The organism is Celeribacter sp., from assembly GCF_048270365.1.
Taxonomy (GTDB): Bacteria; Pseudomonadota; Alphaproteobacteria; order Rhodobacterales; family Rhodobacteraceae; genus Celeribacter.
This window is the reverse complement of record NZ_JBLWTA010000002.1, coordinates 325680-381558: the sequence shown is the minus strand read 5'-3', so window position 1 is coordinate 381558 and position 55879 is coordinate 325680. Positions and strand designations below refer to the sequence as shown.

The 55879-nt window shown below is 59.5% G+C and carries 57 protein-coding genes (2 of these 57 only partly in view); 35 read left to right on the top strand and 22 right to left on the bottom strand.

What is annotated here, in order from left to right:
- On the bottom strand, positions 1-1157 hold the 5' end (the start) of the coding sequence (locus ACN0X0_RS04550) for a DUF1989 domain-containing protein (protein ID WP_417278229.1). Its footprint begins 1213 nt before the window's first position; the window shows 1157 of its 2370 coding nt (coding positions 1-1157); the start codon lies at positions 1155-1157; its stop codon lies off the left edge, out of view.
- 104 nt (positions 1158-1261) lie between these two features.
- Positions 1262-2605 (bottom strand): NAD(P)-binding domain-containing protein, encoded by a 1344-nt coding sequence (locus ACN0X0_RS04545; protein WP_417278189.1) that lies wholly within the window; start codon positions 2603-2605, stop codon positions 1262-1264.
- A gap of 181 nt (positions 2606-2786) precedes the next feature.
- Here ACN0X0_RS04545 and ACN0X0_RS04540 point away from each other — a divergent pair, with 181 nt between their 5' ends.
- The 6 genes from ACN0X0_RS04540 to glnT all read left to right on the top strand — a co-directional run bounded on the left by ACN0X0_RS04540 (position 2787) and on the right by glnT (position 9299).
- Entirely contained in the window at positions 2787-4073 is a 1287-nt protein-coding gene (locus tag ACN0X0_RS04540) for an ABC transporter substrate-binding protein (protein ID WP_417278188.1), read from the top strand.
- Between the two features lie 51 nt (positions 4074-4124).
- Positions 4125-4766 (top strand): helix-turn-helix domain-containing protein, encoded by a 642-nt coding sequence (locus ACN0X0_RS04535; RefSeq protein WP_417262692.1) that lies wholly within the window; start codon positions 4125-4127, stop codon positions 4764-4766.
- Positions 4767-5003: 237 nt separating this feature from the next.
- Positions 5004-5894: a class II glutamine amidotransferase gene (locus ACN0X0_RS04530; RefSeq protein WP_417278187.1), complete on the top strand. Its 891-nt coding sequence runs from the start codon at positions 5004-5006 to the stop codon at positions 5892-5894.
- A 4-nt stretch (positions 5895-5898) separates the two neighbouring features.
- On the top strand, positions 5899-6585 hold the full coding sequence (locus ACN0X0_RS04525; RefSeq protein ID WP_417278186.1) for a protein GlxC: 687 nt from the start codon (positions 5899-5901) through the stop codon (positions 6583-6585).
- A gap of 10 nt (positions 6586-6595) precedes the next feature.
- A complete protein-coding gene (locus ACN0X0_RS04520) occupies positions 6596-7921 on the top strand; it encodes an FMN-binding glutamate synthase family protein (protein WP_417278185.1) in 1326 nt (441 codons plus the stop codon).
- A gap of 61 nt (positions 7922-7982) precedes the next feature.
- On the top strand, positions 7983-9299 hold the full coding sequence (gene glnT / locus ACN0X0_RS04515; protein WP_417278184.1) for a type III glutamate--ammonia ligase: 1317 nt from the start codon (positions 7983-7985) through the stop codon (positions 9297-9299).
- 59 nt (positions 9300-9358) lie between these two features.
- Here the strand turns inward: glnT and ACN0X0_RS04510 are convergent, their stop codons facing one another.
- The gene (locus tag ACN0X0_RS04510; RefSeq protein ID WP_417278183.1) at positions 9359-10306 is read right to left on the bottom strand and encodes a GlxA family transcriptional regulator; all 948 of its coding nucleotides are present in this window, start codon (positions 10304-10306) and stop codon (positions 9359-9361) included.
- Positions 10307-10425: 119 nt separating this feature from the next.
- On the opposite strand from ACN0X0_RS04510, the gene ACN0X0_RS04505 reads away from it, so the two are divergent.
- The 14 genes from ACN0X0_RS04505 to ACN0X0_RS04440 all read left to right on the top strand — a co-directional run bounded on the left by ACN0X0_RS04505 (position 10426) and on the right by ACN0X0_RS04440 (position 24677).
- Positions 10426-11676, top strand: a complete 1251-nt coding sequence (locus ACN0X0_RS04505) for a sarcosine oxidase subunit beta family protein (protein ID WP_321364609.1) — start codon at positions 10426-10428, stop codon at positions 11674-11676.
- A 12-nt stretch (positions 11677-11688) separates the two neighbouring features.
- Complete coding sequence (locus ACN0X0_RS04500; RefSeq protein WP_417278182.1) at positions 11689-11967, top strand: sarcosine oxidase subunit delta; 279 nt, start codon at positions 11689-11691, stop codon at positions 11965-11967.
- Positions 11964-14909 (top strand): sarcosine oxidase subunit alpha family protein, encoded by a 2946-nt coding sequence (locus tag ACN0X0_RS04495; protein ID WP_417278181.1) that lies wholly within the window; start codon positions 11964-11966, stop codon positions 14907-14909. Before ACN0X0_RS04500 ends, ACN0X0_RS04495 begins: the two co-directional genes overlap by 4 nt.
- Positions 14902-15471, top strand: a complete 570-nt coding sequence (locus ACN0X0_RS04490; protein WP_417278180.1) for a sarcosine oxidase subunit gamma — start codon at positions 14902-14904, stop codon at positions 15469-15471. The genes ACN0X0_RS04495 and ACN0X0_RS04490 overlap by 8 nt, the downstream gene beginning before the upstream one ends.
- A gap of 14 nt (positions 15472-15485) precedes the next feature.
- On the top strand, positions 15486-16403 hold the full coding sequence (gene folD, locus ACN0X0_RS04485) for a bifunctional methylenetetrahydrofolate dehydrogenase/methenyltetrahydrofolate cyclohydrolase FolD (protein WP_417278179.1): 918 nt from the start codon (positions 15486-15488) through the stop codon (positions 16401-16403).
- Positions 16404-16514: 111 nt separating this feature from the next.
- Positions 16515-17399, top strand: a complete 885-nt coding sequence (gene purU / locus ACN0X0_RS04480; RefSeq protein ID WP_417278178.1) for a formyltetrahydrofolate deformylase — start codon at positions 16515-16517, stop codon at positions 17397-17399.
- 325 nt (positions 17400-17724) lie between these two features.
- Positions 17725-18432 (top strand): FadR/GntR family transcriptional regulator, encoded by a 708-nt coding sequence (locus tag ACN0X0_RS04475; RefSeq protein WP_417278177.1) that lies wholly within the window; start codon positions 17725-17727, stop codon positions 18430-18432.
- 414 nt (positions 18433-18846) lie between these two features.
- Complete coding sequence (locus ACN0X0_RS04470; protein WP_417278176.1) at positions 18847-20226, top strand: ammonium transporter; 1380 nt, start codon at positions 18847-18849, stop codon at positions 20224-20226.
- A 27-nt stretch (positions 20227-20253) separates the two neighbouring features.
- The gene (locus ACN0X0_RS04465) at positions 20254-20430 is read left to right on the top strand and encodes a hypothetical protein (protein ID WP_417278175.1); all 177 of its coding nucleotides are present in this window, start codon (positions 20254-20256) and stop codon (positions 20428-20430) included.
- A 103-nt stretch (positions 20431-20533) separates the two neighbouring features.
- Entirely contained in the window at positions 20534-21667 is a 1134-nt protein-coding gene (locus ACN0X0_RS04460) for an aminomethyltransferase family protein (RefSeq protein WP_417278174.1), read from the top strand.
- 80 nt (positions 21668-21747) lie between these two features.
- Positions 21748-22341, top strand: coding sequence for a dimethylamine monooxygenase subunit DmmA family protein (locus tag ACN0X0_RS04455; RefSeq protein ID WP_417278173.1), 594 nt, complete (start codon positions 21748-21750; stop codon positions 22339-22341).
- Positions 22338-23285, top strand: coding sequence for a PDR/VanB family oxidoreductase (locus ACN0X0_RS04450; protein ID WP_417278172.1), 948 nt, complete (start codon positions 22338-22340; stop codon positions 23283-23285). The genes ACN0X0_RS04455 and ACN0X0_RS04450 overlap by 4 nt, the downstream gene beginning before the upstream one ends.
- 12 nt (positions 23286-23297) lie before the next feature.
- Entirely contained in the window at positions 23298-24341 is a 1044-nt protein-coding gene (locus tag ACN0X0_RS04445) for a heme-dependent oxidative N-demethylase family protein (protein ID WP_417278171.1), read from the top strand.
- A 21-nt stretch (positions 24342-24362) separates the two neighbouring features.
- Complete coding sequence (locus tag ACN0X0_RS04440; RefSeq protein ID WP_417262556.1) at positions 24363-24677, top strand: DMT family transporter; 315 nt, start codon at positions 24363-24365, stop codon at positions 24675-24677.
- On the opposite strand, the gene ACN0X0_RS04435 is transcribed toward ACN0X0_RS04440, so the two are convergent.
- From ACN0X0_RS04435 to truA, 4 genes are all read right to left on the bottom strand, one after another.
- Positions 24674-25327 (bottom strand): TetR/AcrR family transcriptional regulator, encoded by a 654-nt coding sequence (locus ACN0X0_RS04435; protein WP_417278170.1) that lies wholly within the window; start codon positions 25325-25327, stop codon positions 24674-24676. The two genes, ACN0X0_RS04440 and ACN0X0_RS04435, sit on opposite strands and share 4 nt — an antisense overlap.
- Before the next feature lie 121 nt (positions 25328-25448).
- Positions 25449-27197 (bottom strand): sugar phosphorylase, encoded by a 1749-nt coding sequence (locus ACN0X0_RS04430; protein WP_417278169.1) that lies wholly within the window; start codon positions 27195-27197, stop codon positions 25449-25451.
- Positions 27198-27376: 179 nt separating this feature from the next.
- Complete coding sequence (locus tag ACN0X0_RS04425; RefSeq protein WP_417262559.1) at positions 27377-27526, bottom strand: hypothetical protein; 150 nt, start codon at positions 27524-27526, stop codon at positions 27377-27379.
- A gap of 112 nt (positions 27527-27638) precedes the next feature.
- The gene (truA, locus tag ACN0X0_RS04420) at positions 27639-28409 is read right to left on the bottom strand and encodes a tRNA pseudouridine(38-40) synthase TruA (protein WP_417278168.1); all 771 of its coding nucleotides are present in this window, start codon (positions 28407-28409) and stop codon (positions 27639-27641) included.
- Positions 28410-28517: 108 nt separating this feature from the next.
- Between truA and ACN0X0_RS04415 the strand changes: the two genes are divergently transcribed.
- Both ACN0X0_RS04415 and ACN0X0_RS04410 read left to right on the top strand, forming a co-directional pair.
- Complete coding sequence (locus ACN0X0_RS04415) at positions 28518-29921, top strand: YcjX family protein (RefSeq protein WP_417278167.1); 1404 nt, start codon at positions 28518-28520, stop codon at positions 29919-29921.
- Positions 29918-30928: a YcjF family protein gene (locus ACN0X0_RS04410; RefSeq protein ID WP_417278166.1), complete on the top strand. Its 1011-nt coding sequence runs from the start codon at positions 29918-29920 to the stop codon at positions 30926-30928. Before ACN0X0_RS04415 ends, ACN0X0_RS04410 begins: the two co-directional genes overlap by 4 nt.
- Positions 30929-30933: 5 nt before the next feature.
- Here ACN0X0_RS04410 and ACN0X0_RS04405 read toward each other — a convergent pair whose 3' ends face one another.
- Positions 30934-31353: a group III truncated hemoglobin gene (locus ACN0X0_RS04405; RefSeq protein WP_417278165.1), complete on the bottom strand. Its 420-nt coding sequence runs from the start codon at positions 31351-31353 to the stop codon at positions 30934-30936.
- 292 nt (positions 31354-31645) lie between these two features.
- Here ACN0X0_RS04405 and ACN0X0_RS04400 point away from each other — a divergent pair, with 292 nt between their 5' ends.
- Together ACN0X0_RS04400 and ileS are read left to right on the top strand one after the other, a co-directional pair.
- On the top strand, positions 31646-31825 hold the full coding sequence (locus tag ACN0X0_RS04400; RefSeq protein ID WP_321364590.1) for a hypothetical protein: 180 nt from the start codon (positions 31646-31648) through the stop codon (positions 31823-31825).
- Between the two features lie 344 nt (positions 31826-32169).
- Positions 32170-35106 carry an isoleucine--tRNA ligase gene (ileS, locus tag ACN0X0_RS04395; RefSeq protein ID WP_417278164.1) on the top strand — a complete coding sequence of 979 codons (2937 nt, stop codon included), beginning with the start codon at positions 32170-32172 and terminating at the stop codon, positions 35104-35106.
- A gap of 55 nt (positions 35107-35161) precedes the next feature.
- Here ileS and ACN0X0_RS04390 read toward each other — a convergent pair whose 3' ends face one another.
- From ACN0X0_RS04390 to fsa, 6 genes are all read right to left on the bottom strand, one after another.
- On the bottom strand, positions 35162-35605 hold the full coding sequence (locus ACN0X0_RS04390; protein ID WP_417278163.1) for a hypothetical protein: 444 nt from the start codon (positions 35603-35605) through the stop codon (positions 35162-35164).
- A 155-nt stretch (positions 35606-35760) separates the two neighbouring features.
- On the bottom strand, positions 35761-35946 hold the full coding sequence (locus ACN0X0_RS04385) for a hypothetical protein (RefSeq protein ID WP_226548973.1): 186 nt from the start codon (positions 35944-35946) through the stop codon (positions 35761-35763).
- Between the two features lie 134 nt (positions 35947-36080).
- Positions 36081-37013: a tyrosine recombinase XerC gene (locus ACN0X0_RS04380; RefSeq protein WP_417278162.1), complete on the bottom strand. Its 933-nt coding sequence runs from the start codon at positions 37011-37013 to the stop codon at positions 36081-36083.
- On the bottom strand, positions 37010-37732 hold the full coding sequence (locus tag ACN0X0_RS04375; protein ID WP_417262567.1) for a DUF484 family protein: 723 nt from the start codon (positions 37730-37732) through the stop codon (positions 37010-37012). Before ACN0X0_RS04375 ends, ACN0X0_RS04380 begins: the two co-directional genes overlap by 4 nt.
- 73 nt (positions 37733-37805) lie before the next feature.
- Positions 37806-39599: a glycosyltransferase family 2 protein gene (locus ACN0X0_RS04370; protein ID WP_417278161.1), complete on the bottom strand. Its 1794-nt coding sequence runs from the start codon at positions 39597-39599 to the stop codon at positions 37806-37808.
- A 158-nt stretch (positions 39600-39757) separates the two neighbouring features.
- The gene (fsa, locus tag ACN0X0_RS04365; protein ID WP_226548981.1) at positions 39758-40411 is read right to left on the bottom strand and encodes a fructose-6-phosphate aldolase; all 654 of its coding nucleotides are present in this window, start codon (positions 40409-40411) and stop codon (positions 39758-39760) included.
- Positions 40412-40525: 114 nt separating this feature from the next.
- Here fsa and ACN0X0_RS04360 point away from each other — a divergent pair, with 114 nt between their 5' ends.
- Positions 40526-42721: a primosomal protein N' gene (locus ACN0X0_RS04360; RefSeq protein ID WP_417278160.1), complete on the top strand. Its 2196-nt coding sequence runs from the start codon at positions 40526-40528 to the stop codon at positions 42719-42721.
- Positions 42722-42793: 72 nt separating this feature from the next.
- Here ACN0X0_RS04360 and ACN0X0_RS04355 read toward each other — a convergent pair whose 3' ends face one another.
- The 4 genes from ACN0X0_RS04355 to ACN0X0_RS04340 all read right to left on the bottom strand — a co-directional run bounded on the left by ACN0X0_RS04355 (position 42794) and on the right by ACN0X0_RS04340 (position 45424).
- Positions 42794-43270, bottom strand: coding sequence for a GNAT family N-acetyltransferase (locus tag ACN0X0_RS04355; RefSeq protein WP_417278159.1), 477 nt, complete (start codon positions 43268-43270; stop codon positions 42794-42796).
- Complete coding sequence (locus ACN0X0_RS04350) at positions 43263-43631, bottom strand: hypothetical protein (protein WP_417278158.1); 369 nt, start codon at positions 43629-43631, stop codon at positions 43263-43265. Before ACN0X0_RS04350 ends, ACN0X0_RS04355 begins: the two co-directional genes overlap by 8 nt.
- Before the next feature lie 67 nt (positions 43632-43698).
- A complete protein-coding gene (locus tag ACN0X0_RS04345; protein WP_417278157.1) occupies positions 43699-44430 on the bottom strand; it encodes a hypothetical protein in 732 nt (243 codons plus the stop codon).
- Positions 44431-44503: 73 nt separating this feature from the next.
- Positions 44504-45424 (bottom strand): manganese-dependent inorganic pyrophosphatase, encoded by a 921-nt coding sequence (locus ACN0X0_RS04340; protein ID WP_417278156.1) that lies wholly within the window; start codon positions 45422-45424, stop codon positions 44504-44506.
- A 106-nt stretch (positions 45425-45530) separates the two neighbouring features.
- Between ACN0X0_RS04340 and ACN0X0_RS04335 the strand changes: the two genes are divergently transcribed.
- The 6 genes from ACN0X0_RS04335 to ACN0X0_RS04310 all read left to right on the top strand — a co-directional run bounded on the left by ACN0X0_RS04335 (position 45531) and on the right by ACN0X0_RS04310 (position 50716).
- A complete protein-coding gene (locus ACN0X0_RS04335; protein WP_417278155.1) occupies positions 45531-46190 on the top strand; it encodes a DUF2161 domain-containing phosphodiesterase in 660 nt (219 codons plus the stop codon).
- Positions 46178-47080, top strand: coding sequence for a hypothetical protein (locus tag ACN0X0_RS04330; protein ID WP_417278154.1), 903 nt, complete (start codon positions 46178-46180; stop codon positions 47078-47080). Before ACN0X0_RS04335 ends, ACN0X0_RS04330 begins: the two co-directional genes overlap by 13 nt.
- Positions 47081-47248: 168 nt before the next feature.
- Complete coding sequence (groES, locus tag ACN0X0_RS04325) at positions 47249-47536, top strand: co-chaperone GroES (RefSeq protein WP_417278153.1); 288 nt, start codon at positions 47249-47251, stop codon at positions 47534-47536.
- Positions 47537-47583: 47 nt separating this feature from the next.
- Complete coding sequence (gene groL / locus ACN0X0_RS04320; RefSeq protein ID WP_417262577.1) at positions 47584-49227, top strand: chaperonin GroEL; 1644 nt, start codon at positions 47584-47586, stop codon at positions 49225-49227.
- A gap of 238 nt (positions 49228-49465) precedes the next feature.
- The gene (locus tag ACN0X0_RS04315) at positions 49466-49978 is read left to right on the top strand and encodes a GNAT family N-acetyltransferase (RefSeq protein WP_417262578.1); all 513 of its coding nucleotides are present in this window, start codon (positions 49466-49468) and stop codon (positions 49976-49978) included.
- A 171-nt stretch (positions 49979-50149) separates the two neighbouring features.
- Positions 50150-50716 carry a GNAT family N-acetyltransferase gene (locus ACN0X0_RS04310; RefSeq protein WP_417278152.1) on the top strand — a complete coding sequence of 189 codons (567 nt, stop codon included), beginning with the start codon at positions 50150-50152 and terminating at the stop codon, positions 50714-50716.
- A 5-nt stretch (positions 50717-50721) separates the two neighbouring features.
- Here the strand turns inward: ACN0X0_RS04310 and ACN0X0_RS04305 are convergent, their stop codons facing one another.
- From ACN0X0_RS04305 to ACN0X0_RS04295, 3 genes are all read right to left on the bottom strand, one after another.
- Entirely contained in the window at positions 50722-51801 is a 1080-nt protein-coding gene (locus ACN0X0_RS04305; RefSeq protein ID WP_417278151.1) for a 5-(carboxyamino)imidazole ribonucleotide synthase, read from the bottom strand.
- A 4-nt stretch (positions 51802-51805) separates the two neighbouring features.
- Positions 51806-52291 carry a 5-(carboxyamino)imidazole ribonucleotide mutase gene (gene purE / locus ACN0X0_RS04300; protein WP_417278150.1) on the bottom strand — a complete coding sequence of 162 codons (486 nt, stop codon included), beginning with the start codon at positions 52289-52291 and terminating at the stop codon, positions 51806-51808.
- Between the two features lie 78 nt (positions 52292-52369).
- A complete protein-coding gene (locus tag ACN0X0_RS04295) occupies positions 52370-52588 on the bottom strand; it encodes a YdcH family protein (RefSeq protein ID WP_167599728.1) in 219 nt (72 codons plus the stop codon).
- Between the two features lie 240 nt (positions 52589-52828).
- Here ACN0X0_RS04295 and ACN0X0_RS04290 point away from each other — a divergent pair, with 240 nt between their 5' ends.
- The 4 genes from ACN0X0_RS04290 (at position 52829) to ACN0X0_RS04275 (ending at position 55255) form a co-directional block, all read left to right on the top strand.
- Positions 52829-53242, top strand: coding sequence for an Hsp20 family protein (locus tag ACN0X0_RS04290; RefSeq protein ID WP_417278149.1), 414 nt, complete (start codon positions 52829-52831; stop codon positions 53240-53242).
- A 3-nt stretch (positions 53243-53245) separates the two neighbouring features.
- The gene (locus ACN0X0_RS04285; protein ID WP_417262583.1) at positions 53246-53485 is read left to right on the top strand and encodes a DUF1150 family protein; all 240 of its coding nucleotides are present in this window, start codon (positions 53246-53248) and stop codon (positions 53483-53485) included.
- Positions 53486-53696: 211 nt separating this feature from the next.
- Entirely contained in the window at positions 53697-54569 is an 873-nt protein-coding gene (locus tag ACN0X0_RS04280) for a glycosyltransferase family 2 protein (protein WP_417278148.1), read from the top strand.
- Positions 54570-54745: 176 nt separating this feature from the next.
- On the top strand, positions 54746-55255 hold the full coding sequence (locus ACN0X0_RS04275) for a cytochrome b (RefSeq protein ID WP_417278147.1): 510 nt from the start codon (positions 54746-54748) through the stop codon (positions 55253-55255).
- An 82-nt stretch (positions 55256-55337) separates the two neighbouring features.
- Here ACN0X0_RS04275 and ACN0X0_RS04270 read toward each other — a convergent pair whose 3' ends face one another.
- Positions 55338-55879: the 3' portion of a bifunctional sulfate adenylyltransferase/adenylylsulfate kinase gene (locus tag ACN0X0_RS04270; protein ID WP_417278146.1), read on the bottom strand. Its footprint extends 1171 nt past the window's final position; 542 of the gene's 1713 nt are visible here — the last part of the coding sequence; the start codon falls outside the window, past its right edge; it ends in the stop codon at positions 55338-55340.

Here is a 55879-nt window from a genome sequence, read left to right as displayed (position 1 = left end):
GTGCGCACATAGATGTCGGTGAGGTGCCAGCCATTGGCGGCAGAGGTATCATCGGGGCAGGACGACGAGACGCAGACCAGATCGGTCAGCGCGCGCAACAACACGTAATCGCCGGGACGCGACCATGGCTCATCCGCCAGCATCACGCCATGTTCGTCGATTGCGGTGTTGAAAAAGAAATTCGCCGCCATCCAGCCGGGACGGGCGGGGATGCCATAAGGGTCGAGAACCGCGTTGAAATTGTCGGAACAGTTGGTGTGCCCCGGATAGCCGATGTCGTCGTAATATTTCGCATTACAGGCCAGACCAAAGGCGTCATGACGGCCGCAGGTGTCTTGGACGACTTCGACCAAAGGCGTCAGGTCATGGTCGAAGTACTTCGCATGCAGGCCGGGCATCGGGTAGGCGTGGCCTTGGATGGTACGGGTGGTTGTGACGTCGAGCGGGTGGAAAATGCCCTTGTCGACCTTGCGCGCGTCGAAACATTGAAAATCGGTGCATTGGCGACCATCGACATCCATGATCTGGATGAATTCACCCTTTTTCACCGTGTAGGCTTTGGCCGTGGCCGAGGCGATGCGGATGTCTTGCAACGTGTCTGCGAGCGGGTCGGGGAGGGCGAATGAGCCTTCATGTCGGGCTTCCGCGCGCGTGATTGTAACGTTGAGCGGCGTGGCGGTGTTTTGCGCCTCGAAATCGGGTTCCGGCGCGGGGGCGTTGATCAAGATCCAGCCTGAATTTTGCGCCGTAAAGCTCACGCCTTCGCCCGCCGGGCTTGTGGCAGAGAAAAGGCCGATGGATTTGGCGCCTGTCAGGTCGATCTGACGGTTCGCAAGGCCCAAACGCAGACGCGCCATGCCAGGCAGGGCGCTATTCACGGTGGCGCGTAGATCGTCGCCGGAGGCATCGGCGGACCAGCCGAGAACACCCGGATCGACACGCCCGTCCATGTGGGCCGCGAGCAACTCGCAACGTTGGCCGCCCTCGGTGTTGGTGACGGTGATCCGGTCACCGGGCTTTACCTCAAGCAAAGACGCCCCACCGCCTTGGACAGTGTGGCGTTCTTCGTTGGAGGCTAGCCGGTAGGCGCCTGCGCGACGCGGGTGAGAGGCCGTTGGCGGGCCGGATCGAAAAGGAAGGCCGGAAGGATCGAGGATCAACGGGATCTCCATCGGTATAAAAAAATCCGGGGGTGCATGATAGCGGTCCCCCGGATCAGGGGAGGAAAATACGCGCCCGGTCCCCCGGACGCGAAGACCGGTTAGTTCTGCAAGTAGGCTTCCATGCTGTCGTCCAGCGCGTCTTTCCAGGGCGTGTGGTGGACGGGCGCCAGAGTGCCGGTGATCACGGAGGTGTAGCAATTGTTACGGAAGGCCATGATGTCCTTCGCCTTGTGTTTCTTCCACTCCATAAAGGCCTCTGTCGCGCCATCGACGTTGAAGGACGGGTAGTCCGTGTCGGCGATGAGCTCCTTGATGTATTCCGCCTGATAGTTGATGGCGTATTTCACATCGTCGGAGGCGTCTTCGCGCTTCATACGTTCCACAACGTCGGCCTCGAGGACGGCTTTGTCAGTCGGAACCTCGATACGACCGAGGATGATGTCCCGCACATACCACGCCTGCGCGTCGAACATGTTGAAGGTGAACCACTGGTCCTGCATGCCGAGGTAGAAGAGCTTTGGATTGTGGGTGTAGACCACGCCTTTGTAGAGATCGGCGGTCGCCAGGCGGTTCTTGGTTTTGAGGCGCAAATCGTCGGGCAGGAAGGGGAAATAGTGTTTGTAGCCGGTGCACAGGATGATCGCGTCGACGTCCTTGGTGGTGCCATCGGCGAAATAGGCGGTCTTGCCCTCGACCTTTTCTAGCGCAGGTTTTTCTTCCCAATTGTCCGGCCAGTTAAAGCCCATCGGCGCGGAGCGGTAGCAGGTGGTCACCGAGTTTGCGCCGTATTTCCAGCACTGCGAGCCGATGTCTTCGGCGGAGTAGGAGGAGCCCATCAAAAGCACATCCTTGCCCTCGAATTCGCGCGCGTCGCGGAAGTCGTGGGCGTGGACGATGCGGCCGTTGAACTGATCGAAGCCCTCGTATTCCGGCACGTTCGGAGAGGAGAAGTGGCCGGAGGCGACGATGACATTGTCGAAACGCTCTTTGTAAACGCGGTCCTCGACCATGTCGTGCACGGTGACTTCGAAGTCGCCTTTATCAGCATCATATTCGACCCAGCGGATCACGGAAGAGAAGCGAATCCACTTGCGCACGTCGGCCTTGATCACGCGGCCTTCGATGTAGTCGAACAGCACGGCGCGCGGCGGGTAAGACGCGATTTGCTTGCCGAAATGTTCCTCGAAGGAATAGTCGGCAAATTCGAGACCCTCTTTCGGACCATTGGACCAGAGGTAGCGATACATCGAGCCGTGCACGGGTTCGCCATTCTCATCGACGCCGGTGCGCCACGTGTAGTTCCACAGCCCGCCCCAGTTCGATTGCTTCTCGAAACAGACGACGTCCGGGATCTCGGCACCCTTCTGGGCGGCGGATTGGAAAGCACGCAGTTGAGCGAGGCCGGAGGGGCCAGCACCGATGACGGCGACTCGTTTGGTCATATTGAAAACTCCCGTTGGTTGAGCGTGTGTTGGTATGGACCAATAATCAAGATTGGTTCTTTTGGATTGACTCCGGTTTGGTCCAAAAATTTTCTGCTGGTCAATGAATTTTCCTTAGAGGAATATATGAATCGGGAAATCTCTCGGTCTATTGACCTATTTTTGAGCGCGAGGTGAAAAAATGAGCAGCGCTTCGCTGGCGCAGAGACTGGCCGTCGCAGGCAGCATGCCGCGTCTGAGCGTGCAAGATCGCGCGCCCATTCGCATTGGCGCGTTGGTGCCGATGTCGGGCGCCGAAGAGTTCTGGGGCCGACCGGGCGTAGAGGGCTGTCAGCTTTGGGTCGATTGGATCAATGCGCATGGCGGTATGATGCTGGGCGGACGGCGGCACTTGGTCGAGCTGAGCGTTTATGACAGCGGTGACGGGCCAGAGGCGACGCTTGAGGCCGCGCGCCAGATGGTCGAGACCCAGCGCGTGCGACTGGTCCTGACCTTGGGCGGTGGCGATATGGCGCTGGCACTGCCTTACCTGATGCAACGCCGCATTCTGACCGCGACATTGTTGCCCTCGGACCTCTCTCCCGATCACCCCTTTCTCATCGCCCCCGCCGAGGTGCACCCGTTTTTCAACGTCACCGGCGTCGACTGGCTGGCCCGGACACGACCCGAGGCGACGCGAGTGGCGCTCTGTTCGCAACGTGATCTCATGGGCCTGCCATCGCTGGCCACCTACCGCGCCGCCTTCGATGTCGCAGGCCGCGAGGTGGTGCGGGAGGTGCATTATGAGGCGGAGGCCGGGGATGCGCGCGCCATTGTGGCGGAGATGCTGGCCGCTGATCCCGATGTGCTTTGCTGGTGCTCCTCGGCACCGCCGATGATCGAGGAGCTGACGGTGGCAGCTTATGAGGCCGGGTTCACGGGCGAGATTCTCGCCTGTACCTGCGACAATTATGGGCGGCTGATCACGCGCACCTCGCCCGACTTCATGGAGCGCTTCACCTTCCAATTCCCGGATTTTGACGATGCGGCGCTGGCCGACACGGCGTTTTTCTTTCACCGGCCCAAGGCGTTTTTCGACGCCTATACCGAGCGCTTCCCGGATCACTGGTCTGCGGTGAGTTGGGAATATGCCTCTATTCTGGACCTCTGGCACGATGCGGTGGAAACGGCGGACAGTCTTAATACGGCTTCGGTTCTCGCCGCTCTGAAACGGGGACGCCGCATGCCGCATGCCTTTGGGCTGGCGACCTGGTGGGGCACGGATGTCTACGGCATCGACAATGCGCTGGTCGGCGATTGGCCGGTGGTGGCGATCCGGGGCGGCAAGGCCGAGATTCAGGAATTCGGTTCGGTGCTGGGCTGGCTTGAGGCCCATGGCGGGCGTTTGATGGAGGAGCTGGGTGCTCTGGGCCAGCTTTGGCACCAACGCGACAAACCCGATTTGACACGCGCGCTGGCGCAGGACTGACCGCCAAAACGCGGATCCTATATATAAGAGAGAAAGAACGTGACAGGAGAGATGACTTTGAAGCCGGAAGAAACCGCCCTGCGACAAAACCCCCATGCCGTGAAAGAGCAGAGGGAAAAGAACCTCGAGGTTGCCATCGGGCGCCAGGTGCGCGAGCTGCGTAAACGGCAACGGCTGACGGGCGCTGATTTGGCGGCGCAAACCGGGCTGTCGGTGGGGATGCTGTCTAAGATCGAAAATGGCGTGATCTCGCCTTCGCTCAACACGATCTCCGCGCTGGCGCATGCGTTGAAAGTGCCACTGGTGCAGCTGTTCTCCGGCTATGAGGAAGAGCGCGGCTGTATGCATGTGAAAGCGGGCGATGGGGTCGAAATCGAGCGCGAAGGCACCCGCGCCGGGCATCAATACAGTCTCTTGGGTCATATCGGGTCGAACAACTCGGGCGTTGTGGTCGAGCCCTATCTGATCGAACTGACCGATGCCTCCGACCGGTTTCCGGCGTTTCAACATGAAGGCATCGAGCTTTTGTATATGTTGGAGGGCCGCGTCGACTATCGTCATGGCGACAAGATCTATCCGCTGGAGCCGGGCGACACGCTTTTGTTCGACTCGGATGCGCCACATGGCCCGGAAGTCATCAATGAGCTGCCCGCTCGTTACCTGTCGATCATCACTTACCCGCAGGCGCGTTAAACCTGCGGATCATTGGCGATTCTGCGTCGTTTTGGGTGAAATTTTCACATTTCGCCCAATTCGTGAGCGATTTCCCCGGCCCCGCCAGCTTGTTGAGTAAAAAGAATGCATATTTCCTGCGGATAAGTATTTTTTCCGAGGAGGAGAAAAACTTTCTTGAAGAGAAAATAGATTTCCCGCTAGTGATGTTGGTGACGGCGCAAGACGCCGATAACCTCACCCACTATGGAGGAACCTATGTGTGGCATTGTTGGCCTCTTCCTGAAAAAGGATGAATTGCGCCCCCAACTGGGCGATCTGCTGACCGATATGCTTATCACCATGACCGACCGCGGCCCGGACAGTGCCGGGATCGCGATCTATGGCGATGAGACAGACGGCATGGTGAAAATCACCGTTCAATCGGACACGCCCGCCGAGGCCTTCGCCGATCTCGACGCTGCCGTCTGTGCCGCTGTTGACGCGCCGGTGACGATCAAAGTGGTCGACACCCACGCGGTTCTGACCCTGCCGGAAGCGGTCGAGAAAGACGCCATTGCCTTCCTCGAAGAGAAGGGCCTGCGCATCATGGGCTCCGGGGCTTCCATGGAAATCTACAAGGAAACCGGTCTTCCGAAAGACGTCGCGGCGCGCTTTGGTCTGCGTGAGATGGGCGGCTCCCACGGCATCGGCCACACCCGCATGGCGACTGAATCCGCCGTGACGACGATGGGCGCGCATCCGTTCTCCACCGCTGACGACCAGTGCCTCGTGCACAACGGTTCGTTGTCGAACCACAACCAGATGCGTCGCAAACTTGCCAAGAAAGGCGTGTTCACCCGCTCTGAAAACGACACCGAAGTGGGCGCGGCTTACATCTCGTCCCGCATCGCCGACGGGGCAACTCTGGGCGAAGCGCTCGAAGGCACAATCGAAGACCTCGACGGGTTCTTCACCTTTGTGACCGGGACGAAAAACGGCTTTGGCGTCGTGCGTGACCCGATCGCCTGCAAACCTGCCGTGATGGCCGAGACCGAAGACTACGTCGCCTTCGCCTCCGAATATCGCGCCTTCGCAGACCTGCCGGGCATCGAAGCCGCCCGCGTCTGGGAGCCGGAACCTGCAACTGTTTACTTCTGGGAGCGCTGATCCAATGACCACCCAGCTTGATATGACCGCAACGGAACTCCGTGAGGTTAACACCACGCTTCAGGCCGCCGCCAAGGCGCAAGCCAACGCCGCCTATGACATCATCAACCCGCGCGGTTCGCACGCCATGGCCTGTGGCCTCGACGGTCCGCTCTCCGTGACGATCAAGGGCTCCACCGGCTACTACTGTGCGGGCATGAACAAGGAAGCCACCGTCACCGTCGAAGGCTCCGCCGGCCCGGGTGTCGCCGAAAACATGATGTCCGGTGTCGTGACCATCGAAGGCGATGCCTCGCAATATGCGGGCGCCACCGGTCACGGCGGGCTTTTGAACATCAAAGGCAATGCCTCCTCGCGCTGCGGCATTTCGATGAAAGGCATCGACATCGTCGTTCACGGCAACATCGGCCACATGTCCGCCTTCATGGCGCAAAAGGGCAACCTTGTTGTTCTGGGCGATGCAGGCGATGCGCTAGGTGACTCGCTTTATGAAGCCCGTCTCTTTGTGCGCGGCAACGTGAAATCTCTCGGCGCTGACTGCATCGAGAAAGAGATGCGCCCGGAGCACATCGAGATTCTCAAGGAGCTTCTCGAAAAAGCCGGGGCCGACGCCAAGCCCGAAGAGTTCAAGCGCTACGGCTCTGCCCGCAAGCTCTACAATTTCAACATCGATCACGCCGACGAATACTGAGGAGCGCGATATGGACAAGACACCTCAAACCGACCCGCGTCAGAGCTGGACCTTCTCCAACTCGATCAACTCGGAAATCCGTCGTGCGGCCGACACCGGCATCTACGACATTCGTGGCGGTGGCGCGAAACGCCGTGTGCCGCATTTCGACGACCTGCTGTTCCTCGGCGCTTCGATGTCGCGTTACCCGCTCGAAGGTTACCGTGAAAAATGCGACACCTCCGTCACGTTGGGCACGCGCTTTGCGAAAAAGCCGATTGAACTCAAAATCCCGGTGACCATCGCGGGCATGTCCTTCGGCGCGCTCTCCGGTCACGCCAAAGAGGCTCTGGGCCGCGGCGCGACCATGGCGGGCACCTCGACGACCACCGGCGACGGCGGCATGACCGAGGAAGAGCGCGGTCACTCCGAGAAACTCGTCTACCAATATCTGCCGTCTCGTTATGGGATGAACCCGGACGACCTGCGTCGGGCGGATGCCATCGAGATCGTTGTGGGCCAGGGTGCGAAACCGGGCGGCGGCGGGATGCTGCTGGGGCAGAAGATCACCGAACGCGTCGCTGGTATGCGCGATTTGCCGGTCGGCATTGACCAACGTTCCGCCTGTCGTCACCCCGACTGGACTGGCCCGGATGACTTGGAAATCAAAATTCTCGAAATCCGCGAAATCACCAATTGGGAAAAGCCGATTTACATCAAAGTCGGTGGCGCGCGTCCTTATTATGACGTCGCTCTGGCCTGTAAAGCGGGCGCCGATGTGATCGTTCTCGACGGCATGCAGGGCGGCACGGCGGCGACCCAAGACGTGTTCATCGAACATGTCGGTCAACCGACGCTGGCCTGTATCCGCCCCGCCGTTCAGGCGCTCCAAGACCTCGGTCTGCACCGCGAAGTGCAGCTCGTCGTCTCCGGCGGCATCCGCACCGGCGCCGATGTGGCGAAAGCTCTGGCACTTGGCGCCGACGCCGTGGCCATCGGCACTGCCGCTCTGGTGGCCCTGGGTGACAACGACCCGAAATGGGAATCCGAGTACAACAAACTCGGCACCACCACGGGCGCCTATGACGACTGGCATGAGGGCCGCGATCCGGCGGGCATCACAACGCAGGACGTGGAGCTGATGAAGCGCCTCGATCCGGTCGCTGCAGGTCGCCGCCTGCGCAACTACCTCAACGTGCTGACGCTGGAATGCCAGACGCTGGCCCGCGCCTGTGGTCACAACCATGTCCACAACCTTGAGCCGGAAGACCTCTGTGCGCTGACCATGGAAGCCGCTGCCATGGCGCAAGTGCCGCTGGCTGGGACCAATTGGTACCCGGGCAAGCCCGGCTTCTGATCTCGAAAACGCACATATTTGAGGGGCCTCTGGCCCCTCATTCACCAACAGGGAATTGAAAATGAGCAAACTTGCCAAATTCGCCGAGGAAAAAGGCGTCAAATATTTCATGATCTCCTACACCGATCTCTTCGGTGGCCAGCGCGCCAAACTGGTGCCGGCCCAAGCGATTGCGGATATGGAGGAAGACGGCGCGGGCTTTGCGGGCTTTGCCACCTGGCTCGACCTGACGCCTGCGCACCCCGATATGCTGGCCGTGCCGGATGCGGATGCTGCGATCCAGCTGCCGTGGAAACCCGAGGTGGCTTGGGTGCCTGCCGACTGCGTGATGGAAGGTCAGCCGGTCGAACAAGCGCCGCGCAACGTGTTGAAGAAACTTGTTAAAGAAGCCGCCGACGAAGGTCTGCGCGTCAAGACCGGGATCGAAGCGGAATTCTTCCTTTTGACGCCCGAGGGCGATCAAATTTCTGACCCCTTCGATACGGCGGAAAAGCCCTGTTACGACCAACAGGCTGTGATGCGCCGCTACGATGTGATCGCGCAGATTTGCGATTACATGCTGGAATTGGGCTGGGGTCCGTATCAGAACGACCACGAGGACGCGAACGGCCAGTTCGAAATGAACTGGGATTTCGACGATGCGCTGCTCACTGCCGACCGCCACAGCTTCTTCAAATTCATGGTTAAATCCGTGGCCGAACAGCACGGCTTCCGCGCCACCTTCATGCCGAAACCGATCGAAGGGCTGACCGGAAACGGTTGTCACGCGCATATCTCGGTCTGGGATCTCGACGGCAAAACCAACGCCTTTGCGGGCGATGCCGGGGGTCAAATCGGCGAAGTGGGTCTGTCTGAGCAGGGCGGCTACTTCCTCGGCGGGATCATGAAGCACGCAGAAGCCTTGGCTGCGATCACCAACCCGACGGTGAATTCCTACAAACGCATCAACGCGCCGCGCACTATGTCGGGCGCGACCTGGGCGCCGAACACCGTGACCTGGACCGGCAACAACCGCACCCACATGGTCCGCGTTCCGGGGCCGGGCCGGTTTGAGCTTCGCCTGCCGGATGGGGCCGTGAACCCCTACCTGTTGCAAGCCGTGATCATCGCTGCTGGTCTTTCGGGCATCCGCTCCAAGGCCAACCCCGGTCCGCGTTATGACATCGACATGTATGCCGAGGGTCATAAGATCGAAGGCGCGCCGAAACTGCCGCTCAACATGCTGGACGCGATCCGCGCCTATGATGCTGACCCGGAACTCAAAGCCATGCTCGGCAATGATTTCTCCGCGTCTTACATCAAGATGAAGCATCAGGAATGGAACACCTTCGTGTCGCATTTCTCGCGCTGGGAAAAAGACAACACGCTCGACATCTGAGCCGGAAATATCCCTGAGCGGTGCGCGCGAGAGCCATCGCTTTCCCTCAAAGGCCCGGCTTATGCTGGGCCTTCTTTTTTGCGCAGTTGCGAGGGCGCAATGCCGTAGGATTTTCGGAAGGCGTCAGAGAAATGCGCCTGTGATGAGAAACCTGTCATCTGGGCAATCTCGGCCAGAGGGATGCGGGTCGTCTCAACCAAATCTTTCCCTGTTTCCAATCGGATACGGCGATATTCCTCCATCACAGATCGGCCGATGTTCTCCCGGAACTGGCGTTGCAATTGACGGGTCGAGAGGCCGGAAAGGTCGGCCAATTGGTCCTGATCCAAAGGGTCCGCGATATGCGATTGCATCAGCTCCAAAGCGGACATGACCGCGTCCGGCAAGACGCCATAAAGCGCTGACAAAGATCGGCGTTGCGGCGCTTCGGCGCCTCGGACTTCGGCCTGAATGAACCAATCCGAAATGCGCCCGGCAAACCCCGTGCCGTGGTCGCGTGCGATGATCGCATGCATCATGTCGAGAGGCGCCGAGCCCCCTGCGCAGGTGTAGCGGTCCCGGTCGATGACAAAGAGTTTGCGCTCCAAAAGCCAGTCGCCGGGCAACTCGTCGAAGTCGTCGTAATGGTGCCAATGCACGGTAAATCGGCGGTTCTCCAAAAGCCCCGCTTTGGCCAAAATCACCGCGCCGCCGGAGATGCCACCAAGGGCTACGCCGTTGCTGTCCGCCTGCCACAACCACTTGAACAGCGCGGGGTCGGTGACCCGCGCGGGGCTGCCACCGGCGACGACGAACAACAAATCGAAGAGCGGGAAAACGTCTTGGAAAGGCCGGGTCTGAAACGTGGCCCCGACGGAGGATTTCGCCTCTGTTCCTGTGCCCGAGAGGAGCGTGATGTCGTAGTTCAAAGTCGGCGAAAACAGGTTCGCCGCGCGCAAAGGTTCAAGCGCCGAGGCGGTCGACAAAAGCGCATAACCATCAAGCAAAAGAAAGGCGATTCTCCGCATTTGCGACCCTTGCTGACTTTCTCAAAATTACGTCTTAAAAATGAAAATATACGACCTGAAACAGGAAGAATAGCCTCAAAATCACCGCTAAAACAGTGTTGTGACGAAGGAGCGCATCTATGAAATTTTCAGGTTTCAAAGTCGTGAAAGAGGCCCTGACCGGGCATAAGGGCTGGACGCAACTCTGGCGCAGCCCGGAGCCGAAAAAGGCCTATGACATCGTGATCGTGGGCGGCGGCGGACACGGGCTGGCGACGGCCTATTACCTCGCCAAGGTCTATGGCGAGTTGAGCATTGCAGTGCTGGAAAAAGGCTGGATCGGCTCCGGCAACGCGGGCCGCAACACGACGATCATCCGCTCCAACTACCTGCTGCCGGGCAACCAGCCGTTCTACGAGTTTTCGATGAAACTCTGGGAGAATTTGGAGCAGGATACGAATTTCAACTCGATGGTGTCGCAGCGGTCGATCATCAACCTGATCCACTCGGACGGCCAGCGCGACGCCTATCGTCGGCGCGGCAATGCGATGATGCTCTCGGATGCGGGGGCAAAACTTTTGTCGCGTGACGACATCAAACGCATGGTGCCGTTCCTGAACTTCGACAACGCGCGTTTCCCGATCAAAGGCGGTTTGATGCAGACCCGCGCGGGCACGGCGCGCCACGATGGCGTGGTCTGGGGCTATGCCCGAGGCGCCGATCAGCGCGGCGTCGACATCATCCAGAATTGCGAAGTCACGGGCTTCAAGATCGAGAATGGCAAGGTGTTGGGCGTCGAAACGTCGCGCGGCTTTATCGGTGCGAAAAAGGTTGGCGTCTCGGTCGCGGGCTCCTCGGGCCGCGTGATGGAAAAGGCGGGGATGCGCCTGCCGATTGAAAGCCATGCCTTGCAGGCCTTTGTGTCTGAGGGTCTCAAACCGACCATTCCGGGGGTCATCACCTTTGGCGCCGGGCATTTCTACGTCAGCCAATCCGACAAGGGCGGTTTGGTCTTTGGCGGCGACATCGACGGCTACAATTCCTACGCGCAGCGCGGCAACCTTCCGGTGGTCGAGGACGTGCTCGAAGGCGGTATGGCTTTGATGCCGATGATTGGCCGCGCGCGTCTGTTGCGGGCCTGGGGCGGGCTTGTCGACATGTCGATGGACGGCTCGCCGATCATCGACAAGACCGGCATTGAAGGCCTCTATTTCAACGGCGCCTGGAATTACGGCGGGTTCAAAGCGACCCCGGCGGCGGGCTACACATTCGCCCATTTGCTGGCGACCGACACCCCGCATGAGACCGCGACGGCCTTCCGGTTCGACCGGTTCAACCGCGGTTATGTCATCGACGAAAAGGGCGTTGGCGCCCAACCGAACCTGCATTGAGGAGCGCGTAACATGTTGATCCCTCACCCACTTCTCGGCCTGCGTGACAGTCAGGAGTTCACCTATCTGGGCGACGCCTCTCTGATGCAGCGGCCCGTTGCCTCTGCGGAAAATGCCGAAGCTGAATTCTGTGACTACGTCTTCCTGCGCGACAACCCGGCGGGCGTGCACCGCGAGCTGTGGTTCCACGAACAGGGTGACCGGAGCTGGCTGGTCGTCACCCGCGACACGACCACGCATGAAATCCTCGGCGCTGAATTGGCCTCTGACGTGAAAGGAGCGGCGAAATGACCCGTTTGACCGGCGGTCTGATCGACCGCAACGCGCCGTTGGATTTTACGTTTAACGGCAAAAATTACAAAGGCTTCCAAGGCGACACGCTGGCCTCCGCGCTCTTGGCCAATGGCGTTCAGCTCATGGGCCGGAGTTTCAAATATCACCGTCCGCGCGGCGTCTTTGCGGCAGGCTCCGAAGAGCCCAACGCCATGGTCGAACTGCGCACTGGCGCGCGGCAGGAACCCAATACGCGGGCGACCGTGACCGAGCTTTTCGACGGGTTGATCGCGCGGTCTCAGAACCATGTCGGGCCGCTTGAGCGCGATTTTCTGGCGGTGAACGACCTGCTGTCGCCCTTCTTCGCGGCGGGGTTTTATTACAAGACCTTCATGTGGCCAAAGGCGTTTTGGGAAAAGCTCTATGAGCCGATGATCCGCAAAGCGGCGGGGCTTGGATCGCTCTCCATGCTGCCCGACCCGGACGATTACGACAAAGGCTTCTTGCATTGCGATCTCTTGGTCGTGGGCGGCGGGGCGGCCGGTCTTGCGGCCGCTTTGACGGCGGGGCGCGCGGGTGCTGAGGTCGTTCTGGCCGATGAAGATTTCGCGCTTGGCGGACGTCTCACGATGGAGAGCGATCTTTTGGACGAGGCCGCCGCCACCGACTGGATCGCCAGCGTGAAAGCCGAGTTGGAGAGCCTTCCGAATGTGCGCATCATGACCCGCACCACGGTGTTCGGCGTCTACGATCACGGCATCTTTGGGGCGGTTGAACGCGTGTCGGATCACCTCGCAGTGCCGGGCGACAAGGTGCGTCAGACGCTTTGGCGGATCACCGCGAAACGCGCGGTTCTGGCGGCGGGCGCGACCGAACGGCATATGCCCTTTGCCGACAACGACCGTCCCGGCGTGATGCTGGCCGGAGCGATGCGGGCCTATGCCAACCGCTGGGCCGCAAGCCCGGTGAAGCGCGACAGCGATGCGATTGCGATTTTCACCAATGGTGACGACGGCCACCGCACGGCGATGGATCTGATGGCGAAAGGTGCGAAGGTGATGGGCGTGATTGATGCCCGCGAAGCCGCGCCGCGCTTTGGCGACTATGAGGTCTTTGCGGGTGCGACCGTGACCGGAACGAAGGGCCGTCTTGGCCTCACCTCAATCGAGATCACCCGCAATGGCCAGTCGCAACGGCATAATGTCGGCGCGCTTGGTGTGGCGGGCGGGTGGAACCCGAACGTGCATCTGGCCTCGCACCACCGCGGGCGTCCGGTCTGGGACGACAGCCTTCTGGCCTTTGTGCCGGGGCCGAACGGGCCTGCGGGGCTGATCCCGGCAGGGGCGGCGGCGGGCAAGGGCGGCACAGAGGAGGCTTTGAGTGACGGTATGCGTGCCGCGATCACAGCGCTCTCTGAGATTGGGATCACGGCCTCCGAGATTGTATTGCCGAAGGCCGAGAATATGCCGTCTGAGCAAGTCGCGTTCTGGCATGTGCCGGGCAAAAAACGGGCCTGGGTGGATTTCCAGAACGACGTGACCGTCAAAGACATCGCCTTGGCGCATAAGGAAAATATGACGCCGGTCGAGCATCTGAAACGCTGGACCACGCTTGGCATGGCCACCGATCAGGGCAAAACTTCGAACATTTCCGCGCTTGCGGTCATGGCCGAGTTGACCGGCAAAACGATCCCCGAAACCGGCACGACGATTTTCCGTCCGCCCTACACCGGCGTGTCTCTGGGCGTGTTGGGCGGGGGCGATACCGGGCCTTTGTTCCGGCCGCGCCGTCTGACGCCGACGCACGCTTGGGCCGAGGCGCAGGGGGCAGAGTTTGTCGAGGTTGGGCCGTGGATGCGGGCGCAATATTTCCCGCGTGCGGGCGAGACGACGTGGCGCGAAACCGTGGACCGCGAGGTGCTGGCCGTGCGCTCCGGCGTGGGTCTTTGTGATGTGACCACGCTCGGCAAGGTTGATGTGCAGGGCGCGGATGCGGGTGAATTTTTGCACCGGATGTATTCCAACATGATGGGCACGCTGAAGGTCGGCATGGTGCGTTACGGTCTGATGCTGCGCGAAGACGGGCATGCCTATGACGACGGCACCTGCGCGCGGATGAGCGAAGATCACTATGTGGTCACGACGACCACCGCCAACGCAGGGCTGGTGTATCGCCAGATGGAATTCGCGCATCAATGCCTCTGGCCGGAGCTGGATGTGCAGTTGATTTCGACCACCGACGCCTGGGCGCAAATCGCCGTGGCGGGGCCGAAATCGCGTGAGCTTTTGAGCCGGATCGTCGATGACTTCGATTTGTCGAATGAAGCCTTCCCCTTCATGGCCTGCTCTGAGTTGACGATCTGCAACGGTCTGCGGGCCCGTCTGTTCCGCATCTCTTTCTCCGGCGAATTGGCCTATGAGATTGCCGTGCCGGCACGGTACGGCCATGCTCTGATGCAACGCCTGATGGAGCAGGGGGCCGATCTGGGCGCGACGCCTTACGGCACCGAAGCATTGGCGGTCTTGCGCATCGAAAAAGGTCATGCGGCGGGCGCGGAACTCAACGGCCAGACCACGGCGCAGATGCTGGGGCTGGGCAAGATGGTTTCCGCCAAGAAAGACAGCATCGGCGCGGTGATGTCGCGGCGCGAAGGCATGGCGGCGGACGCCCGTCGCCTTGTGGGCTTCAAATCCGTCGAGCCGCAAAAACAGGCCATGGCCGGTTCGCATCTCTTCACAGACGGCACAGTGCAGGATATGAGCACAGACCAAGGCTGGCTGACATCGTCTTGCTACTCGCCGCACCTGAAGGGATACATCGCGCTTGGCTTTTTGGAGAATGGCGATACACGGATGGGCGAGATCATCGTGGCGGCCAATCCGGTCGAAGGCCAGACTGTGAAACTTGAAGTGGTCTCTGCCCATTTCGTTGATCCCGAAGGAGGACGTCTCCGTGCTTGATCATGTGACTGATTTGACCCCCATCACGGCTCTGGGCGCAACCGCTCCCCGTATTGAAAGCTTTGGCGCGCTGACTGTCACGGAGAACGCAGGGCTGGGCTTGGCCTCTCTGGCGCTCCGCAAGGGGCAAAGCGCACCGCAGCCTTTTGGCCTGCCGCTGCCGGGGGTAGGTAAAGCCGTCTCCATGGGCGATTATGCCGCCTTCTGGACCGGCCGCGATCAATGGATGGTGGAGGCGACCGGCAAGGCGGAGGTGAACTTCGCCGCCATGTTGAAATCCGAGGCGCCGGAGTGTTCTGTGACGGAGCAGACCGACGGGTTCACCGCCTTTGAAATTGCCTCCTCGCAAGGGGCGGCGCCGATCGAGGCCTTGATGCGCAAGCTTGTCAACATCGACCCGAAAGCCTTCGGGCCGGGGCAGGCGACGCGCACGGGGCTGGAACATATGACCGTCTTCCTGATCCGCCGGGCCGATGACCGGCTGGCAGTGATCGGGATGCGCACATTGGCGGGATCGCTGTGGCATGCTTTGGCTGTCGCCGCACGCCGCCTCGAAGACTGAGTTGGAGAAAGAACATGACTGCACAGATCATTGATGGAAAGGCCTTCGCGGCCACGGTGCGCGAGAAAGTCGCCTCCCATGTGGCGCGCCTTAAAGAGGTGCATGGCATCACGCCCGGTCTCGCCGTGGTTCTGGTTGGCGAAGACCCCGCGAGCGAGGTCTATGTGCGCAACAAGGGCAAACAGACCATCGAGTGCGGCATGAACTCTTACGAGCATAAGCTGTCGGAAAAGACGTCTGAGGCCGATCTTCTTGCACTTATCGAACAATTGAACGCCGACCCGGCGGTGCATGGCATTCTCGTGCAACTGCCCTTGCCCGACCATCTCGACAGCGATCTGGTGATCAACTCCATCGATCCGGCGAAGGATGTGGACGGGTTCCATATTTCCAACGTGGGTCTCTTGGGGACCGGTCAAAAGAGCATGGTGCCGTGTACGCCGCTGGGCTGTCTCATGATGCTGCGCGATCATCTCGGAAGCCTCTCCGGGCTGAATGCCGTGGTCGTGGGCCGCTCGAATATTGTCGGCAAACCGATGGCGCAATTGCTGCTGCGGGATAGCTGCACCGTGACCATCGCGCATTCGCGCACGAAAGACATCGAAGAGGTCTGTCGCCGTGCTGACATCCTTGTGGCCGCCGTGGGCCGCCCGGAGATGATCAAGGGCGATTGGGTCAAACCCGGCGCGACCGTGATCGACGTGGGCATCAACCGTGTGGACGCGCCTGAAAAGGGCCTGCGCGAGGATGGGTCTGTGAAATCGAAACTCGTGGGCGATGTCGAGTTTGACAGCGCCGCCGCCGTGGCGGGGGCCATCACGCCGGTGCCGGGCGGTGTCGGTCCGATGACCATCGCCTGCCTTTTGGCGAACACCGTGACGGCCGCCTGCCGCGCCAATGATCTTCCCGAGCCTGAGGGGCTGACGGCCTGAGAGGGCCTGAGTGTGCCTGCGGGACCAAAGTTAAACCAACGATAAAAACACAAAACACACCAACATCGGGGCCGCGCACTCAGGGGAGCGCTTCCCATCTGGAGACAAGACATGACGAAATTTTGCCTGACCGTGGCCTGCGAGACCAAACGTGGGATCGTCGCCGCCATTGCCACCTTCCTTGCCGACAACGGCTGTAACATCACCGACAGCTCGCAGTTTGACGACACCGAAACGGGTCAGTTTTTCATGCGCGTGAGCTTTGCCTCGGAAGAGGGCGTGAAGCTTGCAGCGCTCGAAGAGGCCTTTGCCGCGATCGCGGAAGAATTCGGCATGACATTCTCCTTCCACGACGAGAGCGTGAAGATGAAAGTCGTGATCATGGTGAGCCGTTTCGGTCACTGTCTGAACGATCTGCTCTACCGCGTTCACATTGGTGCGCTGCCGGTGGAAATCGTGGCTGTGATCTCGAATCACATGGATTATCAAAAGGTTGTGGTGAATAACGACATTCCGTTCCACTGCATCAAAGTGACCAAAGAGAACAAGCCCGAGGCCGAGCGCGCGATTATGAAAGTGGTCGAGGATGCAGGCGCCGAGCTGATCGTTTTGGCGCGTTACATGCAGATCCTGTCGGATGAAATGTGCACTAAGATGTCGGGCCGGATCATCAACATCCACCACTCTTTCCTACCGTCGTTCAAAGGTGCGAACCCTTACAAACAGGCCTACGCGCGCGGCGTGAAGCTGATTGGGGCGACCTCGCACTATGTGACCGCCGATCTCGACGAAGGTCCGATCATCGAGCAGGACATCGTCCGCATCACCCACGCCCAAAGCGCCGATGACTATGTGTCGCTGGGCCGTGACGTGGAAAGCCAAGTGTTGGCCCGTGCGATCCATGCGCACGCCAACCACCGCGTGTTCCTGAACGGCAACAAAACCGTGGTTTTCCAGGCGTCTCCGGGGTCTTATTCGAGTGAGCGGATGGGGTGAGGCGCGGTCGACCCGCAGGGCCGATCCATCGCTCCAGTGGAGCGATGGAAGCGCCGAACGCCCGAGCACGCCTGCGAGGGCTGGGGTGAGAACCGGTCGCGGCTTTGCCGCGGCACAAGGCTCCGGTGGAGCCTTGTGAGGTTCGAACGCGCCCGCAAACTTGCGGGTGCCGGGTAAAGACGTCTGCCTGAGCAATCATAAACCCACCCAAAGAGGCGCGCAATTCCGCGCCTCTTTTGCATTCAGTCCCATACAGCGCCTGCCACCCTCTGGACCAATTGCGAAAAATTGGTCTAATAGGCGGTGATTTCAAAGGACTGATCCGTTGCCGAATTCCTCTCTGCCCAACGCCTCTCTGCCCGGTGCCACCGTGAAATACGTGATCGAGACGCTCTCGACGCGGATTGTGACGCGCGAATATGCCACCGAAGAGCGGCTGCCCTCCGAGCGGCAATTGGCGCAAGAGCTGGGGGTCGCGCGCAACACGGTCCGCGAGGCGTTGGACCAGTTGGAGACCCGTGGCATGATCCGGCGCCGGGCGGGGTCGGGGTCGTTCGTGACCTATAATCCCGATGGCGCGAGCGAGGCGCTGTCGCCCGTGGCGCATGAGACCGGGCCGCTGCAATTGCAGGTGATGCGCGGCATCCTTGAGCCCGAAATGGTGCGACTGGCCATCGTCAACATGTCGCCGAAACAGATCGAGGCGCTCTCTGTCGTGCTCTCAAAAATGGAGACGGTGCAGTCGGACGCCACGGCCTTTGTCGCGCTCGAAGAAGAGTTCCACCGTTTGATCGCCGAGGGCACCGGCAACCCGCTTTTGATCGCCTGCTACAATCTGGTGATCGACGCGCGGCGACAGTCTTTTCGGGCGGCGATGTACCGGCGTCACCTGACGCCTGCGCGGATCGAGATTTACCAGCGCGGCTACAACGGTCTCTTCAATGCCATCGCCGCGCGCGACATCGAAGAGGCGTCGGAATTCATGAAGCTTGCCCTGATCGAGGATCAGCGGCTTTTGCTTCAGGAAGATTGATCCTCAACACTGGCTAAAATTGGTTGGGCCAATATTGGCCCGCGCTTGGCCTGTGATTTTTGCGACATTTGCACCGAAAAACTGCGAATCTCCCCGGTGTTTTCTCTCGCCTTGCCATTTTCTGCGGCGTTTTGCCGGACAGGTATCGATTGCCGGTCGCTCAATCAGGCTTGGCTGGGTTCTCCTTACGCTCATAAATTCATCACTCGGACCTGTTGAGATGGTCGTTTGACATAAAAAGCGGCGTACCTAAGGTGAAAATAAATTCCTGACAGGAAAAAAGTTTGACCCGTGGTGATCCGTTCTTCCTCATGGAAGTCACTGAGTGAGCCAGTTCGCACAATTGGTCCAAACCAAAAATCGGACAGAATCTGGCTTGAGATTAGGTCACGTTCACTGGACAGGGAGAACGACTTGGAACAGGATCTTGCATCCTTGGCTGCCGCGGTTGCGGAGCTACAGGGAAACCATGCCGCGACAAATGGCACGTTTTCCGAGACATTCTACTATCTGACGATCCCGCTCATGGTGCTCATCCATGCCGGGTTCCTCGCATATGAAATGGGCGCATCGCGGTCGAAAAACGCGCTGGCCTCGGGCATCAAGAACATCCTCGCCTTCGCGATGATCGTGCCCTTCTTCTACTTCATCGGTTGGTGGATCTACTGGGCGTTCCCGACAGGTCTGACGCTCTCCGAAGGCGCCATGGGCATCTCCGGACTGGCCTATGCCAACGAGGTCGCATTGCCCTGGAGCCAATACATGGGTCCGAACCTCGATGACCGCGCCTCTGGCGTGTTCTGGGGGGCTTTCGTGCTATTTGCCGCCACCACGGCCTCCATCATGTCCGGCGGTGTGATCGAACGGATCAAACTGACGGGCTTTGTTGTTCTGGCCATTGTTTTGGGCGCCTTCGTCTGGATTTTGGCGGGCGCTTGGGGTTGGCACGCGGACGGCTGGCTTGTGACCAAGTTCGGCTATCATGACTTCGGCGCCGCCGGTGTCGTGCATATGATCGCGGGCTTCTTCACGCTGGGTGTTCTGATCAATCTTGGGCCGCGGATCGGCAAATTCAACGCCGATGGCACCGCCAACCACATCGCGGGTCACTCCATGCCGATGACGCTCATTGGTCTGATGTTGATCATCGCCGGGTTCTGGGGCTTCCTCATGGGCTGTGTCATCGTTCCGGGCGAAGCCTGGTCCTGGGGCACGGAAATTGAGGCCACGATTTACGGCACGCCGATGACGATCTCTGGCATGACCTTCAACACGCTGATGGCCTTTGCGGGTGGGATCATTGGGGCCTGGATGGTCACGCGCGATCCGTTCTGGATGATGTCCGGCGCTCTGGGCGGGATCATCTCCGCTGCGGCTGGTCTTGATCTTTGGTATCCGCCCATGGCCTTTGCCATCGGTTTCCTCGGTGCCTGCATGATGCCCTTCGTCGCCACCTTCATCGAAAAGCGCGGCATCGACGATGCGGTTGGCGCCTTCGCGGTGCACGGTTTCTTGGGCATGTGGGGTCTGATCGCGGTCGGTATCGCGGCTCAGGGCTACCCGGCGATGTTCGGTGAAGATGTCATCGAGACCTCCTTCATGGGTCAGCTTGTTGGCGCCGCTGTGATGGGTCTTCTGGGCTTTGTTCCGGGCTATGTCGTCTCCTTCATCCTCAAGGTCACGGGCCAGCTCCGTGTGCCGGAAGAGGCAGAGATCATGGGTCTCGACAAGGTCAAAGTGCCTGCCGAAGCCTACCCTGAATCGCTTCACCCGTCGGTCAGCCCGGCTGAGTGATCCCCTTGATTAGGAAAGGACAATCCAATGGAAGCACCATTTGACGCAACCTCTTGGGACGGCATCACCGGCGCCATCTACGCTGGCTACGGCTCCGTCGAAGGTCTCTGGCTCTTTGCCTGCCTCGCCATGGTCGTGATCGCGATCGTGTTCGGCTGGCGCCACGAAGAGCACGCCTACAAGGCAACAGAGAAAAAGAACTGATCTCTTGAGTTAGGGTTTCACGCCCTTTCCCCTGAACCGGCGGCGCGCCCCGTCGCCGGTTCTCCAAACACAGAATTGAATGACTACCCTAAGGATAAAAACAATGATCGCATCATGGAGATTTTCCGCACTGGCGGACCGGCACCGCGCCCTTGGCTCCGATCTCGAAGACTGGAGTGGCATGGGCACCGCCTGGAGCTATGACAAGGATCAGACGGAGGAGTATCTGGCGATCCGCACCAAGGCGGGCGTCATGGATGTCTCGGGCCTGAAGAAAGTTTACGTTGTGGGACCGCACGCCCAATACGTGATCGACAAGGCCACGACCCGCAATATCGAAAAACTGAAACCCGGTCGCTCGACCTATGCCACCATGCTCAATGATGCCGGCAAATTCGTCGATGACTGTGTGATCTACCGTCTCGGGCCGCAGAACTTCATGGTCGTGCATGGCTCCGGCGCGGGCCACGAACAACTGACTATGTATGCCGCTGGCCGCAACGTTGCCGTGCTGTTCGACGACGATCTGCATGACATTTCGCTGCAGGGGCCGATGGCCGTCGATTACCTCGAAAAGCACGTGCCGGGGATCCGCGACGTGGTCTATTTCAGCCACATGCAGACGACGCTGTTTGGTAAGCCTGTGATGATTTCCCGCACCGGCTATACTGGCGAGCGCGGCTATGAGATTTTCTGCCGCCGTCAGGATGCCGTCGAGATCTGGGACACCATCGTGGCCGAAGGCAAAGAGATGGGCATCATCCCGACGCGCTTCACCACGCTCGATTGGCTGCGCGCGGAGAGCTATCTTTTGTTCTTCCCCTATGACAACTCGGAAATGTACCCGTTTGAGAATGACTCCAACGGTGACACGCTTTGGGAATTGGGTCTCGATTTCACCGTCTCGCCGGGCAAAACCGGCTTTCGTGGCGCCGAGGAGCACTACCGTCTGAAGGGCAAAGAGCGCTTTAAAATCTACGGTGTGAAACTCGAAGGCACCGAGCCCGCCGCCGAAGGCGCGCCTTTGCTGAAAGACGGCAAAGAGGTGGGTGTTGTGACCATCGGCATGTACTCGCCCCTCAATGAGCACAACGTCGGGATCGCGCGGATGCCGGTCGATTGCGCCATCGAAGGCACCGAGCTCACGGTCAAGAACCCGGATGGTGAGATCAAGGCCATCGCGCATCCGATGCCCTTCTACGACGTCGACAAGAAACGTCGCACCGCCAAGGGCTAAGCCCCAAATATAAATCAGCACAAAGACTTACGAGGCGGGCGCAATCCCGTGCCCGCCTCCTGAGACCAACAGGACCCGTAATGCCCAAGACTGAATTTTCCCCTTCTATCGAGAGCCGCCCGACCTACGCCGGGCTTGTCTCGCAAGGTGCCGCCCCCGCGATCATGGTCGCGGATGAGGCGGGCGCAGCCGCGCTCACCGATCTGGCCGCCTCTGATGCCTCCGTCATGGATCACGCACATGTTGTGTTGGTCGGCTGTGGTGCGAGCGCTCTCAAAGATGTCAAACCCGTCGCCCTGCACGAGGCCCCCGATTTCGACGCCGCCACGCCGCTGGTGACCCAGCTTTTGAACACGGCGCGCATGGGCACGCAGCTTTATCTTGCTGGCTCCGAGGGGCTGATCGGGCATGTCTCCGCGCTGGCGTTTGCCGCCGGGATGCCTTTGGATGAGGTGCAGATGGAACATCGCGGTTCCATCGCGCGGCGGATGCAATGCGTGCATTGCAAAGGCATCACCGAGGATGTCACCACCGATCCCTTCACCTGCGCCCATTGTGGGCTGACGCTTTTCGTGCGCGATCATTTCTCGCGCCGTTTGGGTGTGTTCCAAGGCGTCTGTGTCGATGCGGAAACCCCGGGCGTGGTGCCCGAAACCGTGGAGATTCAGGCATGAAAAAGCTGTGTTTGAAAGTCGCTGCGGTTGAACAACTCTCGCCTTTGGTGAAACGTTTTCGTTTCGAGGACCCGACGGGGGCATCCTTGCCGGTCTTCTCCGGTGGCGCGCACCTTACCGTCGAGATGCCGGAAGGCGACACCATCCGCCGCAATTCCTATTCGCTGATCTCCGATCCTTATGACGGCAGCGGCTATGAGATCGCCGTGCGCCGCGAGGATAAGGGGCGGGGTGGTTCGCTCTACATGCACACGAAAGTGTCGGAAGGCGATGAAATCACCGTTTCTCTGCCGTCAAACCTGTTCCAGCTTGATCTGCGGGCGCGCAAGCACGTGCTGATCGGCGGCGGCATCGGCATCACGCCCTTCCTGTCGCAACTGCGCCAACTCGACATGGAGCAAAAGCCCTACGAGCTGCACTACGCCGCCCGATCGCGCGAAGAAGCTGCCGGGATCAAGCTTTTGCCGCAGGCCGCACATATCCATGTGCATATCTCCGAAGAGGGCGCGCGCATGGACCTCGGCGCCATTCTCGACGGGCAACCTCTGGGCACCCATGTTTACACCTGTGGCCCCGACGGGTTGATCACGGCGGTGGCCGATCAGACCGCGCGGTTGGGCTGGCCCAAAACGTCTGTGCATTCCGAAGCCTTCACAGCACCGCCCCCGGGCGAGCCCTTTGACGTGGTGGTGAAATCCTCCGGCAAGACCGTGCATGTGAAAGCCGATCAGAGCCTTTTGGAGGCTTTGGAAGCCGCCAAAGTGGACATTGATTATTCCTGCCGCGGCGGGGCCTGTGGGCGCTGTCATACCAAGGTGACGGCCTGTGACGGGCGTATTTTGCACAACGATCACTGGCTCTCGGACGACGAGCGCGCCGCACAACAAGACATCATGCCCTGCATGTCGCGTTTCAAAGGCACGCGACTTGAACTGGACCTGTGAGGAGACAGACCCATGACCATGCAATTCAATGACGAAACCTTCCGGGGCGATTACACTTATCACAATTCCCCCGAGGCGATCCGGAGGTTTCCCTTCCCGTTTGATCAAGACACGTACATGTACTCGGTCAATATCGAACAGCATCCGGGCGGCCCGAAAGACACGCCATTCGAAAAGATGTTCGATGTGGACGAGCATTACGTGGCGGAGATGAAGGATCGCGAGATCACGCTCGCCGAAGACCCGCTGCGCTGTCAGTCCCTGCCGCATATGGAGTTGGCGGGCTGGGATTTGCTCGAACTCATCATGGTGTCAAAGGCGCGGGATTATCCCGATCTTTTCACGCTGCATCGTGATGGCAACGACTGGCACTGGATCAACAAGCCATTGGGGATTGAGAAGAAATTCACCTTCTTGGACGCGACCACTTTGCCCTGCGGGCCGATGGAATATATCACGCGTCAGACCCAAGGTGACTTTGCGCTCCTTCATGAGCGCGACAACAATCTCTGGATGGACGCAGGGATGATCACGTCCCAGGCGGATTGGTCGCTTGATTTCGATGTGGGCATGAACTTTTTCGAATGGCACGCGCCGGTGCCGAAAGCCCGCAAGATGGGCGTCTTCGACAAGGCGCTGAAATTCCTTTTGGCGGTGGGTCAAGGCCAGCATTATCGCCGGTTGAACTGGACCATGACGGTGAACCCGCGTCTGGATACGTCCCCTGAGAACTACCACAAATGGGGCCCGGAAAAACGGACGATCACGCCGGAAAACGTTGGCCAGAAACAGTTCCTGCGCGTTGAGTTGCAGACGTTTTTCCGCCTGCCGCGCTCCAACGCGCTGGCGTTTCCGATCCGGTGCTACTTGATGAACCTCGAAGACATTGCGAGCAATCCGAAATGGGGCCGCCGCCTGCACCGTGTGCTGCGCGACATCGACCCGGACCTCGCCGAGTACAAAGGCTTTGCGGTGAACCAAAAAATCATCGTGGACTACCTGTCGCAATTCGATGATGGTGCACCGACATCGCCGGGGATTTTCCCGGACGCGTAAAGACGCAAAAGAGGGTGCGGAATGGCTTGGATCTTGCTCATCATCGCGGGACTTCTCGAAGTGGTCTGGGCGACATCGATGAAATATTCGAACGGCTTCACGGTGCTCTGGCCGAGCGTTCTGACCGTGGTGACCATGATCATCTCGTTCGGACTGTTGTCCGTCGCAATGAAAAGCCTGCCCTTGGGCACGTCCTACATGATCTGGGTTGGCATCGGTGCGATCGGGGCCTTCATCGCCGGGATCGTACTCTATGGCGAGACGTTGAACCTCATGCGCGTCGCCGCCGCCGCGCTGATCGTCGCGGGCATGGGGTTGATGAAACTCAGCGCTTAAAGCCCTGCGATCTCGGAGGCTTGCGTCAGGATCGCGGCGCGCAGGCCTTCGGGAGGGGTGTAACTTTTGCCACAGATCGGGCCGACCGCGTCAATGAGACCGGCGATCATCACGGCCTTATGGGCCACGGTCTCGGGCGGGGTGTCGGGGGAAAACGCCGTCACCATATCCGCGAGACTGCGAATGTGAAACTGACAGGTGGCGGCGAAATATTCTGCCGGACCGTCCAATCGCTGCGCCAGATCCTTGAGCCCGGTGGTGATCGCCTGCGCGCGCGGCGCGGCACTACGGTCCATGCGAAAATCCAGATAGGCGCGAAAGCGTTCGCGCAGGTCGGGCAGGGTGAGCGCGCCACGGTCGCGCAGCTCTTCGAGGCGGGAGGCCAAAGCATGACGCGTCACCGCCGTCAAAAGCGCGTCCTGCGTGGCAAAGTAATATTGCAGATTGCTGAGCCGCATATCGCAGCGCCGGGCCAAGGCCCGGAAACTCAGCCCGCTCACCCCCTCGGTGGCGAGGACCTCAACCGCTTCATCAAGCACCTTGACCACCGTCGCCCGGCTGCGGCTTGAGGGGGCCGTGACGCCGTAGACCTCGCTGGCTGTCGCGCCGGTTTTCAACTGGTCGATCAAGGCATCAAGGGAAAGGGTCATCGTGAAATCTCTGTAAACGTCGTGGGGGCGCACAGCCCCTACTGCGTCGCACCGGAGAGGTCAATCGCTGCAAAAAGGGCGCCCGCGATGGACGCCCTTCTTCTTTAAACCCGTGCGGTGCTCAAAGCCGGTTGGAAATCCAGCGGCATTGATAGGGCGCAAAGCTGATGTTGGGTTTTGACAGGTCGATTTTTTCGCCCGTCAACAGGTCATACCACGCCTCGCCGTCGATCAGGTTGATCGCGATATGCGGCACCTCGACCTCTTTGTCTGTCACATTGTGCAGCGCGAAAATCGACTGATCGCGTTCCGGCGACTGACGCCAGATGCCGAACATGTCTTCGCCCAGCTGCATGGTGAATTGCGTGGCGTTCGGGTGGAAGGCCTTTTGCGCGATGCGAATGGCGATCCGGCGTTTCATCTCGGCCAGCACCCGCGCGTTCTGGCTTTCGGGATCGTCCAGAAGCGCGCGCAGCTCCGGGTAGTCCCAGCGGTGGCGGTTGATCGCACGTTTCACGCCGGTCTTCTCGACGCCGGCGTGGTCGTTATGGGTCGCAAGAAGCGAGTGGATATAAAACGCCGGCACGCCTTCGAGCGCCATGACGATGCTTTGCGAACAGAGGAAGCGATCCACTTGGAGGCCATCTTCGCCCTTGGCAATCGTACCTTTGAGCGCGTCGAAATAGGTGATGTTCAGCTCATAGGGTTTTTCAGAGCCGTCGGGCAGGGCGCGCATCGACACAAGCCCGCCGAAATCACGCACGCATTGGATCACTTCGCCCAGTTCTTCGGGTGCCAAAAGCCCCTCCGCGCCGCGCACCCCGATGCCGTCGTGAGAGGCGGCAAAGTTCAGGTAGGCACAGCCCAACTGCGCGGGCGGCATCCGCATCAGCCATTGGTTGAGATAGGTCGAGGTGCCCGACAGAAGCGCATGCAGCAACAAAGGCGGCAGCGAGAAATTGTAGATCATATGCGCTTCGTTGCGGTTGCCGAAATAGCTCAGGTTTTCGGCATTGGGCACGTTGGTCTCGGTGAGCAAAACCACGCGTTCCTCGGCGTAATCGCAGAGCAGTCGCATCAGGCGCACGATGGCATGGGTCTGCGGCAGGTGGATGCAATTCGTGCCCAACTCTTTCCAGACAAAGGCCACGGCATCGAGCCGCACGATGCGCACGCCATTGTCCATGTGCAGCCGCATGATGCGCAGGAATTCGAACAACACCTCGGGATTTTTGAAATCCACGTCGATCTGGTCGTGGCTAAACGTACACCAGACGTGTTTCGGCCCGTTCACCGTGTTCACTTCGCGCAGCAGGGGCGAGGTGCGGGGGCGGGTGACCTGTGAGAGATCATCGTCGGGCGAGGCCTCGACAAAGAATTTGTCATAGGGCTCATGGCCCTGACGGTACTCGGAGAACCAGGTCGACATGGACGACACATGGTTCAGCACCAGATCGGACATCAGCCGGAACTCGCTGCCGATGCGCTGAATATCGGCCCAGTCGCCAAGTTGGCTGTTCACTTGGCGATAGTCGGTGACCGCAAACCCGTCATCGGAGGTGAACGGAAAGAACGGCAGGATATGCACCCCGTGCACCGTGCCCTTGAGATAGCGATTGAGAAAATCGCGCAGCAGATCGAGCGGCTTGTGCTGGCCGTCGATCAGCGAGTTGCCGTAAGTGATGACCAAAGTGTCGGTCTCATTCCAAAGACTGTTGCCCGGCGCACGGGCGCGCGCGCGCGGTTTGGTCCCCTCGGGCCAAAAGGCGTCCATGATCTGGTCGGCAAGGCATTTGCTGTCCTGATCCGGGTAAATCTGTTCGATCAAGGCGCGCAGGCGCGTTGAGAATTGCGAAGATGGTTTTGCCATGGGCTTCCCCTGTCTTTTCTTTTTCGTAGACCAGACAGATTTGAGGGGTTCAATGCATGGGCCGGGGAAAGCGGCGCATTCCTGTGCAAAAATTCGGGAAAGCGCGCAGGGCGTTCACATGTTGCCCCATTTTTGTGCGGTCGAAACAGTTTCGGGGATATGCGGGCTGTCGGCGCGCCTCAGACGCGATCGCCAAGCGCGGTATCAATCAGCCAGCCGCCGGGACCCGCGATCCGATCGGGAAGCGTGACGATCATCACCTCGCGGATCGCGATGGTGGTCATGATGGCCAGAGCCAGTTGATCAAAGCTGATGTTGAACAGGTCCATAGCAATGCTCCCGAGTGTGATGGAACCAGAGCTGACAGGCAAATCGGGCCGAAATGCGGCAGGCTTCGGGCGGCTTTGGGTTACTTTGGCAAAATGCGAAACTGACCCAGCGTCAGTTTCCGAAAGGATCATCCGGGTAGCCAACGCCCACCAGATAGAGCCCCTCCGGCGGACAGACTGGCCCACAGGCGGCGCGATCCTTGGCCTCCAAAGCCTCGGTCACATCCTCGGGCGACCACGCCCCCGATCCGACACGCTCCAGCGTGCCGACAAAGCTGCGCACTTGATTATGAAGGAAGGAGCGCGCCCGGAAATAGAACCGAAACTCCTGCCCATAGGGGATGTCCGAGACCTCAACGCGCGCCTCGTCTAGCGTCTTCACCGGGCTGTCCGCCTGACACATGGTCGAGCGAAAGGTGGTGAAATCATGCAGGCCGATCAGGCGATCTGCCCCCGCCTGCATGGCATCCCGATCCAGCTCGTGATTGACCCGCCACGCCAGCCCCGCGTCATGCACCAAAGGCGCACGGCGCGAGATCAGCCGGAACATATAACGCCGTTCCAGCGCCGAAAACCGGGCGTGCCAATCGTCGTCGACGCGGGCGGCTTTCAGGATCGCCACAGGGTTGGGTTTCAGATGGTGGTTCAAGGCCTCGCTCAACCGAAACGGATCCCAGTCCTTCGCCATATCGCAATGCGCCACCTGACCCGTGGCATGCACCCCCGCATCCGTGCGCCCGGCGGCCCCGATCCCCGGGCAATCCGGTTCGAGTTTGCGCAAAGCCTCCTCGACCGCTTGTTGAACGGAAGGGTGCTCTTTTTGGCGTTGCCAACCGGCAAAAGGCGCGCCGTTATATTCGATCAAAAGGGCGTATCTGGGCATGTGGCGGCTTTAACGTGGCAGGGAGGGGACGTCCAGTCTTTCTCCCTTACAACCACGCGCGTGAGTGCCTATGTTGAACGGGTAAACATCCAAAACGGGGCGGCAGATTTGATCCTCAACACGATTGCAGACCGGATTGTCCGAAGCGTTGAAACCGTTCAGGACGGCGTGCACGAGGCGCTCTTTGAACCGGTGATCCGGCTGGGCGTCACGGGCCTGTCGCGCGCGGGCAAAACGGTGTTCATCACCTCGCTCGTGGCCAACCTGTTGGACCGGGGTCGGATGCCGCAATTCGGCCCGGGGACGGCGATCACCGCCGCCTATCTTCAGCCGCAGCCGGACGACACCGTGCCGCGCTTTGACTATGAAAGCCACCTCTCCGCGCTCACCGCACCAGAGCCGCATTGGCCTGACAGCACCCGCGCCGTGTCCGAGTTGCGCCTGTCGTTCAAGGTGAGACCCGCGGGGCTTTTGGGCGGTTTGACGGGGCAAAAGACCGTGCATCTCGACATCGTGGACTATCCCGGCGAATGGCTTTTGGACCTTGGGTTGATGGAAAAAACCTTTGCCGAATGGTCCTCTGAGGCTTTGCAAGCTGCGCATGATCGGGCCGAGGGTGCCGCCTTCATCACCGCGCTGGGCGCCGCCGACCCGAGCGCCAAACAGGACGAACCCACGGCCAAATCTCTGGCCCAAAGTTTCACCGCCTACCTGCAATCCGCCCGCGCCGCAGGCTATTCCGATTGCACGCCGGGGCGGTTTTTGCTTCCGGGCGAGTTGGAAGGCTCGCCTGTCCTGACCTTTGCCCCTCTGCCTGCGGGCGAGGCCCCGCGCGGCTCGCTGCATCGCGAATTCGAACGCCGCTTTGAGGCCTATAAACGCGAAGTGGTGAAGCCCTTTTTCCGCGATCATTTCTCTCGCATTGATCGCCAGATCGTGTTGGTCGATGCGCTGGGCGCGATCCATTCCGGGCCGAAAGCCGTCGAAGACCTGCGCCGCACCATGGCCGATATTCTCTCCGCCTTCCGCCCCGGTCGGGTCGGGCGGATCATGTCTCTCTTGGGCCAGCACAAGGTCGAAAAAATCCTCTTTGCCGCCACCAAAGCCGATCACATCCACCACAACCAACACCCGCGCCTGACCGCGATCATGGAGGCCTTGGTACGCGATGCTCGTGACCGCGCCGATTTCGCAGGCGCCTCGACGCAGGCCATGTCCTTGGCGGCGCTTCGGGCGACGGTCGAGGAGACCATGGACCATCAGGGGCAGAGCCTCGATGTGGTGCGCGGCATGACCGAAGGCGGCAAACAGGCGGCGTTTTATCCGGGCGAGTTGCCCGAAGACCCGGCGCATATCCTGTCGCCCGCGCGAAAAGGGGCGGAGCGTTGGCTGGATGCGCAATATGAGATTATGAAATTCCGCCCCGCGCGGCTGACGCTTCGGCCCGGCGAAGGGCCGCCGCATATCCGGTTGGACCGCGCCGCCGAGTTTTTGATCGGAGATAAGCTATGACAGACAATCAGCCCGGTCGTGGCCCGATCTTGATCGAGTTGGACGAGGAGCCGACGATCACCCCCTCCACCGCCGAGCCGGTTCCCGATCTCGCGCCCCTCGCGCGGCCTGCGGCGATGGAGCGGGTGGCGGTTCTGGTTGCGCGCAAGCCCTCGGCCTTGGCACGCTGGTTCTGGCGGCTCTTCGCGGCGCTCTTTGCCTTTACCGTTTCGATTGTGACCTATGACGCCATCATGGGCCTGATCGCTGCGCATCCCCTGTTGGGCTATGTCGCACTGGGTCTGACGGGCGCGTTTGTCGTTGTTTTGGCCGCGATTGCCATCAGGGAACTGTCTGCCTTCGCACGTCTCAAACGCATAGATACGCTGCAAAAGGCGGCAGTGGACGCGATGGGCGCCGCCGATCTGAAAGCCGCGAAAGGCGTCGCGGATAAGCTTCTGTCAGTCTACGCGCATCGTCCTGAACTGAACTGGGGCAAGGAGCGGTTTCGCGACCGCGAGGCGGAGGTGTTTGATGCTGACGGGCTTTTGGGACTGGCGGAGACAGAACTTCTCGTGCCGCTCGATGCCGCGGCGCGTCGTGAAGTCGAAGCCGCCGCGCGTCAGGTTGCCACTGTGACCGCGCTTGTGCCGTTGGCTTTGGCGGATGTGTTTACCGCATTGACCGCGAACCTGCGGATGATCCGCCGGATTGCGGAGATTTATGGCGGGCGGTCTGGCACGTTGGGGTCCTGGCGTGTGACGAAATCCGTGCTCACGCATCTGGTCGCGACCGGGGCCGTCGCCGTGGGTGATGATCTGATCGGCACCATGGCCGGTGGTGGTGTGATGGCGAAAGTCTCACGCCGCTTTGGCGAGGGGGTGGTCAACGGCGCCCTGACGGCGCGCGTGGGCGTGGCCGCCATCGAAGTCTGCCGTCCGCTGCCGTTTATGAAGGCGAAGAAGCCGTCAGTGTCGGGGACGGTGAAACGGGCTTTGACAGGGTTGTTCGATAGAGGCGGCGAATAAGATCCTCAAAACAGCTTCGGCGGTGCGTCTTTCGGCTGATCTCGCTGCATGATCCCCATGCGAAAGGCCCGCCCGATGCGATGCGCCATTTCCGACCATTTCGCTGCTGTCTCCGGGTCCAGTTCGGCGGTGAGCGTTTCGTCGAACAGCCCAAGCCATATGGCAAAGTGATGCTCTTTCACCTCCGGCGCCATCAGGTGCACGCGTTGCGGAAACCCGTCGTATTGACGCTCGTGCAGGATCGCGTTGCGCCAGAACCGGCCGATCTTTTCCTCATGCGCCGGCCAATCTTCGACATGGGCGCCGAACACGGGGCCGAGCTCCGGGTGTTGGCGCACACCCGCATAGAAACGTGTGAGCACGCGGTCCATCTCGTCATGGCTGATCTCGAATTTCGGGGGCAGGGCGGAACGGGTCTCTGACATCGGGGGCTCCTTTAGAGCGTTTCGCTAAAGATATATTCTCGATGGTCTTTTTCCACCAGTGCCGGAATGTCGCGCGTATTCCGACTGTTTTATTTTCCATTCCTGAGTGTTTTTGTTGTTGAGTAAATCTGTCAAGCATTTGATTTTATTGAATATTTTTCTTGACCCCTCTGCGCGTCACGCCTATATCAGTCTCAGCAAGGACGAAACGCCACCCATCGCAGGCAGCCATTCTCCCAGCCACTTCAGCCAAATAGCCAAAACCTATGAGCCCGAATTGGGGAGTATCACCATGTCTGACACTGCTTGCAAAACCTGCGCCTTCTTTGAACTCAAAGCCGTTGAAACCGACGCCAAGGGCGAATGCCGTTTCAACCCGCCGACCTTCCTGACCGAAGCGGAGCACAAGGGCATGTGGCCGGTGGTGAAATCCGACGATTGGTGCGGCCAGTTCGAACAAGACGCAGCCTGAACGAGATACGCGATCCAGCAAGACAGCGACCGAAGCGCGCCAGGAAGCACCCTAGCCAGCCACGCCGCCCTCTCGCCAGACAGCACATGAGAAAGGGACGCCACAGACAGGGTCTGCGGCGTCCCTTTTTCCTATCCGGTTTTCATATGCAGCCCCTGTCAAGACGGGTTTACCGCCCGCAAGCCGCGTCCTATAAGGCGCTTATGACATTCATGGTCGCGATCATTATTCGAATTATCAGCCCGGCGCTCTGATCTCAAAGATCCTACGAGCCGCCGGGACAAGGCGTATGGAGACCCGCGCCGCCCTCGAATTTACCGACCATTCCTCCCAAGGACAAAGACATGTGTTCCGAGACGACCACACCCGAGTATAAAGACACGCTCAATCTGCCGAAAACCGAGTTCCCGATGCGCGCGGGCCTGCCGAAACGCGAGCCGGGCTGGCTTGACCGCTGGGCGCAGATTGACGTTTATGAAACGCTCCGCGCCAAGGGCAAGGCCGACGGCCGCCCGTCCTTCGTGCTGCACGATGGCCCTCCCTACGCCAACGGCCACCTGCACATCGGCCACGCGCTGAACAAGACGATCAAGGACATCATCACGCGCTCGCATCAGATGATGGGCTTTGACGCGCGCTATGTGCCGGGCTGGGATTGTCACGGTCTGCCGATCGAATGGAAGATCGAAGAGAAATACCGCGAAAAGGGCAAGAACAAGGACGAGGTGCCTGTGGTGGATTTCCGCCAGGAATGCCGCGCCTTTGCCGATGAATGGGTGAATGTCCAGCGCGAGGAATTCAAACGCTTGGGCGTTTACGGCAAGTGGGACGATCCCTACCTGACGATGAATTTCCACGCCGAGGCGGTGATCGCCGAGGAGTTCATGAAGTTCTTGATGAACGGCACGCTCTATCAGGGCTCCAAACCCGTGATGTGGTCGCCGGTCGAAGAAACCGCACTGGCCGAGGCCGAAGTCGAATATCACGACAAGGAAAGCCCGACCATCTGGGTGAAGTTCGCCGTCGCCAATGAGGGCGCGGAGCTTCAGGGCGCCTATGTCGTGATCTGGACCACCACGCCCTGGACCATCCCGTCGAACAAGGCCGTCGTCTTTGGTGCCGATTACAACTACGGCCTCTATGAGGTGACGGGCACGCCGGACGAATGCTGGCTCAAGGTCGGGGAGAAATATCTCCTCGCCGATAAACTCGCCGCGCAGTGTTTCGCCAAGGCGCGCCTCACCGAGGATCAATGGACCCGCGTGCGCGATGTGCCGACCTCTGAGTTCGAAGGCCTGTCGCTGTTGCACCCCCTCGCAGGGGCCGAAGGTGCGAATGGTGAATGGGACGATCTGCGCGACTTCCGCGCCGCGCCCTTCGTCACCGACGACGAGGGCACGGGTTTTGTCCACTGCGCCCCCTCGCACGGGATGGAAGAATTCGAACTCTACCGCGATCTCGGCATGCTCGAACAGGTGATCACCTATAACGTCATGGACGACGGCAGCTTCCGCGAAGATCTGCCCTTCTTCGGCGGCAAGCGCATCCTGCGCGACAAGCCGAAGAAAGGCGATTGGGAGGGTGACGCCAACGCCGCCGTGATCGCTAAGCTCACCGAGGTGAGCGGCCTCATGGCGCGTGGTAAGATCAAGCACAGCTATCCGCATTCGTGGCGCTCGAAAGCCCCGGTGATCTTCCGCAACACGCCGCAATGGTTTGCCGCCGTGGACCGCAAGCTGGACGATGGCATGGGCACCTATGGCGACACGATCCGTTCGCGCGCGCTGACCTCCATCGACCAACTCGTCAAATGGACGCCGCAGACCGGGCGCAATCGTTTGTACTCGATGATCGAGAACCGCCCCGACTGGGTGCTCTCGCGTCAACGCGCCTGGGGCGTGCCGCTGACCTGCTTTACCAAGAAAGGTTTGCTTCCGACCGAGGACGGCTTCCTTCTGCGCAATGACGAGGTCAACGCCCGCATCTCCGCCGCTTTCGAGGAAAAAGGCGCGGATGTCTGGTACGAAGAGGGCTTCAAGCAGAAGGTTCTGGACGGCATCGTCGATCCGGCCGATTACGATCAGGTCTATGACGTGTTGGATGTGTGGTTCGATTCCGGTTCGACCCATGCGTTCGTGTTGCGCGACCGCGAAGACGGGACGCCCGATGGCATCGCCGATGTCTACCTCGAAGGCACCGACCAGCACCGCGGGTGGTTCCACTCGTCTCTGTTGCAGGCTTGCGGCACGAAAGGCCGTGCGCCCTATAAAAACGTTGTGACGCATGGGTTTACGCTGGATGAGAAGGGCATGAAAATGTCCAAATCTCTCGGCAACACCATCGTTCCCGAGCAGATCGTCAAACAATACGGCGCCGACATCCTGCGGCTTTGGGTGGCGCAGACGGATTACACCGCCGATCAGCGGATCGGGCCGGAAATCCTCAAAGGCGTGGCCGACAGCTATCGTCGTCTGCGCAACACCATGCGTTATATCCTCGGCTCGCTGAACGATTTCACCGAGGCGGATCGCCTTGAGGTCGCTGAGATGCCGGAGTTGGAACGCTGGGTCCTGCACCGCATTGCGGAACTCGACACCACGGTGCGTGAGGGCTACGAGACCTTTGATTTCTCTGGTGTCTGGCAGGCAGTGTTCAACTTTGCGACTGTCGATCTGTCGTCCTTCTACTTCGACGTGCGTAAGGACGCGCTCTATTGCGATGGCGACACGACCCGTCGTCGTGCCGCACTCACCGTGCTGGACGTGCTGTTCCATCGCCTGACCACCTGGCTCGCCCCGATCCTCGTGTTCACCATGGAAGAGGTTTGGCTCGAACGTTTCCCGGGCGACGACAGCTCGGTGCACCTTGTGGACTTCCCGGCGACCGCGCCGGGGTGGCTCGATGGCGATCTCGCCACCAAATGGGCTGGCATCCGCAAGGCGCGCCGCGTCGTGACTGCCGCCCTCGAAGTGCAGCGCCGCGACAAGGTGATCGGCGCCTCTCTGGAGGCCGCGCCCATCGTGCATGTCGAGGACGAGACCGTGCTGGCCGCGCTCAAGACCGTCGATTTCGACGATCTCTGCATCACCTCCGCAATCACGCTGACCGGCGATCCGGCGCCATCCGAGGCCTTCCGCCTCGAAGGCGAAGTCGATGGCATCGGCGTGGTGTTCGAGAAGGCCGAGGGCGAGAAATGCGAACGCTGCTGGAAAATCCTGCCGGATGTTGGCAGCCACAATCACGCCGGCGTCTGCGGTCGCTGCGATGAGGCGCTCGGCTAAGTCACGCAAGACGACATGGGAAGGGCGGACCATATAGTCCGCCCTTTTTTGTGGGTTAGATGTCGAATAATCCCAAACGCTCCTGCATTTTGGCATAAAACTCTGCTGGATCTTTGCCCTGTGAGGAGGCGATGCGATCCAGCAGAGCGTGAAAGACATGATGCGAGTTGGTCTTTGCAAGAGTTGGCCGGGAGTCGCGAGGCTGGTCCGACATCTCGCTATCAGCATTCTGCCCAGGAGCTGTCTGGGCGTCGCCGCTTGCCTCAGCGGGATCGAAATTCTTCAACATATAGGCGTCGGTGATGTCACTTTGGACCACCGAGGGGTCTTCGGGCGTGAAAATGGGCTTCGGCGTTACTTTATACCCCTCCTGATCCGAGAAAAACGCCGTTGAATCGGTCCTGCCACTGTCCTGATGAGCACTGTCTTGATGGGCAAGGCGGGAGGCGGAGGAAAAAGGGGATTGGAAACTGGAGTCCATAAACGTTGAAATGTTCATAACGTAGTCCTTTCTGGCCTGACGAACATGGCATCAGGATCGCGTCGAAAGGTTGCTAAAACAGAAACCAAGTTTGCAATGTCGATCCGGACCAGCGTTTTACCGGTTCTTTGCGGGTACTTTTTCTCTAAGATTTTAGATAAATGGATATGACCTCAGCCCGCGTCCTTATAGGCGTCCTCGACCCATTTCCATTCTTCTTCGGTCAAAAGCCCGTCGCCATCCTGATCGTAAAGCGCCAAAGCCTGCGCCAGCTGCGCAAAGAAGTCTTCCTGCGTGATCCGTGTGATCGTGGCGACCTCGCGCAAATTCGGTCCGGTAGGTTGTGTGTCGTCCGCCATCTGTCATCCCCAAAACTGCCCCAAACGTGCCCCGAGTTTAGGGCAGAGGACGTGAAGAAATCGTAAGCTCTCATAGAAACTTAAAGCGGTTCTGCAAAAACGAAAACATGGCTTTTAGGCGAAGTTTGGACGGTTTAGCTCTGTTTGGCGCGCGGATGGGCGGCCTCATAGACCTGCAACAGGCGCGCGTTGTCGACGGCGGTGTAGGCCTGAGTCGTCGACAGAGACGCATGGCCCAAAAGCTCCTGAATCGCCCGTAAATCACCGCCCGCATTCAACAGATGCGTGGCGAAGGAATGGCGCATTGCGTGCGGCGTCACGGAAGAAGGCAGGCCAAGCTGCATCCGGGCGGCTTCGGTGACTTTCGCAATCAAACGCGGGTTGAGCGCGCCGCCGCGCGTGCCACGAAACAGCGGCGTGTCAGACGTCAGATCATAGGGGCAAAGCCGCACGTAGTCCGCGACCGCACGCCGTGCGGCGGGCAGCACCGGCACGATGCGCTCCTTATTGCCCTTGCCGACAATACGGATCACTTCGCCCAGAGGGACATCGGCGCCGGTCAGCGACAGGGCCTCTGAAATCCGCAAGCCGCAGCCGTATAATAACGTCACCACCGCCACATTGCGCGCCGCGATCCACGGCTCGTCATGTTGCAACTCGACCGTCGAAAGCATCTCTTTGGCCGCATCCGGCGACAAAGGCCGGGGCAGTTTTTTTTGAAACTTCGGCGAGCGCGTGGAGAGCACCGCAGTGGCGTCAAACCCGTCGCGTTCGGCCAGCCAGCGGGTGAATGTTTTGACCGCCGACAAAGACCGCGCCAGCGAACGCGGCGCCACGCCCCGGCTGCGCTCATGCGCCATCCAAGCACGCATGTCGGTGATCCGCAGCTTGGCGATCTGGGCGGGCCCAAAGCCACCGCCCTCATGTTCGGCCAGAAAACTGAGCCAACCCGCGACATCACGCCCGTAGGCAGTGATGGTGTTTTCTGAGGCGGATTTCAACGCGCGCTCGTGGTCGAGCCAGCGCGCCAGCGTGTCGCGCATCCCCTCTGTGATCTTGAGACTCATCCCAGCCAGCGGCGCATCAGTTTCTCGAACACGCCGGAGAAGAAGGCCAAAAGATCGGTGCCCTGCGTCGGGCGGAACATATGCGGGTCCTCGGACCCGAACACCAACAGACCCGGCAGGCGACCGGGGCCGAAATCCAAGGTCATCAAGGCCTCGGAATGAATGAAGCCGGTGTTGTCGCCATAGATCACATCGGTCTCCGGCGCGACTTGGCGCAGAGTGACGGCGCGCACGGGGACGTTGCGGCCATAGGTGATATAGGTCTCGATGAAGCCGGGCTCAGCGGTGATCAACACATCGCCGAGCTTGCGTGTGGCGGGTTCGTCGCTTTCGACTTTGGTCTCTAACACAAGGCGCACGGAATCGACGCGCAGGGTCTGGGCGATCTCACCCGACAAGGCCTTGAGAAACGGGGTGAATTCCGTCGGTTCTAAAAGCTGCAACACGGCGCGGTGGATCTGATTGGTGCCCGCAAGGTTCTCATAAGCGGCGGCAATCACACCGCGATGAGTGTCCTCGAGACGATCAAGCCGGTCCTCGAGCCGCTCCATCGCCAGCCCGCGCAGATCGACGACATTGCTGCCGGTGCTGCGTTCATTCGCGGCGATCAGCGCGCGCATCACGTCTTGGTCGTCCAACACCATATCAGGGTCGGAAATGATTTTCTCGCGCAGCTCTTCAGCCATGGGCGAGATGGCCCGGGGGAGATGGGTGCTCATGTTGCCTCGTACATTACTCGATCCGCCGGTTTTCCGGTCGTTGAGGCAACTATGACCGCAGGGGAGGCCCGTTTCAAGCCTCTTGCGTCTCATCCTCTGTCGCGACAACGGCGTCACGGTAGGCTTCGGGCACCTCGCTGTGCCAGGCCTCGTTGAAAATCCAACGCTTGCGGTCTTCGAATTCCGGCTCACCTTCGAGGGCAGAAATTCGCGCCTCATGGGCGGCGCAGGCGGCGTCATGCAGCGCGGCCAGCGCTTTATCTTGCAACAGGCGCTCATATTCGGCCTTGGCGGCGGCGCGCAGGTGGCTCAGGTCGCTGGTGGTGAAATCATGGTGGTTGCGGGTGCGCCAATAGCGGTTCGAGGCCATTTTATTGGCCACCACCACATCACCGCGATGCATTTTCACCAAAAAGGATTCGAGCGAGCGCAGCGGGAAATGGTCCAAGGACACCAGATCGTAAGCCCCACGGCAATCAAAGCCATTGGCCTCCGGATCGTCCAAAAACTCGCGCCGCATCCGCCCCGATCCATCGAGCCAGCGCACCGTGCCGAACCCTTCCGACAGGTCCGGGCGGTGGTTGCGCACGGCGGTTACGCGCGGGCTCATCTTGGTGATGCTTTTGACGCCACGATGGGCTTTCTTCTCGCCGGGGCCGGGGTTTTGATGGCCGGGGAATTGTTCGGTCAGCCAGCCGCGCTCATAACGCAGCCGATCGTTCGAGCCATGGTTGATCTCAGACATCGACAGCACGTCAAAGTCGCCCGCCGCCTCCAGCAGATCGGCAAACCGCCCGTCGCCCGCGCGGATGTTGATGAACTCGTCTACATCCATCGAAATCACGTAATCCGCCTCGCGGAATTCGCGGGTGTAGGGCAGGTAGCGAAGCATCACGGGCTGGAAATTCGTGGCTTCCTGACCCAGCGCCGGGTTGGGCAGGTGATGCACCAGACCCATATCGTCGAGCCGGTCCAAAAGCTGATCGGTGCCGTCGGTGCAGTCGTTGGTGAAAATCAGGAAATCCGTGACGCCCACGACCCGATGCCAGGCGAGCCATTCCAAAATGAACGGCCCTTCGTTTTTCATACAGGTCGGCACCAAAACGCGCGGTGGGGTTTGCTCCGCCGCTGCACGGAATCGCCTGCGCGGCATCATCGCGCCCTCGGGCACCTGACCCGGCAGTTTCACCCGCTCGAAACAGATCATCCGCTTGCCGTCCTCGGTGTCGGGGGCGGGCATAAATCCTTTGGTGCCCAGCATATCGACGAACTCGCGCAACGCGTCCTGGCCGTAAACCGCGGGCGTCACCTCGATGATCAGATGATCCACCCGACTCAGATCGGCCGCGTCGAACAAAGGCAGTTCCAGGCCCTGAAGCGTGCAGAGGATCACCGTCGGGTCCACCTCCTCGATCAGCTTCGGCAGCGGTAGATTGTCAAGCTTGACGGTCTCGCCGGGCGTGTCCGCATCCGGGGCGAGCGAGCTGTCCCAGAGCGGGTCACGCAGGTAGAACTCGGCCTTTTTCACGCCCGAGCGCTCCACCGGGATCCCGATGTAAAGCGTGGCATTCTCGACCCCGTTTTGGGCCCAAAGCGCGGTGATATAGTCCTCATAGGCCGGGTTGACCTCGACGGCGGCGACACGTTCGACGCCTTTCGTCTTGGCGGCAATGGCGGCCACGACGCCGATCTCCGTGCCCAGCTCCAAAAGCCGCGCGCCGGGGCGCAGGACCTTGTCCAAATGCGCGAGTTTCGCCTTGGCGTAGTTTTGGCGGCTGAGCCGACGCGCGATTTTCGGAGAAATCAGCGCGGGGTCATTCGGGACGATCAGGCCCCCCAGCTCAAACTTCTGTTCCGTGTCGCTCATACGCTTGCCGCTCACTTTTGTCTTAAAATCCCGCACATCTTGGCGCGGGAATCCGGGTTTTGAAAGGGGTATCAGGGTGATAGTTTAAAAATAGAAAAAACGCCCCCATGTGGCATGGAGGCGTCTCATCATGTCTCAGAGGGGCTTTTCGTGTCAGATCAAACGATCTTGATGCCAGCTTCTTCGGCGTCTTTCACGAATTGCGCCAGACCTTTGTCGGTCAGCACATGGTTCGCCATCGCCTTGATCACATTGGCAGGCGCTGTGATCACATCGGCACCGATTTTCGCGCAATCCGAAATGTGGTTCACGGTGCGGATCGAGGCGGCGAGAATTTCGGTCTCATAGCCGTAGTTGTCGTAGATCGTGCGGATGTCTTCGATCAGTTCAAGCCCGTCGAGGTTGATGTCGTCCAGACGCCCGATGAACGGCGAAATGAAGGTCGCGCCAGCTTTGGCGGCCAAAAGCGCCTGGTTCGCGGAGAAACACAGTGTCACGTTGATCTTGTGACCCTCGGAAGCCAGCGTTTTACAGGCTTTGAGACCATCGAGCGTCAGCGGCAGTTTGATCACGACGTTGTCTGCGATCTGCGCCAGCTTGCGGCCTTCGGCGACCATGGCGTCATAGTCGAGTGCCACAACTTCTGCGGAGACCGGACCATCGACGATGTCGCAAATCTCTTTCGTCACTTCGAGAATGTCGCGACCGGATTTCTTGATCAGCGACGGGTTGGTGGTGACCCCGTCGACAAAGCCAAGATCGTTCAACTCGCGGATGGCATCCACATCGGCGGTATCAACAAAGAATTTCATGGGGCGTCTCCTTTCGCCTGACTGTTAGCGGTTACATAGTCCAATGTGGCCTTGATAAAAAGGGGCTTTGAAACGGCTCTGGTCTGACCCGCGCAAAACCCCTATCACATCTTCATGCGTGACGCTGAATTTTACCCCCAAGGCCATCTGGTTGCCGTTTTGACCTGTGAACCGCTCGACCGGACGCTGGATTACAAGGCGCCCGAGGGCGGTGTCGCCATGGGCGCTTTTGTCGAGGTGCCTCTGGGCCCGCGCAAGGTTCTGGGCTGTGTCTGGGGCGAGGGAATCGGCGGCTTTGATCTCTCAAAGGCGCGCTCGATCTCGACGGTGCTGGACCTCGCGCCGATGCGCGAGGAGATGCGGCAGTTTCTGGAGCGTGTCGCGGCCTATACGCTCACGCCGATGCCCGCCATGCTGCGCCTTGCGACCCGCGCGCCGGGTCTGATGAACCCGCCGGGGATGCGCAAGGTCTATCGCCGGGGCACGGGCCGCCCGCCGCGCGAAACGGACGCGCGCACAAAGGTTTTGGAGACCTTGGACGAATATGGCGGGCTGTCGTTTACGCTCAAGGAACTGGCCGACACGGCGGGGGTTACGGCCTCTGTCGTCAAAGGGATGTTGCCCTCTGGCGCGGTGATCGAAGAGGACACGCCCCGCGATCTGCCTTACCGGCGTCTGGACGCCAGTGCGCCCGGCAAAGAGCTGACCGAAGCGCAGGAGGCCGCCGCAAGCGCACTCCGCGAAGATGTCGCCGCCGAGCGCTATTCCACCACGCTTTTGAAGGGCGTCACAGGATCGGGCAAGACCGAAGTCTACCTCGAAGCTGTCGCGCAATGTCTCAAACAGGGGCGGCAGGCGCTTGTGCTTCTGCCCGAGATCGCGTTGACGTCGGCTTTCCTCACCCGGTTTGAGGAACGTTTCGGCGCGCGGCCTGCCGAATGGCATTCGGGTGTCACGATGACCGAACGTCGGCGCGTCTGGAAAATGGTCGGAGAAGGCGGCGCGCAGGTGGTGATCGGTGCGCGCTCTGCGCTCTATCTGCCGTTTCAAAACCTCGGGTTGATCGTGGTCGATGAGGAACACGACGGCTCTTACAAACAAGAGGACGGGGTGCATTACAACGCCCGCGATATGGCCGTGCTGCGCGCGTCTCTGTGTTCTGCGACGGTCGTTCTGGCCTCCGCCACGCCGTCCTTGGAAACCTGGGCCAATGTCGAAGCGGGCAAGTATAAACGTCTCGATTTGGAAAGCCGCTATGGCCCCGCCGTGATGCCCGACATGCATGCGCTCGATATGCGGGGGGAAAAGCTGCCCTCGACGCGGTTTATTTCCGACACTTTGGTGGGCGCGGTGAAAAAACGGATGGAGCGGGGCGAGCAATCGCTCCTGTTCCTCAATCGTCGCGGTTTTGCCCCGGTCACGATTTGCCGCGCCTGCGGACATCAGATCGCCTGCGATCATTGTGACGCGCGCATGGTCGAACACCGGTTCCTCAAACGCCTGATGTGCCACCAATGCGGCGAGACCAAACCGATGCCAGAGGCCTGTCCCTCCTGTGGCGTCGAGGGGCGTCTGGCCCCCGTCGGCCCCGGCGTCGAGCGTCTGGCCGAAGAGGTCGCCGAGCGTTTCCCAGACGCGAAATGTGCAGTGCTGTCTTCGGACCTCTTTGCCTCTGCGCGCGCGCTGAAGGAACAGATCGAGCGGATTGCCGAGGGCGACACCGACATCATCGTCGGCACGCAATTGGTGGCGAAAGGGCATAACTTCCCGAACCTCACTCTGGTCGGCGTGATCGACGCCGATCTGGGCCTGCAAGGCTCGGACCTGCGCGCCGCTGAGCGGACCTTTCAGCTCATGCGTCAGGTCGCGGGCCGCGCGGGCCGGTCTGAGAAAAAGGGCGTCGCGCTGTTGCAGACCTATCAGCCCGAGCATCCTGTCATTCGCGCGATCCTGTCGGGCGACGAGGAAGGCTTTTGGCGCGCCGAGGCCGCCGAGCGCAAAATGGCGGGCGTGCCGCCCTATGGCCGTATGGCGGGGATCATCCTGTCGGGGCCGGATCTGGCGGTGGTGACCGACGTGGCCAATCATCTCTCTCGCATTGCGGGGCCATTGCAGCGCATCAATGCTCAGCTTTTCGGTCCCGCGCCCGCGCCGATTGCCCGTGTGCGCGGGCGGCATCGCATCCGTTTTCTGGTCAAGGCCGAGAAAAGCGCGCCGATCCAGGCGGCATTGGCCGCTTGGGTCGGGCAGGTGAAGCTGCCCAATAACGTCAGGCTTCAGATCGACATTGATCCGCAGAGCTTTTGGTGAGGGAAAGGGGTGCTGCCCCTCTTGCGCGATGCGCAATTCACCCCGGGATATTTTAGGACAAAAGAAGGCGGTCTATCCGAAGGCTTTGGGGTAGATCAGCTCTTTGGTTTTGGACTTGGCCGGACCTGCGGTCAGCGTGTGATCAAGCGGGTAGGGGGAGGTGAAACCCTCTGGGATGGGCTTGAAGCCGCAGCGGGAATAGAACGCCGGATCGCCCAAGACGACGAGGGTTTGGCCGGAGAGTTCCGCCCATTGAGTGATCATTCCCACGAGACGACGCCCGTAGCCGCGCGACTGCAGGTCGGGGCGGATCGCGACAGGGGCGAGGCAGAGCCAGCCCTTGGGCGCGGTCATTTTGGAAAGCGCCGCGTAGCCGATCACCTCGCCCGCCATGGGCAGGACCATTTCGCCCGCGATGGCGCGTGATTTGCGCAGGGTCTCGACCAGCTGCGCCTCATTCTTTTGGCCGAACGCGGCGGTCAGGAGGTCCGCGACGGCGGGTTCCTCGCCGCGTTTCATATCGCGCATAAAGTCGGGGGTTTTAAGCATGGCGGAGGGCTTTCAGGTAGAGGGCGGCAAAGACGACCTCGGTGATCACGGCCACCAAAATGCCGGGGCCCACCCGGCCCAAGGCCCATTCGGTGAGGCCCAGCATCGCGATGGTGATCAAAAAGACGACCCCGGAGGAGAGCAACACGCGTTGGACCTTTGGGTGATCCATGTCGGCCAGTTGCAGATAGAGCAGGCCCAAAGGCGCGAAGAGAAGCCCGGAGCGGCGGGCCATGACCTCGGCGCCTGTCGAAGGATCAAGGCCAAAGATCGTTCCGAAGAGGCCGGGGGCCAAAAGAAGCCCCGCACAGAGCGCGAAGAAGAGATAGGCGCTGAGGCGAAACAGCAGGGTGTTGGACATGGGCATCTCCGAAATGGGTCTGGCCTTTGAACCCTGATCTGCCGTGGCGCGCAAGGTTTGGGGGCGCTCAGAAAAGATGTTTGTGCAGGAAATGTGGTTCAAGCGGACAATCCGGGCGGCGCGTTTCGGGGAAAACCGGCTCCGGGATCGCCTCGAAGCGCAGGCGTTTTGCGGACCAGTTCCATTCCTGCGTCTCCGTGAGGAGGACGCCGTGGAAGGTCCAGAATGACGTGGATTTGAACCCGGTTTCGTCGGTGTAGAACGCAAGCCCGCGCAGCTCCGCGAGGGAGGTGATCGGCTCGCCTGAGCGGGCGACGCAATAGGGGGTGCCATTGGTCAGGGTACTGATTTGCGTGACGGCGCGGGTCATGGCGAAAAGCGACCATAGAGAGATCAGCGTGACCGCGATGAGAAGGGCTTTGCCTCCGATGGATCTGTGTCCCCAAAGGCCGATGAGCGCGGCCCATGTGACGAAAATGTAGAGAAAGATGTGCGTGGTGCCGGGGCCTGACATGATGAGGATCAGGAGGCTGGGCAGCCAGAGGAGCGAGATCAGAGTGCGAAGGGCGACGGGCGGCGTCGGCAAAAGGAGCGCAAGCGGCGCGAAGAGAGGCGCAAGGGCAAGGCCAGTAAACATCGCGAGGAACAGAGCGCTTGCGGTCCCGTCACTTGCGGTACTCCAGAAATTCTCGATCAGATTTCCCCAACGGATCGGCGCGGCTCCGAAGGTGGCGAGCACGTAAAGGAGTGTGATGGCCCAGAGGAATTTTATGGGGAGCGGGCGGGATTTTAACGACATGACACAACCAAACAAAAAAGGGTGCGGACGGACCGCACCCCCTTTAGAAAGCTCATAAATCCTGAAAAGTCGATCAGACTTTGAGGTTCGGGATGATCTGTTTTTTGCGGGACATGATGCCCGGCAGGACCACGGTGTCGCCCTCGACGGTGCAGCCAAAGGAAGCTTCGGCGATGGCTTTCACGGTGTCGTTGGGCACCAGAAGCGTGGCTTCCTCGTTGAGAATGTCGACAACGAAGAGCAGCACTTCATGAGCGCCGTCCTCTGAGGCCACGGCGGGCATGGAGGCCATCAGGCTGTCCTTGCGGTCGAGGATCATCTTCGGCGCGGTGGTTTCCAGAACCGAGACACGCAGGTCGGTGGAGCCGACGGTGTATTCCTTGGAGTCCATGCGGATCAACTCGGCATCCGAGAAGGCGGCCACATCGGATTTGGCTTCGAACATCTCAGAGGCGTATTGGCCGAGGTTGATGTTCAGCTCAGAGGCCAGTTTTTCGGCCAGTGCCTTGTCCACGTCGGTGGTGGTCGGCGAGCGGAATTCCAGCGTGTCGGAGAGGATGCAGGACAGCATCGCGCCTTTGATGTTGTCGGGCATCTTGTCGGCGTCGTCGCCCATCAGGTCGTACATGATGGTCGCGGTGCAGGCGAGCGGACGGATGGTGATGTCGATCGGACCTTTGGTCTCCAGACCGCCCACGAGTTTGTGGTGGTCGATGATCGCGGTCACATTGGCGTCGTTGATCGCAGCCGGAAGCTCGGCCGGGTTGTTGGTGTCGACGATGACGACGTCCTGGCCCTCTGCGACCTCGGAGATGATCTCCGGTTTGTCGAAACCCCACTTCTCGATGACGAAAGCGGCCTCGGTGTTCGGCTCGCCGAGCAAGACGGCTTTGGCGTCAACGCCTTTCACCTCATTGAGATACCACGCCCAGATGATGGGCGAGCCGGTGGAATCGGTGTCGGGGGATTTGTGGCCGAAAACAAGCGTGGTCATAAGGGGGCTGTCCTTCGTGAATGGTCGTTTTGCGGGCCTTATAGGCAGTGCGGCACGGCTTGTCACGCCTTGCGAGCGCTCACAGGTTGGCTGTATCACTTCGGTCATGGCAACACTTCGCGAAACCGATCTCTATCCCCCCGTCAAAGCGCATTTCGAGGCGTTGGGCTATGTCGTGAAAGCGGAGGTGCGGGATGCGGATGTGGTGGCAGTCAAAGACGGTGTGCCGGTCATCATCGAGCTGAAAACCGGCTTTACCCTCCAGCTTTTGCAACAAGGCACCGCGCGGCAAGCGCTGAGCGATCACGTCTACCTCGCCGTGCCGCGGTGGAAGGGAAAAGCGGGCTGGCGGATGTTCAAGGGCAATCTGGGCCTTTGCAAACGGCTGGGGCTTGGGGTGATTTCTGTGAATGTGGCGGAGAGTTCGGTGCAGGTGCACTTTGAGCCGCGCCCGTTCACGCCGCGTAAGAATAAGGCGAAGACGGAAAAGCTCTTGGCCGAATTTGCACGGCGGGAAGGGGACCCCAATCTAGGCGGCTCAAAAGCCGGTGGCCGCGTGACCGCCTACCGTCAGGACGCGGAGAAATGCCGGGCGTATTTGTTGGAGCATGGGCCGTCCAAGGGGGCTGAGGTGGCGAAGGCCACAGGCGTCAAACACGCCACCCGGATGATGCGGGACAATCATTATGGGTGGTTTGAGAAGGTTGAGGTGGGGGTGTATTCAGCGAGAAAACTTCAGGATGAGGATTTTAAATGTCTGAAATGAATTATGAAAAGGAACGAACTAAGGAAAGAGATTTGCCGATCTATGGGCGTGAAGCGCTCTTAGTCTTCGGCGCAACTATTGCGGGTTATGTTTTCCAGTACGCTGCACAAATTTCTTACTTGGCAAAATTTGGGCTAGACGCGCAGTTTGTGGGATTTGAAATCAAGTTCCTTCTGCAATTTGGCACTTTGATGTTGCTAATTGGTCTGTTCGCTTTGATCTTTTTGTCGCTCCCTGCGAAGTTGTTTAAGAACGTGTTCCGATTGCGCACTGTATTCTGGTTGTCGTTACCATTTATAGGTCACGCTTTCGCGCAATGGAGATCTGACGGGTTTACAAATTTTGTTGCGTTGAGCCTCATTCTCGGCGCTTTATTTGTTTTGTTCGAACTCGGTGAGATTGCAGTTCGGGCTATAAGGGGGGAGCAAATTGAGGAAGTTCTCTTTGAACGAGAAGCAATAAATAAAAAGACCGCAAATGCTTCCGCCTTTGCTGCATTGAGCGATGGTGTGGCGGGGAAAGCCGTTGTTCTCACTCTAGTCTTTCTAATTTTCCCGTTTGTCGTCGGGTCATTAGTGGGCGGTATGTCAGCGCAAAGTAAACGGCGGTTTTACACTGTTGAATATCGTGGCGAGAACTATCTCCTAGTCCATAGTCTCAATTCATTTTCTGTTTCCGTTGGATTTGATATGCAAGCAAATGATCAAGTGCTCATCACCGATAAAGTGCTATTACTAAGTATTGGGGAAATGTCCGGCTTAAAAATGACCTCAATATGGCTTTCCGGCAATGGATGGAATTTACATTCGGAAAAAACTAAGCCGACTTTTTGTGATTGGATTGGTCAAAAAGAGCGCTTGGCTAAAATAGCTATTTTCTGTGATCGGTAGAGTTGAACGCTCACCACAATTTTCCCCCTCTCCCCTGTTGACTCACTCCCGCCTCCTTCCTAACTATGCGTCGTTGTCACTCTCCTGAGGTGAGTGCTAACTATTGATTTACCCCCGCCCTCGCAGAGGGTGGATGAACTGGAAACTTTGAGCGAAGGAGCCTCGAAGATGGCATTCAAACCGCTGCACGACCGCGTTGTGGTCGAACGTGTTGAGAGCGAAGCAAAGACCGCCGGTGGTCTCATCATCCCCGATAGCGCAAAAGAAAAGCCCGCTGAAGGCAAAGTCGTTGCCGTGGGCGAAGGCGCTCGCAAAGACAGCGGCGAGCTGATCGCGCCCTCCGTCAAAGAAGGCGACATCGTCCTCTTTGGCAAATGGTCCGGCACGGAAATCACCGTGGACGGCAAAGAGCTTCTCATCATGAAAGAGTCGGACATCCTCGGCATCATCGCCTAAGCGACGCCTGAGACCGACCCACATCAACCTAATTTACGGAGTGAACAATGGCTAAAGAAGTCAAGTTTGACGTCGACGCACGCAACCGCATGCTCAAAGGCGTGAACGTCCTCGCCGATGCAGTGAAAGTGACCCTCGGCCCCAAAGGCCGCAACGTGGTTCTCGACAAATCCTTTGGCGCCCCGCGCATCACCAAAGACGGTGTGTCTGTCGCCAAAGAGATCGAGCTTGAAGACAAGTTCGAAAACATGGGCGCGCAGATGGTGAAGGAAGTTGCTTCCCGCACCAACGACGAAGCTGGCGACGGCACCACCACCGCCACCGTTCTGGCCCAAGCCATCATCAAAGAAGGCCTCAAGCAGGTTGCTGCTGGTCTGAACCCGATGGACCTGAAGCGCGGTATCGACCTCGCGACCCTCAAAGTCGTCGAAGCGATCAAAGCGGCTGCCCGTCCGGTAAACGATTCCGCTGAAGTCGCCCAAGTCGGCACGATTTCTGCCAACGGCGAAGCCGAAATCGGTCAGCAAATCGCAGACGCGATGCAGAAAGTCGGCAACGACGGCGTGATCACCGTCGAAGAGAACAAAGGCATGGAAACCGAGACCACCGTGGTCGAAGGCATGCAGTTCGACCGTGGCTACCTGTCGCCGTACTTCGTGACCAACCCGGACAAAATGATTGCCGAGCTGGAAGACTGCATCGTGCTTCTGCACGAGAAAAAACTTTCCTCGCTTCAGCCGATGGTGCCGCTCCTCGAGCAGGTCATCCAGTCCCAAAAACCGCTCCTCATCATCGCGGAAGACGTGGAAGGCGAAGCGCTGGCGACCCTCGTGGTCAACAAACTGCGCGGCGGCCTGAAAATCGCAGCTGTCAAAGCACCGGGCTTCGGCGATCGCCGTAAAGCCATGCTGCAAGACATCGCGATCCTCACCGGCGGTCAGGTGATCTCCGAAGATCTCGGCATGAAGCTTGAAAACGTCACCATGGACATGCTCGGCTCCGCCAAGAAAATCACCATCTCCAAAGACGAAACCACCATCGTCGACGGCGCTGGCGAGAAGGCAGAGATCGAAGCACGCGTGGCTCAGATCCGCACCCAGATCGAAGAAACCACCTCTGACTACGACCGCGAGAAGCTCCAAGAGCGCGTTGCCAAACTCGCAGGCGGCGTGGCTGTCATCCGCGTTGGCGGCATGACCGAAGTGGAAGTGAAAGAGCGCAAAGACCGTGTGGACGATGCTCTCAACGCAACCCGCGCTGCGGTGCAAGAAGGCATCGTTGTGGGCGGCGGTGTGGCCCTCGTTCAGGCTGGCAAAGGCCTCGAAGGCCTCAAAGGCGACAACGCGGATCAAGACGCCGGTATCGCCATCGTGCGCCGCGCGATCGAAGCTCCGCTGCGTCAGATCGCTGAAAACGCTGGTGTCGACGGCGCTGTCGTGGCCGGTAAAGTCCGTGAATCTTCCGATCTGGCCTTTGGCTTCAACGCTCAAACCGAAGAATATGGCGACATGTTCAAATTCGGCGTGATCGACCCGGCCAAAGTGACCCGCACCGCTCTGGAAGACGCAGCCTCCATCGCGGGCCTGCTGATCACCACCGAAGCCATGGTTGCCGAGAAACCGTCGAAAGACGGCGCTGGCGCTGGCATGCCCGACATGGGCGGCATGGGTGGCATGGGCGGCATGATGTAATCATCTCGGAAGAGATGTGATCAGTCACCTGGTTTGATTTTAAGGGTCGCCTGAAAAGGCGGCTCTTTTTTGGTTCTGCGCCGGAAATTCATATGAAAGATTGGAAACCGAGACGCGAACGGAGTATTTCGCCCAAAAAAAGACCGTAAGCCTCTATTTTACAAGGATGTGCAAAAAAGACGCATTTGTGTCTTGCTATCGTTTTTCTGCATCTGCACAGTTTTTGAAAAGCATGTTGATGAGTGATGAAATGCACCTACGCGCCCTTTCCGCTGACGATGATATTGCGGTGTCCGTGCTTTTGGACACGACATTTGGCAACTCGGACATGTACCGTTTGGCGCAGTGCCTGCGCGATGAGGATGCCGTCGCGATGGAGCGGGTCGCCTATGAAAACGATACGATCCTTGGCTACATTTGCTGCGCGCGCATGACCCTGCCTCAGGACTGGTGGGCCCTGTCCATTCTCGCTGTCTCGCCGATCTATCACAAACGCGGTATGGGCCGGGAATTGGTGGTGCGCGGTATGGAGCACGCACGACGCGAGGGTGCAAAGGCCGTGGTCGTCGTCGGAGACCCGAAATATTTTTCCCGCGTGGGCTTTTCCAAACTGGCGGCGAGCAATCTTGAGACGCCTTTTCTCAAGGAACACACCTCGCTCTATCCGATTGCGCCGGGCACGGGAATGAGTCGCAATGAGCTTATCTATCCCACTGCATATGGCAAATTTGTTAACACGATCAGCGGATGATGCGCGCGGTATTGGGGCATAAAACGTATCTTGCGTGTATGTTCACCCATTTTTAGCGCGCTAAAGTTGTGTTTTCTCAACTTTCCCTTACGTCAGCATTGAGGGTTTCATAAGCATTTTCATATTCAAATATCGGTAGGGTGACATGCGGCGGTGACTTGGCGCGTTTGCATGTCGGAAACGGTGTTGGAGTTGCTCCGCGTCCCGATTGTTCGGGACCGGAGGTATTTATGTGAATTGAGTATGAGAATTAGACATTTTGAGCCGGGGGACGATCTTGCTGTGTCTGTCCTGCTGGATGGATATTTCCAAGGCTCGGGCATGTTTCACATGGTGCAGCAGCTGCGCCTGGATCAAGATATGGCGTTGGAATGCGTGGCCTGCAAAGGGGACGATCTTTTCGGCTATCTTGCCTTTTCAAAATTGAAATCGCCGGACAACTGGTGGAACCTCGCGATCGTTGCTGTGTCATCGGCCTGGCGTCAAAAGGATGCCGATGCCTACATGATCCGCAAGTCGCTTGAATTTGCGCGCGAGCACGGGGCACAGGCTGTCGTCGTTGTTGGCGATCTGGCGTTTTACACCCCTCTGGGCTTTGCCCCCATTGCTGGAGAAAACATCATTCTGCCGTTCGGGCGGGAGAGAACGCAAATCGCCTATCTTGAGGAAAACGCGCCGCAAGAGTTGCGACGCGTTGTCTATCCTGATGCTGTGGGGCAGGCCGCAAAGGCCTCATAGGTGGGTTAGGCGGCACCTGTGATCTTGTTCACATGGCCCATCTTGCGGCCCGTTTTGATCTCTGCCTTGCCGTAAAGATGGATCGCCACGGAGCCGTCTTTGGCGAACTCCGGGATGCGGTCGACATCGTCGCCGATCAGGTTCAGCATCTCGACATTGGAATGCCGTTTGCCATCGCCCAAGGGCCAGCCTGCGACAGCGCGGATGTGTTGCTCGAACTGGTCGATGACACAGCCGTTCTGGGTCCAATGGCCGGAATTGTGCACGCGTGGCGCGATCTCATTGACGACCAAGCCAGCGGGCGTGACAAACAGCTCGACACCCATGACGCCGACATAATCCAGCGCATTCAGGATCTTGGCCGCCAGAAGCACTGCATCGGTGCGTTGCGCGGGCGTCAGGCGGGCAGGGACCGTCGTGGTGTGCAAAATGCCAGATTTGTGCACGTTTTCACCCGGATCGAAACAGGAAATATCCCCTGCCTGACCGCGCGCGGCAATCACCGAGACCTCATGTGAGAAATCGACAAAGCCTTCGAGAATGGCGGGTGCGCCGGCCATATCGGCAAGCGCCTGATCGGCCTCAGCAGGCGCCATGATCCGGGCCTGGCCCTTGCCGTCATAGCCAAAACGACGGGTCTTGAGGATCGCGGGCGCGCCGATCTCCGACAAAGCCTCAGCGAGATCGACATCGTCGTCCACAGCGGCAAAAGGCGCCACTTGCAGGCCCAGCTCGGAGAGGAAGTTCTTCTCGATCAGACGGTCCTGCGACACGGCCAACGCTTTGCGGTTCGGGCGGATCGGCACGAGGGATTCGATGAGATCAAGCGCCGAGGTCGGCACGTTTTCGAACTCATAGGTCACCACATCGACGGAGGCGGCGAATTTTTTCAGCGCTTCTGCGTCCTCGTAGCTGGCTTGAAAATGATAGTTGGCGACATGAGAGGCGGGGCAATCGCCGCCCGGCTCGAAGATGCAGGTCTTGAACCCAAGGCGGGAGGCCGCCACCGAGAGCATCCGTCCAAGCTGACCGCCGCCGAGGATGCCGATGGTTGCATTGGGGGCGAGGGTCTGTACGTCGGTCATGGCGTCACTCATCAATCGGTTCGTCAGGGATAGAGGCGGAGAGGGCCTCGCGCCAGGCATCGAGGCGTTCGGCCAGTGCCGGGTCATTGATCGCCAGAATGCCTGCGGCCATCAGGCCCGCGTTTGCGGCCCCTGCCTCACCGATGGCCATGGTGGCGACCGGGAAGCCTTTCGGCATCTGAAGGATCGAATAGAGGCTGTCGACGCCCGAAAGTGCACGGGTCTGCACCGGCACGCCGATCACCGGCACGCGGGTCTTGGACGCCATCATGCCCGGCAAATGTGCAGCACCACCGGCGCCCGCGATGATCACCTTGAGGCCCCGTCCGACGGCCTCTTTGCCATAGGACCAAAGACGATCCGGCGTGCGGTGGGCGGAGACGATTTTCGTCTCGTAAGCCACGCCCAATTCGTCCAGAATCTCCGCTGCGCGTTTCATGGTGGGCCAATCCGACTGGCTGCCCATGATGATGCCGACTTCGACGCTCATATGGCTGATCTCCCGGGAAAGTGTCGCTTTCCCGCCTTATAGCCGATGCGCGGCGTGACGCAACGTTTAGGCGTGGCTTTACGCAATGATGTCGGGGGTGATTTGATCTTCGAGCAGGGCGATCCGGTCCTTGAGTGCCAGCTTTTGCTTTTTCATGCGCTGAAGCCGCAGGGCATCGAGGTGCCCGGTTTCCTGCATCGCATCAATGGCCGCATCGAGATCGCGGTGTTCGCGTTTGAGCATTTCGAGTTTGACCCGAAGCACATCCAGATGATCCATACGGTTGGACACGTTCATCGCGTTGTCTCTGTCATTGTTTGCAATGGCCCTGACAGACTCAGGCGCATTCGCGCGGCCCGGCAGGTGCCCTGAGCTTAGCCGCAAAGTTTAAAAACTCAAAGCGTTCTGAACGCTCTCGTTTGGCGCGAACGTAAGGGCACTTGAACCATGAGGGTCTGTTGCCCATATCATAGAGGAAGGGTTGCCGGGTTCGGGACCCGTAAGACACAACACAGTCGCTTCGAAAAGGACGTGTAGATGACGAAAGTGAGTTTTGGCGCCCATCCTTTCCTTCTGGGGTTCGATCAGTTGGAGCGTCTGGTGGAGCGCACGGCGAAGACTGACGCCGGGGGCTATCCGCCCTATAATATTGAACAATCCGCGGCGAACGAATACCGCATCACGCTGGCCGTCGCGGGGTTTTCCGAAGGCGATCTGGCGATCACGCTCGAAGACCGTCAACTGGTCGTGCGTGGGCGGATGCCGGAGGAGACGGGCGAGCGCGTCTTTCTTCACCGTGGCATCGCCGGGCGCCAGTTTCAGCGCTCTTTCGTGCTGGCTGACGGGGTCGAAGTGAGCGGCGCGTCGATGGAAAACGGGTTGTTGCACATCGAATTGACCCGCGCGGAACCGGAATCCGTCGTGCAAACCATCCAGATCAGGAAAGGATAAGACATGAACACGCGCTATCCGAATTTGCCGTTTGGAGAAGAGACCCACGAGGTCAAAATCGCCTATGTGCGCCCCGTCGCCGTCTCTGACCTGCCCGAAGAGGTGCAGGATCAGGTCGAGGGGCTCGACCATATCTATTCCGTCAATGACGCGGAGGGCACGCGGTTGGCTCTCGTCGCCAACCTGCCTTTGGCTTTTGCAATTGCCCGCGAACATGATTTCGCGCCGGTGAACGTGCACTGACGTAAAGCCGTAGCAAATACGTTAAAGCGTTTCTCAATAAACTTGAGGCACTCAATTTTGAGAAACGCAGCAATATCAATTCAGTGTGGCAACGTTTTTCGCTCAATCTAATTCAGATGAAACGAAAAACGCTTTAAAGAGATGCCCTCGTTCTTGATAGAGCGAGGGCATCGGCTTATCGAGGGAGGGAAACTGTGCCTCGGAAAGCGCCATGAAAGATTTTGTTGTCTCGCTGACGACCATTCCACCGCGGTTCTCGGATTTGATGCCGACGTTTTTGTCGCTGAAGGCCCAGAAACGTGTGAATATTCGTGAAATTCGCCTCGATCTACCAAAGACATATCGGCGTTTCGAGTTTGACCCGGCAACCGATTTGCCGGATTTGCCCGATTGGGTGACGCTTTATCTGCATGATTTCGACTATGGGCCTGCAACGAAAATCTTCCCCGCGGCACAGGCCTATGCGGGGCAGGATGTCTTGTTGTTCTTTTGCGACGACGATCATCGATATGAGCCGCATTTGCTCTATAAGCTCGGCAAAGCTGCAGAAGCCCATCCGAACGATGTGATCGCCAACATGGGCTACAATCTCAATGAGCGGTTGGTGAACCCCTGTTATGCGTTCTCGCGCAGGTTTCAGCCGCGTGCGATGCGCCGTCCGAAAGACTGGCGCTACCGGCTTTGGCGATTGAGCACGGGGCTGCGCAAGAAACAGGAATTTATAGGCACGCCGGGTTACATGGACTTGGCAGAGGGCTATGGCGGCATTCTGGCGCGCCCGTCTTTTTTCACGCCGGACATGTATGACATCCCTGAGATTCTCTGGACGGTGGACGACCCTTGGTTGTCGGGGCATTTTACCAAAAACGGTCACGGCATCTGGCGCAGCGCCGAGCCCCTGCGGCACGAGCACAATGTGGGGGCAGAGGCGCTTGCCGATTTCGTCTACCAAGGGCATGGGCGCGCGGAAGCGGACACGGCTTGTATCGAATATTTCCGACGCGAATATGGAATATGGGGCGGGGACGATCCGGCGACACGGTTCGACCGCGACCTGAGCGCACCGCGACGCTGGAACGGTTAAGCCGTTTGGCCTCTGTTGAGGGCTAAACTCAGGTTATAGATCGGTGTTTTCGGCCTGAAACGCATTTGCGCTGCGCCATGTCCGGGTCTAGCTATCTCGTATTGATCCCGCGACGACCGGAGTATGGCATGAGGCCTGACCGGACGCCCACGAGCCATACAGCCAGAAAGCGAGCGATGATGAACACTCCGGTGAAACCTGCGGTGAAAATTTCCCGATCCTACAGCGGGCTGCAAAAGCTCCTGCACTGGGCGGTGGTGCTGACCTTTGCCTTTAATTATGTGGTCTCCGATGGCATGGGCCGGGCGCTGCGGACATTCCTTCAGACCGGGGCGAACGACAGTCTCACGGCCGAGCTGCACGTCATCGTCGGTGTTGCGACGCTGGTGCTGATGCTCCTGCGCCTTGTGGTGCGGTTGATCCAGGGCGCGCCCGCATTGCCGCCCGCGCCGCATCCGCTGATGGAAAAGGCCGCACATGGGGTGCATTGGCTGCTCTATGCCGCGATGATCGCGACGCCTGCGGCGGGGGGCGCGGCTTGGTTCCTGGGGCTCCACGAGGCGGGCGACATTCACGAGGTTCTGGTGAACCTCACGCTTTTCCTGATCATCGCCCATGTCGCGGCGGCTCTGTTTCACCACTTCATTCTCAAGGATCAACTCTTGAAACGTATGGCGCCGCACTGAAAGCCGGAACGGAAAGCCGGGCGCCAGAACGAGAAAGCCCCGACCGTGTCGGGGCTTTCTTTATGTCTGGATGATGCGCGCGTTAGTGCGCAGCGATCAGGCCCATGCTTTCGAGTTTGAGAATGACCTGATGGGCACAGTTGTCCACTTCGGTGTTCTCGGTCTCGATCCGCAGTTCCGGGCTTTCCGGCACATCGTAAGGGTCGGAGATGCCGGTGAATTCCTTGATCTTGCCTTCGCGCGCGAGCTTATAAAGCCCTTTGCGATCCCGCTTTTCGCATTCCTCGATGGAGGTGGCGACGTGCACCTCGACAAAGGCGCCAAAGCTTTCGACATCTTCACGCACCGCACGGCGGGTGGTCGCATAGGGCGCGATCGGCGCACAGATGGCGATGCCGCCGTTTTTCGTGATCTCGGAGGCCACGTAACCGATGCGGCGGATGTTGAGATCGCGGTGCTCTTTCGAAAAGCCCAGCTCGGAGGACAGGTTTTTGCGCACGATGTCGCCATCCAGAAGCGTCACCGGACGCCCGCCCATCTCCATCAGCTTGACCATCAAAGCGTTCGCGATGGTGGATTTGCCGGAGCCGGAGAAACCGGTGAAGAACACGGTGAAACCCTGTT

Coding starts and splice junctions, on each gene's coding strand:
- ACN0X0_RS04545 (WP_417278189.1), bottom strand. CDS start 2,605: ATGACCAAACGAGTCGCCGTCATCGGTGCTGGCCCCTCCGGCCTCGCT.
- ACN0X0_RS04540 (WP_417278188.1), top strand. CDS start 2,787: ATGAGCAGCGCTTCGCTGGCGCAGAGACTGGCCGTCGCAGGCAGCATG.
- ACN0X0_RS04535 (WP_417262692.1), top strand. CDS start 4,125: ATGACTTTGAAGCCGGAAGAAACCGCCCTGCGACAAAACCCCCATGCC.
- ACN0X0_RS04530 (WP_417278187.1), top strand. CDS start 5,004: ATGTGTGGCATTGTTGGCCTCTTCCTGAAAAAGGATGAATTGCGCCCC.
- ACN0X0_RS04525 (WP_417278186.1), top strand. CDS start 5,899: ATGACCACCCAGCTTGATATGACCGCAACGGAACTCCGTGAGGTTAAC.
- ACN0X0_RS04520 (WP_417278185.1), top strand. CDS start 6,596: ATGGACAAGACACCTCAAACCGACCCGCGTCAGAGCTGGACCTTCTCC.
- glnT (WP_417278184.1), top strand. CDS start 7,983: ATGAGCAAACTTGCCAAATTCGCCGAGGAAAAAGGCGTCAAATATTTC.
- ACN0X0_RS04510 (WP_417278183.1), bottom strand. CDS start 10,306: ATGCGGAGAATCGCCTTTCTTTTGCTTGATGGTTATGCGCTTTTGTCG.
- ACN0X0_RS04505 (WP_321364609.1), top strand. CDS start 10,426: ATGAAATTTTCAGGTTTCAAAGTCGTGAAAGAGGCCCTGACCGGGCAT.
- ACN0X0_RS04500 (WP_417278182.1), top strand. CDS start 11,689: ATGTTGATCCCTCACCCACTTCTCGGCCTGCGTGACAGTCAGGAGTTC.
- ACN0X0_RS04495 (WP_417278181.1), top strand. CDS start 11,964: ATGACCCGTTTGACCGGCGGTCTGATCGACCGCAACGCGCCGTTGGAT.
- folD (WP_417278179.1), top strand. CDS start 15,486: ATGACTGCACAGATCATTGATGGAAAGGCCTTCGCGGCCACGGTGCGC.
- purU (WP_417278178.1), top strand. CDS start 16,515: ATGACGAAATTTTGCCTGACCGTGGCCTGCGAGACCAAACGTGGGATC.
- ACN0X0_RS04465 (WP_417278175.1), top strand. CDS start 20,254: ATGGAAGCACCATTTGACGCAACCTCTTGGGACGGCATCACCGGCGCC.
- ACN0X0_RS04460 (WP_417278174.1), top strand. CDS start 20,534: ATGATCGCATCATGGAGATTTTCCGCACTGGCGGACCGGCACCGCGCC.
- ACN0X0_RS04455 (WP_417278173.1), top strand. CDS start 21,748: ATGCCCAAGACTGAATTTTCCCCTTCTATCGAGAGCCGCCCGACCTAC.
- ACN0X0_RS04450 (WP_417278172.1), top strand. CDS start 22,338: ATGAAAAAGCTGTGTTTGAAAGTCGCTGCGGTTGAACAACTCTCGCCT.
- ACN0X0_RS04445 (WP_417278171.1), top strand. CDS start 23,298: ATGACCATGCAATTCAATGACGAAACCTTCCGGGGCGATTACACTTAT.
- ACN0X0_RS04440 (WP_417262556.1), top strand. CDS start 24,363: ATGGCTTGGATCTTGCTCATCATCGCGGGACTTCTCGAAGTGGTCTGG.
- ACN0X0_RS04435 (WP_417278170.1), bottom strand. CDS start 25,327: ATGACCCTTTCCCTTGATGCCTTGATCGACCAGTTGAAAACCGGCGCG.
- ACN0X0_RS04430 (WP_417278169.1), bottom strand. CDS start 27,197: ATGGCAAAACCATCTTCGCAATTCTCAACGCGCCTGCGCGCCTTGATC.
- ACN0X0_RS04425 (WP_417262559.1), bottom strand. CDS start 27,526: ATGGACCTGTTCAACATCAGCTTTGATCAACTGGCTCTGGCCATCATG.
- truA (WP_417278168.1), bottom strand. CDS start 28,409: ATGCCCAGATACGCCCTTTTGATCGAATATAACGGCGCGCCTTTTGCC.
- ACN0X0_RS04410 (WP_417278166.1), top strand. CDS start 29,918: ATGACAGACAATCAGCCCGGTCGTGGCCCGATCTTGATCGAGTTGGAC.
- ACN0X0_RS04405 (WP_417278165.1), bottom strand. CDS start 31,353: ATGTCAGAGACCCGTTCCGCCCTGCCCCCGAAATTCGAGATCAGCCAT.
- ACN0X0_RS04400 (WP_321364590.1), top strand. CDS start 31,646: ATGTCTGACACTGCTTGCAAAACCTGCGCCTTCTTTGAACTCAAAGCC.
- ileS (WP_417278164.1), top strand. CDS start 32,170: ATGTGTTCCGAGACGACCACACCCGAGTATAAAGACACGCTCAATCTG.
- ACN0X0_RS04390 (WP_417278163.1), bottom strand. CDS start 35,605: ATGAACATTTCAACGTTTATGGACTCCAGTTTCCAATCCCCTTTTTCC.
- ACN0X0_RS04385 (WP_226548973.1), bottom strand. CDS start 35,946: ATGGCGGACGACACACAACCTACCGGACCGAATTTGCGCGAGGTCGCC.
- ACN0X0_RS04380 (WP_417278162.1), bottom strand. CDS start 37,013: ATGAGTCTCAAGATCACAGAGGGGATGCGCGACACGCTGGCGCGCTGG.
- ACN0X0_RS04375 (WP_417262567.1), bottom strand. CDS start 37,732: ATGAGCACCCATCTCCCCCGGGCCATCTCGCCCATGGCTGAAGAGCTG.
- ACN0X0_RS04370 (WP_417278161.1), bottom strand. CDS start 39,599: ATGAGCGACACGGAACAGAAGTTTGAGCTGGGGGGCCTGATCGTCCCG.
- fsa (WP_226548981.1), bottom strand. CDS start 40,411: ATGAAATTCTTTGTTGATACCGCCGATGTGGATGCCATCCGCGAGTTG.
- ACN0X0_RS04360 (WP_417278160.1), top strand. CDS start 40,526: ATGCGTGACGCTGAATTTTACCCCCAAGGCCATCTGGTTGCCGTTTTG.
- ACN0X0_RS04355 (WP_417278159.1), bottom strand. CDS start 43,270: ATGCTTAAAACCCCCGACTTTATGCGCGATATGAAACGCGGCGAGGAA.
- ACN0X0_RS04350 (WP_417278158.1), bottom strand. CDS start 43,631: ATGTCCAACACCCTGCTGTTTCGCCTCAGCGCCTATCTCTTCTTCGCG.
- ACN0X0_RS04345 (WP_417278157.1), bottom strand. CDS start 44,430: ATGTCGTTAAAATCCCGCCCGCTCCCCATAAAATTCCTCTGGGCCATC.
- ACN0X0_RS04340 (WP_417278156.1), bottom strand. CDS start 45,424: ATGACCACGCTTGTTTTCGGCCACAAATCCCCCGACACCGATTCCACC.
- ACN0X0_RS04335 (WP_417278155.1), top strand. CDS start 45,531: ATGGCAACACTTCGCGAAACCGATCTCTATCCCCCCGTCAAAGCGCAT.
- ACN0X0_RS04330 (WP_417278154.1), top strand. CDS start 46,178: ATGTCTGAAATGAATTATGAAAAGGAACGAACTAAGGAAAGAGATTTG.
- groES (WP_417278153.1), top strand. CDS start 47,249: ATGGCATTCAAACCGCTGCACGACCGCGTTGTGGTCGAACGTGTTGAG.
- groL (WP_417262577.1), top strand. CDS start 47,584: ATGGCTAAAGAAGTCAAGTTTGACGTCGACGCACGCAACCGCATGCTC.
- ACN0X0_RS04315 (WP_417262578.1), top strand. CDS start 49,466: ATGAGTGATGAAATGCACCTACGCGCCCTTTCCGCTGACGATGATATT.
- ACN0X0_RS04310 (WP_417278152.1), top strand. CDS start 50,150: ATGTCGGAAACGGTGTTGGAGTTGCTCCGCGTCCCGATTGTTCGGGAC.
- ACN0X0_RS04305 (WP_417278151.1), bottom strand. CDS start 51,801: ATGACCGACGTACAGACCCTCGCCCCCAATGCAACCATCGGCATCCTC.
- purE (WP_417278150.1), bottom strand. CDS start 52,291: ATGAGCGTCGAAGTCGGCATCATCATGGGCAGCCAGTCGGATTGGCCC.
- ACN0X0_RS04295 (WP_167599728.1), bottom strand. CDS start 52,588: ATGAACGTGTCCAACCGTATGGATCATCTGGATGTGCTTCGGGTCAAA.
- ACN0X0_RS04290 (WP_417278149.1), top strand. CDS start 52,829: ATGACGAAAGTGAGTTTTGGCGCCCATCCTTTCCTTCTGGGGTTCGAT.
- ACN0X0_RS04285 (WP_417262583.1), top strand. CDS start 53,246: ATGAACACGCGCTATCCGAATTTGCCGTTTGGAGAAGAGACCCACGAG.
- ACN0X0_RS04280 (WP_417278148.1), top strand. CDS start 53,697: ATGAAAGATTTTGTTGTCTCGCTGACGACCATTCCACCGCGGTTCTCG.
- ACN0X0_RS04275 (WP_417278147.1), top strand. CDS start 54,746: ATGATGAACACTCCGGTGAAACCTGCGGTGAAAATTTCCCGATCCTAC.